The following is a 57,671-nucleotide window of genomic DNA, read 5'->3' as shown; positions in this document are numbered from 1 at the left end:
TGTTCTTTTGCTTTCTTCGCCAATGTCTTAATACCAGTCAGCGCATCCATACGGAAGACGGCAACCTGTGCATGGCGGATCTGAAAGTCTTCGTTCGAAAAAGTGAATTCTATAACCATTGGATGTAAAAGCAGGCAAAAGTAACACAGCGCGGATGCAACTCCCATATTCTAACGCCTTTCGCGTTCATTGAGAACAATCAGATTCGAACTGAGCCGCTGCACAAATTTCAAGCGAGCTAGTTGGTCCTGTTTCTATAGCATTGTAAGTTTCAATAGATTAAAGGATTCCATTCCTTGCACCTCAAGGGAGCGGATCGGGTGGACAAGTCACTGCCTCTGTGGGATCAACATCGGATACAAAGCAAACTCTCAAACCGAATGCCGAAAAGGACAAATAGTCCACGTAGACATACAGGGTTAGCGTCCCAGCCCCACCGCTTTGGCTTGTACTTATATTAATCTCGTTTCGACATATGCCACCTGTGTTGCAAGGTTTATAATGAGCGAGTGACGAGCTAAGGAAGTATTGGCGCTCCAACGACCGAATCGTGATTGCGATCCCGCCCGACTTAGACGACGAAAAGGATCCGCCACACCATAACGAGTGAAAACTGGATAACTGATAATCTCCCACCACGGCCGGTAGCTCTACAAGGGCATCGATGTAACCATAGCTAGAGAGCACGTCGTCATAGTTGCCGTTGGGCCCTGTCAGTGTCGTAGCGACCTCCACAAGATGCTCGTAACCGTGCATCGGAGTGTCATCCGAAACTCCAAGTCCCCAGACAGTCACACTACCATCTCCATTCTGCTCTGCCCACATATCCGAATAGCTCGACCCCGTGGCATAGCCGGAAGTCACAAAAACCAGCAATAGGAGAGTTGCTCCGACCAAAAGGCGAAGCATCGCTCCAAACCTGTTCACCGTATGAGCAACTAGTGTCATCACAATACCTCCTAAAGTTTACTTTTGTCCGGACAGTATCTTGGTGGTGCATACCACTTGGCTTAATGCATAATCGTCATCTTGCGCTTCATTCCCTCAATATGTAATCGCACTTTGGCCGCACTGGCGAAACCAAGCCGATTCGTTAGGGAGGCGATAGCTGCGCCGCAAATCAATTCCTTTTCCCGTCGAATTCGGTCCTGTTCGGTGTCCGGCCCATCGCTTAGCAGTTGCTCGGCTAGTTCCTTAATCCTCACATCCAGCGGCTGCGCACTGGTAGAAAACTCTTCTCCAGCGGCTATTAGGTTGTCGATCTGTTTCTCTACTTCGGTCAAATCTTCGGAGGAGTCTGGGCAAGATCCGTCCCTGAAAATCTGTCGGATGTAAGCCCTAATGGCATTCCGCTCCCGACCCACACGGTTTGAAATGAATCGGAAGAACAACGAGTACGCTCGGTAATCAGAGATCAGCTCCGGATTGACCGCTCCGTCAACAAGAACTTTGGCCGGTGGGGTCTGGCGTGACAAAGCCGGCCTTGCGACCGGAGCCTCGCTTCGAGCCGCAACAATAAACGGCACGGGAAGGAACAAAAGGGAAATTAGTAGAAGTGTTTTCATTGAGCCCTCCTGATGTTTGTGACTTACTTCTTATTCATCAAATTGAAATTGTCGCTAGGCTATCGTACTCAAAACGACAACTAAGTCAAATAAACTATCGCGCGAACCGCGTGCGCGCCTGCCGGGCCAATGTTTTGGCTGACAATACTATTGACGCATCCGTCAAAATGACTTAGATTTGCCGCACTCCTAAAGACCCCGACTTCTGCCCCTCGACCAGTTTCCTCAAAGCCCCAAAATTCATGCAGGCGCTCGTATGTCTAACCCTAGCGGGTTATCCGACAGCATCCTCATACTCGCGGACGAAACGAAGTCAGCGCGAGCTATGCAGCGGTTGCTGGAGGCCTCAGGCTATGATGCAGTATCACTCGCTTCCGCCGAAGCTGCTCGCGACGAGATGCGCGCCCGCGAAGTCTCGCTGATCATCATCGAATCTTCCGCTTCACGCCTCACCGGCTCTTCCTTAGTTCCTTCCAATGACGACTCGGGTGAGAGCCTGCGGCGGCTCCGCTGGGCTCATCACGCATTGACCTTTTGCGAGGATGTTCGCGCTGATACCTCAACGGCCGATGTGCCGATCCTGGTCATCTCCAAGAGCCATCGCCCGCAAGATAAAGTTGCTTGCCTGAACCAGGGCGCGACCGATTACATCATCAGACCTTATCAGAGAGCGGAGCTGCTTTCTCGAGTCAAAGCGCATCTACGCTCCTCGCGCTATGAGCGCGAAAGAGCTGAAAGATTCGAGCAACTGAACGTGCTTCACACGGTCTCCTCGGTGCTGGCCAGCTCGCTGGAGCCCGAGGTGTTGTTGCAAGGCACACTCGCCGCGCTGATCAAGTACGTTCGCGCGAACGCCGGCGTGGTCTTTCTGCGCGAAGCCGATGAGAGGCCGATTGGCATCGCCTCCGTGCAAGGGCTGACGATGGATGAGGGCGCTCAGACGAGCCTGCTCGAGTGGTACTCTCGAATCGTCCCGCTGATAAATGGAAAACCGCTGGTGCTTGTGCCACTGCCCGACTCGGCGCGCAGAGGAGGGGCAAGTGAGATCTTGAAGGATGTACGCGGTTTGGCGTGCGCGCAACTCACGCTGAAGGGGAAAGTATTGGGCGCCGTATGCCTGCTTTCAAACGACGAAACGCCGTTTCCCAGCCATCAGACGGAGCTGCTTTCCACTGTCTGCAATCAACTGACTGTCGCGCTGGAGAACGCGCGGCTCTATTTGGAAACCAAGAAGAGCGCCGCGCAGCTTTCCTTTGTCTACAACCTCGGCCACAACTTGATGACCTCGCTCGAGATGGACGAGCTATTGAGCTATGCCGTGTTCACCGTCGGCAAGAGCCTGGAATGCGACGCGTGCGCCGTTGTGGTTAGAAGCTCAACCGACTCGAACGATCTCGCGTCGGCGATTTGCTCGCGCTCGCACCAGGATCAACCCGCCGGCGATGACTGGTTTAGCAGGGAGCGTGTCGTCAGCTATCTAAGCTCGGCCGACTGGCGCGTGCAGCCGTCCATTCAAATAAGAACCGCCGAACGCTTCCTTCGCGATCCGGGCATACTGCTTGAAACCGTCGTTCCTCTCATGTTCGATGATCGAATGCTGGGAATTCTCATCTGCGGGAGCTACGCGGCGCACCCGATCAGCGCCGACGATCAAAAACTGCTGGGCGCCGTCGCGCAGCAACTGAGCCTGGCTATCAGAAACACGGAACTATACCGGCGGACCAAGGACACCTCGATCAACCTTGCGGTCGAGGTCTCGCAGCGAACGCGCGAGGCGGAAGAACAAAAGCGATTCACTGAAAAGATCATCGATTCCCTTCCTGTCTCGCTCTACGTCGTCGATCGCGATATGCGCATAGTGGCGTGGAACCGCAATCGCGAAGTCGGAGGGCTCGGCATCAATCGCGAACAGGTGCTCGGCCGCAATGTGTTTCAAGTGCTGGTCCGCCAACCGCGCCGCAAGCTCGAAAATGAGTTCGTCGATGTGTTCCGAAGCGGCGAAATGGTTCACATGGAGCAGGAGTCATGGTTCGACGGTCAGAAGAAAACGTGGAAGATCAGCAAGATCCCTATGCGGGTCGATAACGCCGAGGTCACCCACGTCATCACCGTCGGCGAAGACATAACCGAGCAGAAGAAAATGAACGAGGCGGTCATCCACGCTGAGAAACTCGCTTCGATTGGCAGGCTCGCCGCCGGCGTGGTACACGAGATCAACAATCCGCTGGCAACGATCGCAGCTTGCTCGGAGGCGCTGACTGCGCGCGTCGAAGATGTTGAGGATGCCACTCTGCACCTGGACTTCGGCGAGTATCTGCAGATCATTCGCGATGAAGCATTCAGATGCAAGACGATTACCAACAGCCTGCTCGAATTCTCTCACCAGCGTCAGGCAGAAAAGCTTGCGGGCGATATCAATCAAATCATCGAGCAAACGCTTCAGCTCATCAGGCATCACCCCAAGCTTGGGAAGATGCGGATAATCAGGGAGCTCGATAACTCGCTTCCGCCGGTTTACGTGAACGAAGGCCAGATGAAGCAAATCTTAATTGCGCTGATGTCGAATGCGTTTGACGCGCTGGAGGCTGATGGCAGCATGACGATTCGAACGCATTGGAGCGATTCAGAGACAGAACGCCTGATCTGCGTTGAGCTCAGCGACACCGGCTGCGGAATCCCGGCTCAGCATTTGCCGAGAATATTTGACCCTTTCTTTACAACCAAACCGCTGGGCCGGGGGACCGGACTGGGCCTGTCGGTCTGTTACGGGATTGTCTCCGAACACGGCGGAAGAATCGAGGTCGATTCAACTGAAGGCGTGGGAACGACGTTCCGTTTGTTGATGCCACCGCATCATGAAATGAGCGCGCACGCGCGCGAGCAATCATTCGGAGCCATACTTGAAATGGAGGGAGTGCTGTGAGTTCAAACTCAAACATAAGACTGTTGATAGCCGAGGACGAAAAGAATCTCGGTCTGGTTCTTGAAAAAGAGATGTCAAGGCTCGGCCATGAGGTCACACTGGTGCACGATGCGGAGGCTGCGATCAAGGCGTCGCGCGAAGCTGAGTTCGACGTTGCGCTGCTGGACATAATGATGCCGGGACGCAGCGGGCTCGAAGTTCTGCGCGAGCTGCGTCAACAAGAGCAGCCACCCGAGGTGTTAATGATGACCGGGCACGCGACGGTGGAGACGGCGCTCCAGGCAATGAAGCTCGGCGCCTACGACTATCTCACAAAGCCATGCCATATCCGCGAGCTGGAGGCGATAATCAGCAAGGCCTATGAGAAGCGACAGCTCAGGGTTGAAAACATGATTCTGCAGTCGCGGCTCACCTACAAAGAGAAGGCGCCGGACATCGTGGTGCGCAGTCAGAAGATGAACGACGTGATGGCGCTAGTTCGCAAGATCGCGGCTTCGAACGCGACCGTGCTGGTGACCGGTGATTCAGGCACTGGAAAGGAACTGGTTGCCAACACGGTTCACTGCTTCTCGCCAAGGAACGGGGGTCCGTTCATCGACATAAGTTGCGCGGCGATCCAGGAGACGCTGCTTGAATCCGAGCTGTTCGGCTACGAGCCCGGCGCATTCACCGGCGCGCGAAAACGGAAGCTCGGGCTGCTGGAACTCGCTCACGGCGGGACCCTGTTTCTCGATGAGATTGGCGAGATGAGTTTGACGCTTCAGTCAAAGCTGCTCCGCGTGCTCGAGACGCAATCATTTTATCGAGTAGGCGGCACAAAGAAAGTCGAAGTCGATGTGCGATTCATCGCGGCAACCAACCGCGACCTGAATCAAGACGTAGTCGAAGGAAAGTTCAGAAGCGACCTTCTCTTCCGCATAAACAACTTCACCATCAAGCTGCCTGCTCTGCGCGAAAGGCCCGAAGACATTCCGGCGCTTGCCGACCACTTCCTCGGGTTGGTTAGCGGCGGCGACCGCGTGCGCCTGAGCGACGACGCGATGCAAGTGCTGATGAACTACGCATGGCCCGGCAACGTGCGCGAGTTGAGAAACGTGATCGAGCGCGCGGTGATACTCTCAACCGGGGATGAGATCGGAGCCGACGATTTGCCGCTCGAGCTGCGAACGCACCGCATGATGAGCATGGAAGCGGCCGACGGCGACGAGTCCAAGGCCGGCAGCCTCGACGAGCTGCGTCGCAAGCAGATACTTTCGGTGCTCGAACAGACGGGCTGGCATCAGGGCAAAGCATCGGAGATTCTCGGTATCTCGCCGAGCACGCTATACCGGCAGCTCAAGGAGTATGGCCTCACGCGATCGAGGAGGATCCACGAGCAAGCGTTCTGATATCAGTCTCGAACGTTGATCGAGTTGAAGCGGGCGTCCGGTTTGAGCGCTCCGCATAGAGTTAACGACCGGGGGAGATGCTTAACAGCTCATCGATATCCTCAACCTTCCAAGAGAGACTGCTGACCGCTTGAAGTTTCTCTGCGCCCTCTCTGCGTGCTCCGCGACTCTGCGGTGCGTGATTTCGGCGTTCGGTTAACCGCAGAGACGCAGAGGACGCAAAGGTCACGCAGAGACGACATTCGAATCAGGACACTACGCGTTTGACCACTCAGTTGCGCAGATGTACACACCTTAGCTAAGCTTGGCTTGTTAATCTCTCGACCGTGAGGATGAAGATAATGAACGACACTGGCAATGATAGCGGGTCCATCGGGCAACAGAACCCCCAGGATCCACGGAAGCAACGGCGGGGTGCTCGCGGCGCATGGATAGCTATCTCTTTCCTGGTCGCTGCGCTGGTGGTCACCGTAGCCATCATCCAAGGCGCATATCATCGCTCGTCAAAAAACGTGCCCGTGCTGCCTGAGCCACGCGCGGTCGCGTCTACCAGCGCGCCATCGCCCACCGAGCTTTCAAACTCGTTTCGCGAGGTGGCCAAAGCCGTGAAGCCCGCCGTCGTGTATGTCGACGTAGTCGAACGCTCCGAGGCCGATCCGACCCAGACCGATCCGTTTGGGTTCTCAGAGCCCAGGGGACAGCGGCGTGAAGGGGCAGGCTCCGGTTTCATAGTGACCGAGGACGGCTACATTCTCACGAACAATCACGTCGTGGGCAACGCCAGCAAGATCAACGTCACTCTCGCTGATGGTCGCAAGTTCAAGGCGACAGTGATCGGAAAAGATGCGCCCACCGACCTCGCCGTCATCAAGATCGATGCCACGGGTTTGCCGGTCGCAATGCTTGCTCGCGATTCGGACGAGGTCGAGCAAGGCGATTGGGTGCTTGCTCTGGGCAGTCCGTTTGGGCTTCAGCAAACGTTGACCGCCGGCATAGTCAGCGCCACCGGGCGCGAGCTACGCGATGGACGCAACAACCAGATGTTCAGCCGGTTCATTCAGACCGACGCTTCGATCAATCCCGGTAACTCCGGCGGTCCGCTGGTTAATATGAAAGGCGAAGTGATCGGAATCAACACCATGATCCTGACCGGGGGACCCTTCAGTCAGGGCAATATCGGAATTGGATTCGCTATCGCGTCGAACGGCGCGCGAAAAGTTTTTCCCAGTCTGGTGAAGAACGGCAGGGTCAGCCGCGGCTATCTGGGCGTGCTGGTGAGCGACCTTGACCAGGCACATGCGCGCGCCGTTGGCTTGGAACCAAACACCGGTGTTTTCGTCAGTGATGTTCCGGATCCCAACAGCCCGGCCGGCAAAGCGGGACTACAGCCCAAGGACGTGATAACGGCTTTCAACGGCAAGCCGGTGAAGGCCGGGCAAGAGCTGACCGACGCAGTTGCATCTACATCAGTCGGTCAGCAGGCGCGAGTGGACTTCATACGAAAGGGCCAACCCCAGTCAGTCACCGTTGAGCTTGTCGAGCGGCCATCGGACCCGAACGCTCGCGCCATACCAAGAGGCCAGGGAGGAGATGGAGACCCGGACGCAGTTCAGCAAAGCCGCCTCGGCATTCAAGCGCGAACCGTTACGCCGGAGCTTGTCGACCAGATAAAGCCAAAGCTAAAGACGCCGGCCGGCGCGCTGGTTGTCGCGGTTCAGCCTAACAGCCCCGGCGCTGACGCGGGCGTGCAGCACGGCGACGTGATTCACAACTTCGATCAAACCGAGATCAAGACGGTTGAAGATCTGGTGAATGCCGTGCGGTCGATCCCTCCTGGTGAGTACCTCATCGAAGTAGAGCGAAAAGGCCGGACCGCCTTCTTGAAGGTTACGCTGGAGTAGCGCCCGGTCATCGAGCGGGTCAAAGCAGTTGAAGAAGGGTTTGTCACCCGCCTTCATTTTTTCGGGGTCGCATCAATCGCCGACTCTCGCAGTTCACATCGCGAGACCGCCATCGGCCTGGATCACCTGCCCGGTTATGTATCGCGCGTCGTCCGACAGAAGAAAGGCGGCAACTCGGGCGACCTCTTCCACGGTCCCGTAACGTCCCAGCGGAATCTGATCGAGCATCTTTTGCTTGTAGTCTGCGGGTAACGCCGCGCTCATATCAGTTTCGATCAAGCCCAGCGCAAGAGCGTTCACTGTTATGTTACGCCGGCCAACTTCCTTGGCGAGCGCCTTGGTGAAACCGATCAGCCCGGCCTTCGATGCCGAATAGTTAGTCTGTCCCGCCATTCCGACGATCCCGCTGATGGATGCGATATTTAGAATCGAACCGCGTCGCTGGCGGACCATAACCGATACCGCGTGTTTCGTAATGTTGAAAACGCCCTTCAGGTTTGTATCGAGGACCGCGTCCCAGTCTTCTGTCGTCATCATCATTATCAATTTGTCACGAGTGATGCCGGCGTTATTGACGAGATAGTCGACTGATCCGAACTCGCTCTTCACCGCCTTTACCATTCCCTCCGCTGCACCCAGATCGGTTACATCAGCCTGAAACGCCTGCGCCCGGCTCCCGGCGTTCTGAAGCTCGGCGACAAGCTGATCAGCCATCTCGCGATTCCTGGTAAAGCTGAAAGCCACGTTTGCGCCTCGCGAGGCAAGCTCCTTCACTATTGCTCGTCCAATGCCTCGCGACCCGCCGGTCACTATTGCCGCTCTTCCCTCAAATTCTGACATGGGCTTCCCTGAGTATCTCCATCCGCCTGTGATTTACTAAAGACGCACTTGTTCACGCCTTTTACAAAGCGCTTCGACCCGGCTCTCGTTTACCTCGTATCCGATGCCCGGGCCGGCAGGCGCGGCAATCGTGCCTCGGGGGCTCACGGTGACCGGAGGCTCGATAATGTCTTCTTCCCAATAGCGCGCCGATGCCGAAACATCGCCAGGCAAAGTAAAGCCTTCGAGCGTCGACATCGCTATGTTGTGCGCGCGGCCGACGCCTGATTCAAGCATGCCCCCGCACCATACCGGCGTCCCGCGGTCGGAGCAGAACTTCTGAATCGCCCAGGCTTCGGCGTGGCCGCCCACGCGGCCTAGTTTGACGTTTACGATCTTGCACGAGCCGAGCTCATGAGCGTGACGGGCGTCGGCTACCGTGAGGATGGATTCATCCAAACAGATCGGCGTGTTGATCTCGCGCTGCAGCTTGGCATGATCGACCAGATCCCCCGCTGTCAGCGGCTGCTCGATCATAATCAAGTTGAACTCATCCAATCTCTTCATCACCTTGATGTCCGCAAGCGAGTAGGCAGAGTTGGCGTCCACGGAGAGTCTAATGTCAGGGAACTTGGATCGAACGGCTTCCACCAGTGCAACGTCTTGTTGTGGTTTGATCTTGATCTTGATGCGCTGATAACCCGCTTCAACTTCGCGCGCAACTTTTTCGACCAGTGCTTCAATGCTCGCTTGCAAGCCGATCGAAACGCCACAGGCGATCTCTGCGAACGTTCCACCGATGCGCTCCCAGAGTGGCATCGAGCAAAGCCTGGCTTCGAGGTCCCAGACTGCGGCTTCCACTCCACCCTTGGCCATGCGGTTGCCGCGTATTCGCGCCAGCGCGCCGTTTACTTCGTCGGCGCGTTCGATTCGTGCAGCCGCGAGAATCGGGCCAACAAAATCGCGTACGATGGTCCATGCTGTGTCGATAGTCTCGTGGTTATAGAAGGGGTCTTCGGGGGCAGTACACTCGCCGTAACCGTAAGCCCCGGACTTGTCGAAAGCGCGCACGATCATGATCCGTCTGCGCGTCGTGCGTCCGAAGCTGGTTTCGAACGGCGACTTCAAAGGCAATTCGATTTCCCGCAGTTCGATTCGTTCAATTGCTAGTCTCATAATCTGATCATCTCAATGGATTTCGCTGCGCGCTTCGAAACTGAAACTGCGGCTCATCGAGCCCCAGCAGGTACCGGCTGGTACCCCTCTCCCGCTCGAAGCCGCGCACGATAAGACCGCCCGCGAGTTTGCGTTGAAAATCCTCACGAACGCGCAGCCGCCAGTTGAGGTGCTTTTCAACAGACTGGTCGCGCACGTTGTTTATGTTCTCGGGAATTAGAACAGATTCAGGCTCACCTTCAACGGTTGGGCGATTACCCGCAAGCACCGACTCGACGTGAGGCGACGATACCCACCATTCTGCGAATACGCGATCGCTCGGCACTTGTGAATCGAAAACGGTTGATAGCCCTTCACTGTAGTAGTTGACCTCGTAACGGCGAATGATTGCGCCGAGCTTGTTGACGTTCAGGTGCGCGTTGCGTGACTGAAGCGGATCAAAGGTCCAGATTATCAGAGGGACGCCGGCCTTCATCGCGTGCTGACGTTGCGCGAGTTTCATCCTGTAGCCGATGTCCTTGTGCCGCAAGTCTTCCCGAACCGCGGCCAGATGCGAGTGATACACCACATGCTTACCCATCAACGCGATCATCGTATGGACGAAGCCCACCAGCCGGCCTGACGATTCGAACGCGCCGATGGTTGGTGCGTTGCAAGCCCTGGAAATCATGTAAAGCCTGATCGGCATTATCCCGAGGTCGTGATCTTTCCAGACCTCTCGCTCGAGCTCGATGCATTGCTGGAAGTCTTCGATTGAAGAACACTCTCTGATAGCGACCTCGGCCTCAGCCATAGCCGAGCAGTATAGTTAGCGAGCCTAACACATTCAAGCACTGAGCTGGCTGCTCTCGTTTGATCGAGCGTATACTCTTTTGAAGAATGGCAGACGCGAATGACACCGTGCTTGACAAAGCCGAGAACCTCGCTCGACGGGTCCTGGAGCGGCTTGGGTCCAGGGTCGACAGCAAACTCGCCTCAGGAAAAGAGCAGACGCTCAGCCCGCAGGTCATCAGCGATCTCGCCTCACGCATCGAGCACGTCGTCGATTCCGGTCTCAAAGAAGACGAACACGGCGTTCGAAAAGTCGCGCCCAATCGGTTCAAGGTGCTTTTCACCTACGAGGAAACTTCCGCGCTCAGCGAGCAGTATATTGAAGCGGTGGGTAAGGAATTGACGGCCACGGTCTTCGAGTACATCAACAACCGGCGGTACGCCACGCGCGGGCCCGTTGAGGTAAATGCGAGTCGAGACCTGTTCACAAAAACAACGGCGGTGAAAGCGAGTTTCGACGGCGTCAACGATCAGGCAGTTGGTTCGTCGCAAACCAGTCCGGTCCCCCAATCGGAACAATCGAAGCACGTTTGTTTCAACAGCACCAACGGACTGGCTTATCGAGTCGAGTTGAAGCCGGATGGCGCTCAAGCTTATATAGGCCGCGCCGCTGGGAACGCTGTGCGACTGGACGACCCGAGCGTTTCGCGGCTGCACTGTTCGCTAACTCTTAAAAGCAGCGGAGCCGCGCTAATAGCCGATGTGGGCAGTGCCAACGGCACTTATGTGAATGAGCATCTTCTCGGCCGAGACGAGACGCGCCTGCTCCAGGCTGGCGACGTTGTTGGAGTGGGCGACTTCAGGCTAACCGTGTCGGAAATCACTTAAGGGCGAGACACTGGAGCGAGGCCCCAACGCTCGCTGACGTTTCCGGGCTCAACATCCCGGTCGAATATCGATGTCCACGGTGTGAGTATAGGAGCTAGCTCTAATGTGGGCGCCCGTCATCCTCACTTTCATATTTGTACTGCTCGGAATTCTGATAGTGCTCATCCTGGCATGGGCGGCTTGGCGTCATCGAAATCCGCCGGTTCCGATCCGCACCGAATCTCAAATCGAGGCGAAAGACTTTGGGCCGGCTGAAACCAACCGCTGGCTCCGCGGGCTAAGAGTTTCCTTTCTGGTATTGGTTCTCACCGTTCTAGGCTTTCACAGCTACTGGGTGTTCTGGGCCGATTCGAGCAGGGACTCGCATTTCAACAAGGCCAAGCGGTTCGACGCGCGCAACCTCAGATTGGCCGAAAGCGGGTTAAAGGGCTGGGTGCTGGACCGTACCGGCAAGCTTGAGAACGCGCTTATCAGATACAGGGCCGATGCCGGCGTAATCAAGCGGGAATACCCACTGGGCGCCGCAGCCCTTCATATTACCGGTTATTCGGACTTCATCTTCGGCGCGGGAGGCATGGAAGCCGCTTTCCGAGATTGGCTCACCGAACCGATCAGCACGTACAACCAGCTCAAATCGCCCAACCCGGTCGGCAAAGACCTGAAGGTCTCGGTTGACTCGAGGCTTCAACGCGAAGTGTTCAGCCTTCTCCAAGCCAGCGGGAAGCCTGCCGCCGCCGTTGTGCTGCTCTTGGCGAATAACGAGGTGCTGGCGATGGCCTCGACACCCAGTTTCGAACCGTCAACGATTATCGATGAGAGCAGGTGGCGGCTGCTGAGCGAGCAAGCCGAAGACTTCACTACCCAGCCGTTGAGCCCCCTGGTCAATCGCGCGCTGGGCACTCTGGTGACCGGCGGTGCGGCGTTCTACTATCGGCCGGGGTCAACCTTCAAAACTTTCGTCGCGGCCGCGGCAATCGACTTGGGGATTACAGGCGAAAGATTCACGTGTCGCGCCGGCGGCTTCACTCCCGAAGGCTCAAATCGCGCGATCAGGGATTACGGCGGCGAGGTGCACGGCGTGATCGGGATTCACGACGCGTTTCGCGTTTCGTGTAATCAATACTTCGCGCAGTTGGGATTGAAGATCGGCGCAGAGCGATTGGCAAACTACGCGAAGAGGCTGAGGTTTGCTACGTCGCCCGAAGACAAAACGGCGCGCGCGTTCGATCTCTGGCAGGTGACGCACGGCGAGAAAGACCAATTCGATTACGTCTTTGCGCCGCCCACCCCTCGAATGAACCTATCGAGCAAAGTAAGCAGATTCGACGTCGCGCTTCAGAGTTTCGGGCAAGGCTACGACGACTTGACCGTGATGTCGATGGCTTTGATAGCCGCGGCTGCGGCTAGCCCGGATGGTTCATTGGTCGCGCCAACGTTCGAGCTCGGCGCGACGCGAAAAGTGATTGGCCCGTTCATATCCGCTCAGTCTGCGACGCGGCTTCGAGCGATGATGCGCTCGGTAGTTGAAAGCGGAACTGCTGCAGGCGCTTTCGCATCGCTGGCAGGACGAATCGCGGTGGCAGGCAAGACGGGCACCGCAGACCGCGATGTTTACGCCTATGATCGACAGGGTAATCCTATCATCGATCAGGTTGATGAAGAGGGGCGCACACACTACAAAAGAACCGGTTCTACCGACTCGTGGTTTGTCGGGTTCGCGCCCTTCGACGATCCTCGGATCGCATTTGCCGTGCTTGTCGAGGACGGAGGCCAGGGCGCCAAGGCTGCGGCGCCCATAGCGGCGAGGATAGTCGCCAAGGCAGCTTCACTGGACTATCTGAAGTGGGCTGGAGGCGTGAACTCCAGATCAGTTGCTCGCCGCTAACCGACGGGCAACCTGACTTGCGTGATTAGCAGGCGCGACCCGCAGTTTGCGCCACTGATTCAGCGAAGAGTAAGGGACGAATGGCAAGTACTAAGGCACGGACCGCGCGAATGAGGCCCTCACTGCACCTGCTGATGTTTATCGTCATTTTCGGCGTGGCGCTGGTGGGATACGTTGCCGTGATTTGGTCCGCCGAAATTCGCGGCTACGAACCGAGCAAGATCGTAGCGGCGCGCGATCTCGCGTTGTTTATCCCGGTGCTCGCGGTCTTTTTCTGGCTGATGCGCGAGCAGAAGTTCCGCGGCGAGATGATAGTGCTGACCGCAGCCATCTTTCTCTTCGCGGTTGGACAGTTGATGCAATTCCGCCTCTTCTCCGACCCGGAATATGGAGCGCGTGGCGCCGCGCGTGCAAAGGCTCGCGAGGCAAAGGCTCAAACCGTACGCCTTCTCAACGTAGAGACTGGCTACGACGACGAGAAGAAGAACTTCATGTTCGGCTCGCCTGCAGCGGTTCCGAAGATAGCCGGCGGTGAGAGGCTTCCCGTGTATGAGTATTCGCTGAAGGACGTTCTCACTTCGGTCAATACGTACATTCCAATCGCTGCTCTGCTTGCGATGGCGGCGGGCTTTCGGCTTTTTAAGAGCGACAAGTTCTTGCTCTGGTTTCAGCGACACGCCCTGATACTCGGGCTTGCAACCCTCGTCCCGTTTGGGATTGTCGTGCTGATCAGCGAGGATGGAAAGTTTCTCGGGCAGACGACACCCTGGGAGGGTGTGAAGATACTTTTTCTTCTGAGCTTCGCCGGAATGCTCGCAGATACGTATAGGCATCTGAGGCGCACACGCTGGGGTCTGCCACCCGCGCGCTACTTTCTCCCATTCATCGTCATCGCCGCAATGCCCGTGCTTCCCTTCTTCGCCCTGTCTGACTTCGGCCAGATGCTCGTTTTCTTTGGCGTGTACCTGATGCTCTACGTTGTTGCGGTTCGGAGAAAAGCTCAGTTGGTTTATGCCGTAGCACTTGTGGCTGTTCTGTTCGCGATGTTCTTTGGCGCGACGAGAGCCACGACCGGATTCGGCGTTCCCGGCAGGGTCTATTTTCGCTTCTACCAATGGCAGCACACCTGGGAAGCGCCACCGCCTGACACCTGGTGGTGGAAGCCGGACTTCCAGAGATACCTTCAAGCAAAGAAGCTCATGCTTGATGTCAACGATCCACAGGAGACCAGGCAAAGAAACAACGAGGCGTGGGCTGACAAGGTGCTCCAGCAATCGCAGGGACTCTTCGGCATAAACTCAGGAGGCACGCTGGGTCAAGGCTTAGGCCTCGGGTTCCCAGAGACGATTCCAATTTCGGATTCGGATTTCATCTACGCTGCCCTCGCGGAGGAGACTGGGCTGGCCGGCGGGCTGGCTATACTGATCGGACTGAGCGCGTTCGTGTTTGCAGGTGCGGCTATCAGCATAACGGCTTCCGATATGTTCACCAAGTTACTGGCTGCCGGGCTCACAGCGTTTATAGGCTTTCAAGCGATTGTCAACATGGGCGGCGTGCTCCGGCTGCTTCCGATGACCGGCATCACGCTTCCTTTCGTAAGCCACGGTGGTTGGTCTTTGATCACGTCCTTTGCCATGCTCGGCATTCTTCTAGCCTTTTCGCACAGAAACGCAACCGCCCATCCTGTGATCGAGCCGCAGCCTCAGTTCATTGCGGTCAAATGATGGTTATTGCGCCAGCTTTCCACACTACGGAGCATTTGTGTCTCAAGAAGGCTAGGACGTCAATAGGAGTCTCAATAACCCATCCTGCATACTTATAGCAGTGTTTTGAGCACTTAAGTAAAAATCCTGAAGAGCCGTTCATTTTCGGCACACTCATTGCTCAACTCGAAGCCATACTTATGAGCATCACCCACCAACGATGCTCGCAAGATACAACCTGAGGGGCCAAGAGGCACCGGATTTATTCGGTGCCTTTTTCTTTCGGACCCAGAAAAGACCAACGGAACGGCGTACGCTCAACGTACGACAAGGACCTTCAAAGCGGACTAGTAGGGCCTATGGTACCTCGGAGGGTGAGAACCTTTAGTGCGAAGCTCGATGCTCTGGTTATGAGACATCAAGAGTATTCGGCGTAGGTTGAGAGTGTTGATTCCCGATGGCGTGTATACCAGCCTGTACCAGTTCTTTCTCAGATCATCTGAGATGGTCTTTGCGGCCTCGGCGGCTTTCGCAAACGGATAGACAGCGCCGCCTGTGCCGACGGTCAACTGCTCGATCGCAGCCGGCGGCTTTGGCTTGTCGCGAAGAAGCGCGCCTCGTGTGCGGTCGGGAACCTGGATAGTGTAGAGCACGATGTTCCCGTCTTGAAGCACCCGCAACGTGTCATCGAACTTGGTTTTGCTTTCACTATCATAGCCGTCGCTTATCAGTATGATCGCTCGTTTCTCAACGCCGGTGCTGGCCTGACCCGCAAGCGCATCGGCTACGGCGACAAGTGCGTCGAACAGACTGGGAACTCCCTTACGGATGAGTTTCGCCGGCGTGGCTTGCAGCTTGGCTAGCTCGGCGGTCATATCCTCGATGATCTCGGCAGTCTCGCTGTAGCCCACTACCATCATCTGATCGTCCTGATACAGCTCATTGATGATGGCCTCCATCGCTTTCTGCAACGCGGCTGCTTCGGCCTTGAGGTTGGAGCTGCTGTCCACAAGTAATACGAGTCGTGAACCGCTATCCAAGCGGCTGAAGCTTTCGATCTCCTGGGGAGCCCCACCATCATAAAGATCGAAGTCTTCGCGTGTTACCTGCTTGCCGTCCGGCGCGTGGGCAATCACGTTGAGAGTGACGCTACGCCGCCCGGCGGCGGTTCCCTTCCCTGACTGCGCAGAGCCAACCACGACAACGGAGGCCAGTGTCAGAATAACCAGAGAACCTATCAGCGTACCGCGTGATCTTGGCTGCATCGTTGACTGTCGAGCTTTTGAACCAGCTTGGGTAAGTCTTTTTGCCACGATTGAGTTGCACCCGGCGACCATTGTGATTATTCCAGAAGCGCGCGCGGCTCGCAACAAGCGCGACAAAACTTTCGGCGTGACGATGTACCCGGCTAGCTTGTCACCATATCAACGCATTGCTATTCTTCATTCTCGTTAGAACACGTCGTCCTCCTATGGATACTCTGACCACCACGACCAACCGCGAACACTTCGAAAGACTGGTTGGTGAATTGAAGTCGCTCGAAGAACGTCTTCGTCCTGGTGGCGGAGCCGACCGCATAGAACGAGAGCACAGCAGAGGCAAGCTTACCGCCCGCGAGCGCATAAACCTGCTGTTGGATCAGGATTCTCACTTTCAAGAGGTCGGCTTACTGGTAGCTTACGACCTTTACGACGGCCAGGCTCCAGCGGCTGGCGTCGTAACTGGCATAGGCCGCATCGCCGGACGCGAAGCTGTGGTCGTTGCCAACGATGCTACGGTGAAGGCCGGCTCGTGGTGGCCAGAGACCGTGCGCAAGGTTCTTCGCGCACAGGAGATCGCGATGCGCTGCCGGGTGCCGATTGTCTATCTCGTCGACTCGGCCGGGGTAAATCTTCCCTATCAGAGCGGCGTGTTCCCCGGGCAATATGGCGGCGGGAGAATTTTCTTTTACAACTCGGTCATGCGCCGCTATCTAAAGGTGCCTCAACTCGCGGCGGTGATGGGGCAATGCGTGGCGGGAGGAGCTTACCTCCCCGCGCTTTCCGACTTCATCATCATGGTTGAAGGCACCTCTTTCATGGGGCTGGGTGGACCGAACCTTGTCAAAGGCGCAATAGGCCAGATCGTTGACAGCGAGACTCTGGGCGGCGCGCTGACTCACAATGAGATTTCCGGGGTCGCGCACTTCCGAGTGAAGAACGATGACGAATGTATCATGAAACTGCGTGAGCTGGTGACCGAGCTTCCGCCGCCGCTGCCGCTGCGGGTGCAGATCAAGGACGCTTGCGGTCCGCCACGGCCGCTGGCTGACATCTACGACATCATACCTGCCGATCATCGGCTCCCTTACGATATGCGCGACGTGCTGGACTGCTTGCTGGACTCTGGCGAGCTGGATGAGTTTCAGGCGGATTACGCCAGGGAGATGATCACCGGCTACGCGCGCATCGGAGGTATCCCGGTTGGCATAGTAGCCAATCAAAGAGGACTGGTTCGAGGACCCGCGGGAAGACCGCCGAAGTTTGGGGGGATCATCTACACAGACTCGGCAGAGAAGGCCGCCTACTTCATCGAGATGTGCAACCGTCACGAAACTCCGCTTTTGTTCTTGCAGGACGTTTCCGGTTTCATGGTTGGAACGGAAGCCGAACACTCGGGGATTATCCGCGCAGGCGCTCGCTTCGTGGAAGCAATGGCTACCGCGACTGTGCCGAAGCTGGTGTTGACGATCAACCATGCATCGGGCGCAGGTTACTATGCGATGGCGGGTCAGGGGTTCGATCCTGACTTCATATTCACCTGGCCGACCGGCAGGATGGGCGTGATGGAAGGCGAGTCCGCGGTGATGGCGCTGTTCAGCTCGGAGATTGAGAAGCTCGAGCGCAAAGGCCTCGAGCCGGATGAGAAGATGCTCGCCGAGATGGAGCGAGTTCGCGCGAAGTATGAACACGAACTTGAGGCCCGCTTCGCCGCGGCACGAGGCTTCGTTGATGCGATACTCGCTCCTGAAGACACACGCGCGGCGATCGAGCTTGCGCTGCGAACCACGCTCAACAATCCCGGGCCGCATCTTGGCGTCCCGGTTCTACCCTACAGCGCGCCAAGCGAGATCGATCGCTAGTTGCAGTGTTATCTCGAAGCGGCGCTATGTCCGGCAAACTTAAGTTTGCCGCTGACGGCTGAGGGCGGCACTTTACGAATCACGACAAACTGAAGTTTGTCGGACTGCTCAAAGGAGGGTTTCAAATGAAATCAAAAGTTGAATTTAGGAAGACCGTGGCGGCGATAACATTCTTGCTCGCGCTTTCAGCGTTCGCCTGCGAGAAAAAGGAAACATCCGAATTCAAGCCGGAGGTCCTCCCGCTTCCCGCGACGCTTGCCCGTTATGAGGCGATGGAGATTCCGGCAGATAACCCGATGACGCCGGAAAAGGTCGCTCTGGGAAGGCAGTTGTTCTTCGACAAGCGGCTGAGCGGTGATGAGTCACGCTCGTGCTATTCCTGCCACGTCTGTGAGCGCGGGCTCACCGACGGATTGGCGAAAGCGATCGGGGCGTTCAATAAGCCGCTGCCTCGCAGCAGCCCGACACTCTGGAACATCGGCTACCACAAGATGTTCTACTGGGACGGGCGCAGCCCCTCTCTAGAGAAGCAAGCGATGGCTGCTTGGACAGGCGGCAACATGGGCGCCAAGGACCATGAGAACGACATCATTGCAAAGATCAATGGGCTGCAGGGGTACCACTCCCAATTCCAGAAGATCTTCGGCGGGGACGCTACCGCGGAGAACATGATGCAGGCGATTTCTGCCTTCGAACGCACGATCATCAGCGGCGATACCGCCTGGGACCGCTGGCAAGCTGGCGACCAGTCGGCCGTATCCGAAGGAGCGAAGCGCGGGTGGGAGGTCTTCAAGTCGGCGAAGTGCACCAACTGCCACGACGGCGTGCTCATAACCGATCAGCAGTTTCACAACGCCGGGGTAGGGATGGACGCGCCGGAGCCCGACAAGGGGCGATTCAACGCCACAAAGAAAGAGGAAGACACAGGCGCGTTCAAGACGCCCACGCTCAGAGATGTTGCCAAGTCGGCTCCGTATTTTCACGACGGCAGCGCTGCGACGCTGGAGGAAGCTGTGGATTTCATGCTGAACGGGGGCAAGCCCAACCCATACTTGGACAAGAAGAATCTTGAGAAGCGAGTCATGACGCCTGAACAAAGGCGTGACCTGTTGGAATACTTGAGATCGCTGAACGTTGACTGCAGGCTTGTCGAGCCGCCTCTGCCGCAGAAGTAGCAAGAAAAAGGTAGCACAGCCTTTAGTCTGTGTGCGTTCACCTGCGGAAGTGAATTCACAGGCTAAAGTTCTGTGCTACCCCTGCTGAACCGTCTGCGTTTATCGGCGGCTAGTTCAATCGCTTAGCTCAACTGTGCGAACTATCGCCAGAAAAGTCCTTTGATAACTCTGGTACTCGTCCTGCGGCGCGACGGCAAACACGTAGAACAAATTGCCGTTTCGCAACAGCGTGGTGTACACCGTGACAATCTCGGGGCGGCCGGTTACCTCCGAGACGTTGCTTAGTCCAATCGAGAGTCCCTCGCGTCTACCGATGTATTCGCGCTCGTACCCGCTGTATTTGCGCAGGTTCCGATTGCCCTGCCCGAGCCCGTTGATGAACTGATCGGTTGCCGCTCGCAACGATCCAGAAGCTCCACGAGTGGCGCCAACCTGAATTCCATGAGTGAAAACAAACTGCCCCTGACTATTGCCGTACGCACCCTCCGGAGCGAACGTGATGTTGTCTCCCTCAGGCAGCTCGCGCCAGTTGTCGGGCACGCTGACTCGGAAGGCGTTCCCGCTGTAGGTTCGAAACCGCGATGAAGGATGCTCGACCTGTTGGCGGCCGCTCTGCTGCGGATAGCGCTGATCGCCCTGCTGAGGATAACGCTGGTCGCCCTGCTGCGGATAGCGCTGATCGCCCTGCTGAGGATAACGCTGATCGCCCTGCTGAGGATAACGCTGTTGGCTGCGGCCGATTTCCTGCATCGAGCGTGCCCGAGGCATATCACGCAACACAGCTTGAATGTGAACGAAGTCGTTCGTATTGCGGGTGGGATTGGTGACACGCAAAGCGTCAGCTTCGCGATTTATGTATTCAAATCGATTACCCGGGTTCGGGTGATCGCTCATCCATTGCGGACCGCCGCTGCCGCCCTGTCGCTCCAAAGTGCGAAACATATTCGCCAGATCGTGAGGATCGTACCCAGCGCTGGCCATGATTTGCGCGCCGAGTATATCCGCCTGTTTCTCGTACTCGCGGCTGAACTTCAAAAAGTAAGCTCCGATTCCTGCCGCGCCCAACTGCCCGACAGCCGGCCCGCCCAGGATGGCGCCCAATATCCCGACGACCGCGGCTCCGGTTTGATACTTCCGCGCCTTGGCGACTTGAGCTGTCCCGTGACGCAGCGCGACGTGGCTCATTTCGTGCGCCATCACGCCAGCCATCTCACCCTCATTTTTGGCCCCCTCGATCAAGCCACGATTGATGTAGGTGAAACCGCCCGGCAGTGCAAAGGCGTTGAGGTCGCGAGCATCTACTACCTTGAATGAGTAGGTGAATTGCCGGTGCTGAAACTCAACCGGAATCGCCTCAGCAAGCCGGCGGCCGACGCGCTCCACGTAAGACTGCACGTCCCGGTCGTCGAGCAATGGCAGTTGCTGTTCGGCTTGCCGCGCGGCCTGCCTGCCAAGCTCCACGTCCTTTGCTTCATCGTAGGGATTTTTCGGGGCTACAACGCGCGTCTGCGCGAATACCGCGATAGGAGATGCGAACAATAATAGCAACACCAAAACGCTGACGTTCGCTCTTAACTTGCTCACCGTGTTCATGTAACCTCCAGGTTGGTGCTCATACATTAACGCACGATTGGATATTGGGCTAGGGAGTACGCCCGAGATTTAGGATTCTTACGCCACCCAAAACGTTGTAGGGTTCGCCGGAGCCTTTCCGCCTTGCGTTCCAATCCTAGAACATTGGATTGCCATTTCGGTTTCGCGCCTTTTTCTCAACGGGTCTTACGCGAAGCCAGGGATTTGTTCCAGTTCGGTTGTCGGCGCCTGTTTCAGGGTCGCCGACCGGCTCGGTTGCAGGCGGCTGTCTACGGGTCGTCCTGCCGTGCAGCTCGCTGCTGCACATGTCGCGTGGCTCCCTGCTGAGATCAAACGTCCGCTTCTGGGTTCGGGGGCACTCGGGCGAAGCCAGCAAACCGGTGTCGGCGCAGACTTCAAGTTGGATCTTGTCGTAATCACGGAATTCCGCCTCGGTCTCCGATCCCAGGTGGTCGCGCGGTCCTTGCTCGTCCATGGGCTCATCGAGGGTCTCATCGACCGACGCCTCGGCTATCAACTCCTGCGAGCAATTGGAATATGGCTCGGTACCCGCGATGAATACTTCGGGTCTGCGCGAAAGAGAATCAGGGCCTGCGAGACAACCTGTCGCCGGGTCGATCTCCACAGTGACAATTCCGCCAGGTTTGGCAAACGAATCGCCGCCAAGCTCAGGACGAAGATCGAGAGCCTGTTTCATGAAATCAGCCCACATTGGAACCGCCGCTTCTGATGCTTTCAGTCGAAGATCGGTGTTATCGTCGAATCCCAACCACGCAACGCAAACAATCCTGGGTGTGTAGCCGACGAACCAACCATCGCTAGTCGTGCCGGTCTTTCCAGCTATTGCGCCCTTTAGCCCCATTGCGCGGAGCCTCGATGCAGTTCCTTCATCAACGACCGACTGCAATAGGTTGGTCATCAAGTAAGCGACCTGTGGTGAGAAAACGCTCACGCGGTAGGCTTGAAGAAGTTCGGTTGTTCCGACCTTATCACCGCGACTGATGCTCTTGATCGGAATCGGTCTAAGGGCCGTACCTTCGTTCGCAAAGGCCGTATACGCGGCTGCCAACTCGATCGGCGAGACCTCGCTTGTGCCCAACGCCATCGAAGGATATACCCGCGGCCTATCCAGCCCGCTTTTCTCAGCCACATCGGCAACCTGGCTAAGCCCGACGCTCATCGCAAGCGCGACCGCCGGGACGTTAAGCGAACGCCTCAAGGCTTCGCGCAGGGTCACGTTTCGATTCGTAAAGCCGCCATGATAATTGCTCGGCTTATACTCTTTCCTCCCGCCATCGTACGTAAACGTCTGAGGCGTGTCTGAAATCAGACTCGCCGCTGTATATGAACGGGTGCTAAGCGCCGTCGCATAAACAAAAGGCTTGAACGCAGAACCGGGCTGGCGCTTCGCATCGGTCGCGCGATTGAGTTGGCTCTCGTCGTAGCTGCGCCCTCCAACCATCGCGAGCACCTCACCGGTGTGCGCGTCCAGGGCAACGAGCGCTCCTTGTACTTGCTGGGGAACCTGCCCCTTTCGAGCCGTGCGGGAGAAGATCTTATCCAGTTTTTCCGTTTGTCTCGTGACGGCTCCATAAGCCGCACGCTGGAGCCGAGGGTCCAGCGTCGTCGTGAGTCGCTGCTGAGACGACATGCGGTGCGGTCCGAGCCGGTCGTCTGCAAATCTCTGCACATAGTCGATGAAGTAGCTCGTGCCGGAATCATTCTGAATCTCGTGCTTCTTGATCTGAAGCGGCTCGCTCTTCGCTGACGCGGCTACTTCGGGGGTGATCGCGTCCGTATCCACCATCGCGTCGAGAACTATGTTGCGCCTCTCCAATGCGCGCGCTTGATCCCGATGCGCCGAGTATCTATTTGGCCCGCAAATTAAGCCCGCGAGAAACGCTGTCTCTCCAAGCGTCAGATCGCCAAGGTCCTTGTCGAAATAAACCTGTGCGGCCTGGGCGAACCCGTTTATTGCGAAAGTACCGCTCTGTCCGAGGTACACATCATTGCAGTATAGAGTGAATATCTCCTGCTTCGAGAGCCGCGATTCCAGGATGATCGCCATCGCGGCTTCTTTCAGCTTTCGACTCAGGGTCCGGTCGGCAGTCAGGAAATCGTTCTTGATGAGTTGCTGCGTAAGCGTCGAGCCGCCCTGAACAACCCCACCGTTATCCAGGTCGGCCTTCAGCGCCCGAAGGATGCCACGCCAGTCGATACCGTTGTGACTGAAGAATCGGCGGTCTTCCGTCGCAAGGATTGCACTTCGTAGGTTTTCAGGGATATCAGAAAACTGCACGGCTATCTTCTTTCGACGGTCGCCGTCCCGGACCATTGCTAGTAACTCACCCTGGATGCTTGCCGATGTTAGCCGCTCACCCGTCAGCGGACTCGTCAGGGACACAATGCGCCCGTTCTTGTCTTCCTGAATTCGCACAGGATTAAGACCCGGCGAGGCCGCTTCCCCCGGGAATACTAGTATCGCGTTGCCATCGATTTCGAAAGACCCGACGACGTTTTCTTCACCGGCCGACCGCTGCTGATATCCAACCGTGCCGAGGTAGGTGGTCAACTGATCGACGGGCAAGCGGTCTCCGATCGAAAGCTTAAGAGGCGCGGTGAAGATTCCAACCGAATTATCTAGCGAACTGCCCTGAAGCCGGGCATCGATCTCGGTCGCCAGCTTGTTGTAGTAATAGATCGCCCCGACGAGGAGCGCGCCGGCGAGAACGCTTAGGATGATAAGCGTTCGTGGCTTAGCCAGAGGAGTCGCATACGGTCTCACCCTGTCGAGTACGGGATTCAGTATCTCAAAGAGTCTATCCTTAAACGAGCGACGAGCCGGATAAGGGGAGTCACGCAGAACTACGGTCTTAGGTCGTCGCTTTGCGCCCTTCACTGGCTGGACGTCAATTGCTGAGCTCATGTTCTTGCGAAAGGGCAAGGCGAATGCCAGCTATCGTGGATTCGTCACCGCGATACTAAGTGGCGTCAGGAAAAGAGAAAGGGAACACTAAGGACAATTCCTATTTTGTTCGCATGGATGCGAACCATACAGCACCTTCAATAGCTGAACGATCTACACCAACGATTTCAGAGTTCCGGGTTCAGGGTTCCGGGCTCCGGGTTTGAGAGTCCTGTTCACTTAGTCGGGACGTAGAGCGGCTTAAAATTGAAACTACGAACCCCGAACCCGGAACCACGAACCCGGAACTGTGAACGCTAGCGATAGATGTATGAACTGGTTTTCTTTTGGTCCCACTGAACGGAGTCTATGTTATCCGGATCAGATGTGAAGATCTCTTCACTGAGCTTATCGGTGCCGAGGTCCCCGGGGACGTTCACGAAGTAGACGATCTTTCCCATAGGATCGTCGGGATCCTCGCGATCGACCTTCCTTAGTTCGCTGGTCATGTTTCGCTTCTCGAATATCTCCTTAAGCACCTCATCGGTCTCTTCGACCTTACGGGTTGTAACGGTCAGTTCCATCGCGCGAAAGACCTGTTCGGGTTCGTAGTATTCGAGCAGCGACACCACCAGAAGTGAGAACAGCGAGAGAATGATCGCTACCTCGATCTTTCCAACACCGCAGCCCAGTCCTATTGCGAGGCTGATCAGTAAGACGGTGATCTCCTTCGGGTCACGGATGTTCGTTCGAAACCTGACTAGCGAAGCGGCCGCGAAGATTCCGAACGCGCGAGCCGCATTGTCAGAAACTACCATCATCAGCGCCGCGGCAACTATGGCAAGCAGTATCTGGGTTTGGGCGACGTAAGGATTTCGCATGGTAAGGGGCGAGTTTCGCCGCGGCCTGAACGCAAGCAATGCCGCCAGCAGCGATGCGAGCGCGAGCTTCAGCGTGATCCTTGCGGCCGCCGTCAGCCAGGGCTCCTTCTCTTGCTCTGAAGCCGGCGCGCCGAATAGACCCAGTAGCCCTGACTCGGCCCCTTTTTCGGGCGGTTGCGCAATTGGCGCAGGCGCGGCCTGTGATGCAGGAGGTGAGGCGGGCTTCGACGGCTGAGCAGGAGTCGGGCTCGAGCGGCCGAGGACGAGGTATGCTGCGACGGCGGCCACTACCAAGCCGGCGAGAATGATCGCGGCAGACAGACCGCGGTGCATTGCGAATCGCGCTCTCCAACTTGTCGGGCCACGCGAGGGAGCGTGCCGAGCTGTTTGTTGAGCGGTAGGGTGAACTTCGTCCCAGTGATGCTGCTTTTCTTCCTTCGAAGCCAATGGATCTTCTTGCATCTCATCTCGCTCCCGATCACTGTTCATATCGCTCCTCATCACGTCGAACTATTTCTCTGCGCAAGAGGCAAACACCTTGTGTTAGCAAACCGGACTCCGCGAGCGTAGAAGAATTTCACTGCGAATTCGAGATGGGGATCAGAAGGCGTAAACGCTGGAATGGCGGGTATTGTTGGTAAGCTATTCAACGATGATTAGCTGACGCCTTCCATTGTCTCAGCGATCAACTGATCAACCACTGCATTGAAATCGCCCGCTTGATAGAACGTCTTTAGTTGTCGGTCGGCACTGGTGCCGCCTTCTAGAATCGTGTGGATGTACTCAAGCTCCTTGCGGCTTCCCAGTTCATCAACGACGTCATCGACGAAGTCGAGCAACTCAAGAATCAAATCACGCGTTGGAACTTCGATCTGCTTGCCAAAGTCGATCAGCTTGCCATCCAATCCCCATCGCACCGCTCGCCATTTGTTCTCCTGAATAAGCGCGCGGCGATAAAGTCGAAAACCCATGTTCATCCGATAGAGCTTCGACAGCTTCGCGACGATCGCCTGAATCAACGCCGCCAGCGCGATGACTTCGTCGACCCGCGAAGGGATATCGCAAATACGAAACTCCAACGTTGGGAAGGTAGGATGAGGGCGTACGTCCCACCAGATCTTCTTCGGCTTGTCGATGCACCCTGTCTTGAGCAGAAGATTCACGTAGTTATCGAACTCGGAATACGAACCGAAATAATCAGGAATGTCGGTTCGCGGGAACTTCTTGAAGATCTCCGAGCGATAGCTCTTCAGACCTGTCTGGGTTCCCATCCAAAACGGCGAGCTTGTTGAGAGCGCCAACAGGTGCGGCAAGAAATAGCGCGCGGCATTCATCAGGTGTATCTGGGCTTCGCGGTCTGCGATGCCGACGTGCACGTGCATCCCGAAGATCAACAGCGACTCGGCCAGCACTTGCATTTCGCTTATGAGCGCCTCGTAGTGTTCGTGAGGAGTGATCTTCTGGTCCTTCCAGCTCGAAAACGGATGAGTCGAGGCGGCGGCTATGCGAAGCCCTTTGCTCTGGGCAAGCGTGGAGACCGTGCGGCGGAGCTTGATTACATCCGCGCGCGCTTCTTGAACGTTGGCGCATATGCCAGTCCCGACTTCAATCATCGACTGGTGCATTTCGGGCTTCACCTGCTCGCCCAGGAGCATGCGCCCTTCCTCCATCATCTCGGTTATGTGCGAACGCAGCTCGCGGGTCACCGGGTCGATGATCTGAAACTCTTCTTCGATTCCAAGCGTGAAGTCAGGCATCACAACTCCAGGATTTCCGATTGCCGATTAGTGGAGCGCGCGCACTAGCCCGAATCTGCAATCCCCAAAACCGGCACCAGGAAATCGCCAATCGGAAATCTACAATCGGCAATTCACTCGGCGATCATAGTCGGGACCATCCCGGCCCCGGACGTCACGTTCGCAAGCGACGACGATGACAGCCGCGTGAACGCCCCCGAAACCTTCCCAAAAAACAACAGCGGATCGAGATCGAGCAGTTGCTCTATCATATGCACCCCGCTCTCGTCTACAAACGGAAACACCTCGCGTGAGGTAGTCACCCGCTCTTGAGCGAGGTAGTCGCCAGCGAGCGCTTGCTTTATCGCGGCTTCCCAGGCGCTTTCATCCGATTCCCAACCGATGAATATTCCGTGCCCGCCGTAGTCGTCGTTCGGCTTTAACACGAGTATCTCTCGCCTGGTCCGCACGAATTCCAGGAGATCGACTTCCTGGCCGTTGTGAGTTGTCTTGGCCTCTTCGACTCTGCGCGTCCACGGCACGGACTTGCGAATTGCCTCTTGCTCCGCTTCTGAGAAGTAGTGTTGATGGCGTTCATCGGTGAGCACGGCAAAGAGCATTTTCTTGTGAACGTATTTGGTTCGAAACGAATTCACGAACACGGCCGCGCCTGTTTTGTAGGCCTCGATGAATGCCTGGCATTCATTAATCTTTTCAAGCAGCTCGGTCGTGAGGGCGCGCCTGTAGACCAGGTCGATCTTGAAATCGCCGTGGTGCAACTTCCCTTCCCTCAACTCCAGATCGCGCGGGTCGGCAATCGTCGTCGAATAACCGCGACCCTCAAAGAATTCTTTGAATAGCTCGAACTCTCGCTGGGTCGGCAAGCCCTTGTAATCCACGATCGCGATCTGAGGCGTCTCTCCACGACCTCGAACACGCTGGTAAATCGTAAGCAGAGCTTCAAGCATGTTCTGCCGGCAATACATCGGGGTGACTGAATGCTGCCGCGTGAACTCGCGCATCAACGGCAGCTCGCAAAAGATCTCCGCTGCCACGTCTTGATAAGCGATTCCTGCCGGGCACTCGGCATTCAACTCGACAAACTGGTAAGTCTCGCCGGTCAGAAAAGAATCCAGTCGCGAAGTGACCGAAACTTCTTCATAGCCGGGATCAACGGCGACCAGTTCGCGCTCGCCTTCGGTCAGGCCTATCTGCTCGAGCATCAACTTATTCGCCGGTGCGATGCGCCCGACTTTTTCGATTGCGCTCCACACGGTCTCACAGGTTCTTGTGATCTGCTGCCATTCGCTGCGCGTGACGAAGTGCGGCCGCAGATAGGGAGAAAGCATGCGACCACCGAAGACGAATCGCACTTCATTCAATCGCTGCTCAAGGAAAGCGCGCGATTCTTCGAGCAGCGCCGGCTTGCGCTCGATCAGTGAGTTGTAGTCGTGGGCTGCTTGACTGGTCATACCTAGAGTTCAGGGTTCCGGGTTCAGGGTTCCGGGTTCAGGGTTCCGGGTTCAGAGTCCAAGCTTTAGCTTGCCAGCGTTAACTCAGCAACCTGAAGGTTGTACTCTGAACCGCCGCCGTCTTAATCTGCTCCGGCCGCCGGCTTACTTACGCTCAGCCGTTTGATCTCGTGGTTCAGAAGCTCATTCCACCTGTGACTTCTTATCGTCGGCTCTCCGTGCAGCGAGGTTTCAATCGCCAGATCGGCGACCTTCTCAACCATCCATTTAAAGTAGATCGAACCTACCGACCACCAATCCGCATCCGGCGCGGGATTCATATAGTCGATCGCGTAAGGCGTCCCATTCGCGATCGCAAACTCGACGGTGTTGATGTCGTAGCCGAGCGCTTCGTTGATCTGAATCGTCTCGCGACGCACTCGCGCTTCCATTTCGGGATCGAGATAGTTGTCCACGACGAGGTAGCGTTGGAAGATCGGATCGTAAGGCATCGGACACACTTCCTTCTTGCCGATGCAATAAGACCTGACGTAGTGAGTAAACGGAACGTACTTTTGCAACACCATGCAATCGGTCCCGCTGGCGTCGTATTTTTCCATCAGCTCCTCGCGAGTGTTCACGCGAGACACCCCGCGCCAGCCGCCCCCGTCGAATGGCTTGATGAACGCAGGCAAGCCGACATGCTCGATAATGCCATCCCAATCGAGTGGATATTCGAGGTTCCTGAGCGACTCGGTAACAACGCCTTCTTTGTATTCCTTCTGCGGCAGCAGAATCGTCTTTGGCACGGCGATGCCAAGATAAGTCGCGAGCGAGTAGTTGAAAAACTTATCGTCGGCGTTCCACCAGAAAGGATTGTTAATGACCTTGGCGCCTGCGAGCACTGCGCTCTTGAGGTAAGCTCGATAGAACGGCACATCGTGTGAGATTCGATCGATGATCGTGTCGTACGGGCAAGGCTCGGCCATCTTCACACCGCCGAGCTTGAGGTATTCAGCGGTGACGCCGGCGTTGCGTTTGTTGATCTCGCTGATGAGAGCCTGAGGAAAAGTTCCTTCACGGCCCACGAGAATGCCGATTTTCATTGTGCTCCTCCGCAGTGATGACGCGGCGAATTCTATAGTAGGCCTCCGAGCCGTTGCAACCGCCCGCACCAACAGCGCCTTGCTGAATCCCACCCTCTACCGAGACTGTGTGAAGACTCCGAGGATGCCACGGGCTTGTCCCGTTGGAGGTTCACGATGGCCGCTACAACGATCACATGCGACTCGCGAGATGCCACGGGCTTGCCCCGTGGAGATTCACGCTGGCTGCTAGTCTGGCGGAACGGCTATTCGGCGGTTAGCAGCGAGCGTGAACCTCCACGGGGCAAGCCCGTGGCATCCTTGCCCCCACAACCCGGCCTTGTGTAGCAGCCACCGTGACCCTCCAACGGGACAAGCCCGTGGCATCCTCGGAGTTTTCACAGAGTCACTGTCGTTGGGGAGATTTCATAGTCTCTGGCGGCGTATGCGCGAGAGTCTGATGTGTCCTCTGTAAGAAGCTCGATGCGTTGGCGCGTCGTGCGAGATTCGGTCTATGATCACCCGGTGCTATGCGCAACGCAGCAAACAGATCGACACGAAAGGGAGAGATCATGTTTCTACCAAGGACCAATCACCGATTCAACGAGTTTCTATTACCCACACTTCTGTGCTTAGCCGTGTTTGCTGCCGCTTGCAGCAAGTCTGAGCAGCCATCGACTAACTCGACCGCCTCATCTCCTTCGGCTGCCCCCTCTGCGGGTGGGGACTTTGAAGGAACGATCGCCATGAAAGTGGAGACCGAGAATCAAGGCCGGATGGAAATGACCTACTTCCTCAAAGGCCCGCACACTCGCATCGAGACGAAAGTTCCCGACGTTCCTGAGGGAGAGGCAGTTATGCTCTGGGACTTGGAAGGGAGCAAAATAACTACTCTTATGCCGGCGAGAAAAATTTACATGACGATGGACCTGAAGGAAACGGCCGAAGCTATGAAGGCTTCGGCTAAGGAGATGAAGAAGTCTCCTGGCGGCGAAGAAGAGAAGTTTCCCAAGCTCACGCCCACAGGCAAACAAGAAACAATTGCCGGCTACACGTGCGAGCACTGGTTGATGGGTGACAACCAAGAGTTCGACATGTGCGTGGCGAAGGGGCTCGGCTACTTTGGTATGGGCGGTCAGTCGCGAGGCGGGGCTCAATCGTGGAAGAATCTGGCATTTAGTCCGAAACTGCTTGCCGAGGCGGCTAACCATCCAGACTGGGTGAAGCTCCTGGAAGGCGGCGCGTTTCCATTAAAGTTCACCGCGATGCAGGATGGTAAGGTCACCATGAAGCTGGAAGCGACTAAGATCGAACGAAAATCGTTGGACGATTCGCTGTTCGCGGTACCGGCGGATTATGAAGCAATGAATATTCCGACTCAGCCGGGTCTGCCAGCCGGCAAACAGTAGTCGCTTCGTACCGCAGGTCCTAGGATCTCGCCTTCGATTCCAGGTTCCACAAGCTCTTGCTATCCTCGTGGCGATCTTGTCATGCCTGCGCACAAAGCCTCCCAGTCACATCGATTGTTCTCCTGTGCTCTCCCTCAGTGAAAACAGATCGCGGGGATATAAGAAAGGACGGCCTGCGTTGTCTATGATCCGCAGTTGATCGGCTTCGATGCCAATCACGTCATAAAAGCTGGCCGGAGGTTAGGTCTCGATAGCGCGGATTTGGTTCCTTCAGCTTCACGATCATAATCGATTCAGAGGTTCGAGCTACGCCGAAGCAAGCGGGTTGAGAATACGAAGCCCCTCAATCCAGTCGAAGTCATCTACGTTGCGCGTAACCAGAGTCAGATCATTAGCGATGGCCGTCGCCCCAATGAGCGCATCGCCGAGGGACATCTTCCGTTGCTGACGCAGCCTGACCGCTTCGCTGATCACAAGGTCCGATACCGCTAGAATCTTCGACACTCCAAAGAATTCCTCGAAGTGCGTGCGTTCAACCTCCGAGAGGCGATGGTATCCCAGGACCTCGACTACGCTGATCGCGGAAACCGATGGAGACTGCGAGGCAATCAATCGCCGGAGATCTTCGTGATCCGGCTGGGCTGCGTAGATGATGATGTTGCTGTCGAGTAGCACTTATTATGACCGGCCGGGGAGGTCCCGATCCTCGCGGCGTTCACGCTGCCACTGCGAAGGATCTGTGATGGAGCCAACGCCACCATTCGCAGCGAGCCGCTCCAATGCTTCCGCCATGCGCAACCCCCGTGTATCGTCTGGTGCGACGGGCTGATCCGGAATGGTTACGAATACCGTCAGTGCTGTCTGGGTTCGAATCTGTTCGGGAACATCGTCGTCCCATTCGATTCGATCACCTCGAAGAATCGCTTTGTAAATCGACTGCATATGCGTTACCTCACGCACCCATGCTCCCACCAGGCTCAGCGGATGGCAAGACGACCGTTTCTCGAATGTCATCCGGCGGAACTCCTCGGAAGGCGTCTTCTCGGCGGTCCTCAAGGATCAGTTCAATCGCCTTGGCGAGATTCTTCCGGCACTCGTCGATCGTCCGCCCCTGTCCGTTAGCGCCAGGGATCTCCGGACAGTAAGCGATGAACCAGTCTTCGTCTTGCTCTATGATTGCTGTGGACTCATTGTGCATCGGAGTACCTCCGAACTAACCTACATCGTCTGGCAACCAGTATTTCAAAAAGCGAACTTTGAGACTCTTCTGATATAATCTCGCGGCAATAACCGAAGAGAGTACAACATGCCTTTCACAACCGGAACGACTCTCGGACACTATACGATAATCGAGCCGATCGGCGCGGGCGGCATGGGCGAGGTCTACAAGGCCACCGACACCAGCCTCGATCGCGCGGTTGCGTTGAAGATACTACCCGCCGCACTCGTAACCGATTCGGATCGCGTGCGCAGATTCATCGGTGAAGCGAAGGCCGCATCTGCTTTGAATCATCCGCACATCATCACCATCTACGAAATTGGCGAAGCTCTACTCGACGCGGATAACCCGCAAGACGTTGCCCATTACATCGCGATGGAGTACATCAGCGGGGCCACGCTGCACCTCAAAATTCATCGCGAGGATCTCGAGCTGAGAAAGCTCCTCGAGTATTTCGCGCAGACCGCTGACGGGCTGGCCAAGGCTCACGCGGCGGGCATCGTCCACCGCGACCTGAAGCCGGAAAACATAATGGTGACCGAGGACGGCTACGCGAAGATCCTCGATTTCGGTCTCGCCAAGCTGATCGAAGCCGCGGAGCCCGCCGCGTCATCGGCCGAGGACCCGCTCGAAGCGGCAACCGCCGTTATGGACAAAACGCGCCCGGGCATGGTTATGGGCACCATCGGCTACATGTCGCCCGAGCAAGCGCAGGGCAAGCACGTCGATCAGCGCTCGGACATTTTTTCGTTCGGTTGCATCCTCTACGAAGCGGCGACCCGGCATAAGCCTTTTCAGGGCGACTCGCTTATCGACTCGCTGCACAAGATCGTCTACGGGCAAGCGCCGCCGATCGGCAACTCGAATCCTGATGCGCCCGCGGAGCTTCAACGCATCGTTCGCAAGTGCCTCGCTAAGGATCCCGCCGAGCGGTACCAGTCGATCAAGGATATCGCAATCGATCTTCGCGATCTGATCAAGGAGTATGACTCTCAACCGAGAGTTTCGGGGATGTATGCCGCTCAGCCGACTCTAACGCAGAGTTACCCACCGCACACGGGCCAGCACGCGGCTCAGCTTGCGGTGACCGATGCCCAGTCAGTCGTCACCGCTCCAAGCGGAGCGGTCGCCAGCGGACCGGTGTCTGGAATCACGCAAACGTCAATGGGCAAAGGGGGCCACGGACGCCGGATCGCGATAGGCGCAGGGCTGCTCTTGTTAGCAGTCACTGCGGCGATCTCGCTCTACTTTCTGGTTGGTCAGAAGCAGAGCAAGATAACTGGACCTGCCTTTCAGAACACGGCGATCAGCAAGCTCACGAGCACCGGGCGAGCCCTTGGTGCCGTCATCTCACCCGACGGAAAGTACGTCGTTCACGTAGTAAAGGAAGCGGGCACGCAGGGACTTTGGGTGCGCCAGACTGCTACGTCGAGCAACGTTCCAATCGTCCCTCCTGATGAGGGCGAGTACGTCGGCCTGACGTTCTCGCGCGACGGCAACTACATCTATTTCGTCAAAGGAGCAAAAGGCGCGAGCATTCGCAGCCTCTATCAGGTGCCGGTTCTTGGCGGCACGCCCAGGAAGCTAATCGATGACGTTGACAGCCCGATCTCTTTCTCGCGCGACGGAAAGCGTTTCGCATTTGACCGCCACTCGGCCAGCGAGAGCTCGGTGATTATTGCAAACGCGGATGGCAGCGGCGAGCAAACGCTGCTGACTTACAAGTAGCCAGACATTTTCCTTCAAGTTGAGTGGTCACCGGATGACAAAGTGATCGCTGCCGCTACAAGGAAAATCTCCGGCGGCTTTCGAAACGAGCTGGTCGCCGTTCAGGTGTCGGATGGCAGCGAGAAGGTCATCGGATCGCAGAAGTGGCTCGCGCTTGGCGGGTTCGCGTGGCTGGCGGATGGTAGCGGCCTGGTCATCAGTGCGTTGGATCAAACGCCTGGGTCGCGACAGCTTCAGATATGGCAGCTCACCTCACCAAAGCAACTGACGAAGTTCACAGCCGACCAGATTTTCAGCTTTGATTGGTCGCGAGACGGAAAGACGATGGCGTGCTCGCGCGGAGTCGTTACGACCGACGTTGTGTTGATTAAAGACAATGGCCGCGAACCGAAGGAATAGTCCGCCGCAGCATTGGGGGTTTAGGTGGCAATCAGCGGGCAAGCTACCATATTTTCCGTCTAAGGTTAGAGTAGTTTACTGGAGGTAAGAACTATGAAGCCCATTGTGGTGACTATCGCGTTGCTGTCGTTCTTGAGTAGTCTAGATTTTAGAATTGGATCGGCCATCATACCTTCAATGGTTGTTGCGCACGCTAATGATGACTCACTCGAGGCATTTCCTGTCCAAGCCGGCACATCTCCAGTGTCGGAAGACGATAGTAGGGTCAAGGCGCTGATACAAGCCGTACGCGAGAACGCGCTTGATAAGGTGAAGTCACTGTTGGATCAAGGTGTGAACGTTGACGCTCAAGATAACACAAACACGACACCCTTGATGTCTGCGGCGGAGACAAACAACTTGCGTATGCTAAAGGCTCTGATCAAGGCCGGAGCGAACATCAACATGAAGAACAAGCACGGCAATACTCCGCTGATGAGCGCGGCGCTCTACGGTGGATCGGAGGCCGTGACATACTTATTCAAGGAAGGTGCGGAGATCAACGCTCAAACGGAGAAACTACAAACAGCTCTGATGTTCGCAGCAATGCGCGGTGACCAGAAAGTTGCAAAGGTACTTCTTGAGAAGGGCGCGAGCATCAACCAGGAGGATGGCGACCGGTTTACCGCGTTGACTTATGCAATCAGAGCCGGGCACGAGAAAGTCGCTCGATTACTCATAGCGGTTGGCGCGTTTGACCCTCAGCCGAATTTGAAGGATTTGCCCCGTGATTCGTCGTCAAGCGTTGACAGAAAGCCAAAGCTCTTGAACATACCTCGCCCCATATATACCGAAGAGGCGCGTCGCAACCGCATTGAGGGCATGGTGCGCGTGCGCGTGATCGTCGGAGCGGACGGAACTGTTAAGGCCGCGAATGCGTTGACTACCCTTCCGCATGGATTAACAGAAATGGCGATTTCGGCTGCAATGAACCTCAAATTCGAGCCGGCGATGAAAGACGGTAAGCCCGTTGCCTATGCGCTGCCGGTAGAAGTGAACTTCAACCTCAGAAGGTAGCGGGCGCCTGCCGTAACTCATCACCTCTCTTGATCGTCGCTGACAGTGTGAGTCGCACGCGTGTGAATGGACGCACGGAACTCTTCCTGTCTCTCGTGGCCGGCCTAAGTGAATCTTGTGACCGGGTCGAGCTATCTTTGTGTGCTGGATCCGTTTGGGGTTATATTCAGGCGATGGCAAGAGGATGGGAAAGTAAGGCCGTTGAGGACCAGATCGGTGAGGCTGAGGCTAAGAAGGAAACACGGCGCAAACGAAGATTGACCCCTGGTGAGACCGAACAACTCAAGCGGAAGGAAGCGCTGCTGCTGGAACGAGCGCGGATCGTCCGCGAGATGGAGAGAGCTTATATGAGGCGCCACCTTGAGGTGTTGGAACGCGGGCTCGCCCATGTCGACGCGCAATTGGAAAAGCTGGAACAGAGCGACTCTTGATAGGCGGCTCGTGTCAGGCAGTGACCCCAGATCAGAGGCTTTTTAGTCAGCCTGCTGCCGCCGCATCTCGACCTTGCCCGTTTACCGTTGGAACGGATAACATCTGTTCAGCCTGAGCAATTCAGGCAGGCTCGAAGTTCCCAACCGGACGCAAAATCACTAAACAGTTTCACTCCAGAGGGAGGAGAGATGTTGAGAAGAATTCTACCGCTTACCCTGATAGTCTCACTGCTGTTTGTTAACACCGGGGCCTTTGCCCAGGTCGAGTCAACCAAAAAGATATCCGCGGACGATTACCCCTCGGAAGTCGCGTCAGCCTGGTTCGAACTTCTCTATGACGTGGTGAAAGCAGAAAGGACGACGCCACCAGCGGCCTCCCGGGTTTACGGCATCACCGCCGTCGCTCTCTACGAATCGATCGTGACTGGCACTGAAGCAAACCGTTCACTGGTTGGCCAATTGAACAGCCTGATGTTTGTGCCCCAGCCGACGAAAATCAATAAGCACCACTGGCCAACGGTGGCAAACGCGGTTCTCGCCAACACGATCCGGGGTCTGTACTCAACTATTTCTCAAGCGACTTTGGAAGCCATCAACAACCTGGAGCAAAGCTTCGCATCCCGTTATCGGTCCGAGGTTGGGAAGCCTAAGTACAAACGCTCGCTCTCGCACGGCCAGGCTGTGGCCGCCGCAATTCTCCAGTGGGCTGCTACCGACGGGTTCTCTGTTTATAACAACTGCCATTACTCCGCCAGGCCGGTGCCGGGCGCCTGGGAGCCGACGCCGCCGCTGCTAAGCCCGAATCCGCTGCAGCCCTGTTGGGGATTTATCCGGCCGATGGTCTTGACCTCGGGCGCGGAGTGCCCTGCGCATGGCCATCCAGCTTTTTCTACCAATACGGCATCGGAATTCTACGCGGCTGCATTGGAGGTCTATACCGTGGGACTTGGCCTGACGACTGAGCAAAAGACTATTGCCGATTACTGGTCTGATGGCGCCAGCGCCACCGGCACGCCGCCGGGACATTGGATCGCGATCGTCAGTCAGATCGCACGGAACGACGGTCTCTCGCTCGCGAGGGCGGCCGAGGCCTACGCGCATGTAGGAATAGCCGTTCACGATGCCTTCATCGCTTGCTGGAACGAAAAGTACGTTACCAACCTTCAGCGCCCGGTGACCTACATCAATCGCAATTTCGACGGCAACTGGCGGCCGTACATAGTGACGCCGAACTTCCCCACCTACACTTCGGGGCACTCGTCACAATCAGGCGCAGCGGCGAGCGTGCTGACCGATATGTTCGGGGTCAAAGGCTTCAAGGACACGACACATACCGACCACGGCCTCGTTCCGGCCCAGCAGCCTCGCACGTTCAGCTCTTTCGTTCAGGCAGCCGCGGAAGCAGCGATCTCCAGACTCTACGGCGGCATACATTACGCGTTCGACAACGACGACGGACTGACTTGTGGGGAATGCATCGGCAAGGCAATTCACGACCGGGTGAGCTTCAAGAACAATAATTAGTTTCGAACGCCCCAGTTTAAGCTTGTGGCTGCTCTAAAGGCGGATGTTCGCAGTCCGGCCTTCAGGCGGAAGCTAGCAGTCGCTTCGGCCCGAGCCAGGCTCAAAACCTTCCGAAATTCAAGCACTCGATCCCGAGATGCCGGTTGACGTCAACACAATGGACCAGCGGTTGTTCGATTCCCTTGCGCGGCGACGCTTCTCGATGTTGTTGCTGGGCGTCTTTGCTGTTATCGCTTCGATCCTGGCCGCGATCGGTATCTATGGAGTCATGGCGTATTCGGTAAACGAGCGGACTCACGAAATCGGCATTCGTTTGGCGCTCGGTGCGCAGCCAGGTGGCGTCCTGAAACTCGTAATCCGGCAGGCCCTGGTTCTGACGTCGCTCGGCATCGCCATCGGACTGACCGGAGCGGTTTCCATGACACGAATCATGTCGAGCCTGCTCTACGGAGTCGCCGCCACTGACACGCTGACGTTTGTCGCTACACCGTTGCTGCTCGGAAGTATCGCCTTGCTTGCCAGCTACGTGCCGGCTCGACGAGCGGCAAGCGTCGATCCGATGGCCGCATTGAAATGTGAGTAAGCTGCCGGAGACGATCCACTCCGTTGCCGGTCGCTTTTTACCTTGCTTGCTTGGATCCTGCCACTCATAGGTGAGGCCGGGTTTATGGTCACAACGAGGCGTTCGTTTCTAAGTAGCGCTGTGCGTCCAATGGCGATCGCCTTCGCGCTCTCGCTGAACCGTCGAGCCGCCTCCGCTCCGCGACAATTAGCCAAAGATGATTTTGCTCGATTCCGAGATGAGCTACTCAAGCTGGTCAACGCAGAGCGGGGGTTGGCCGGTGCGTCCTCTTTGGCGCTCGACGATTTGGCCTGTCGTGTGGCAGATCAGCACGCGCTCGACATGGCCACGGGGAAGTTTCTTTCGCACTGGGGCAGGGACGGCCGAAAGCCCTATCAACGTTACGCCGACGCCGGAGCGTCTGACGCCACACAAGAAAACGTTTCTGCGGCCGACGAACTCGAAGCGTTAAGCCCCGAATACATCGCCCAGATGCTCGCCCGAATGGATATGAAGATGTACGCGGAAGTTCCGCCCAACGATGGTCATCGGCGAACTATACTTGCACCGCAGCACACCCACGCAGGGTTCGGAATAGCCTTAGCGAACCGCGACCTGCGACTCGTCGAACTCTATGTCGGCAAGCACGTTCGTCTTGATCCGTATCCGACACAGGCGAAACCCAAAGCAACTGTGCAGCTCAGTGGTAAGCTGCTCAACCCTGGTCATCAGGTGAGTTATGCGGAGATATTCTTCGAGCCGCCGCCTTCGCCTCCCGGAATAGATTGGCTACGAGCGCCACGTCCGTACTCGTTGCCGGACGAGTCCAAGGCGATTCGACTGATTGCTCCAATAGGAACGCAGTATGCGGATGGAGTGATAGGGGAAATCGAAGCCTACGAGCAGGGAAGATTTCGAATGCCAGTGAAACTGTTTAAGAGCGAGCCCGGTGTCTACACTGTAGTGATCTATTTGAGTGAGAGAGGCGGCAGGAAGAAATTCGGCGCGACGAATATTTGTATCCACGCAGAGGCCCTACCGCCTCCAAGGATGCGATTGCTGTGATTGCTGTGCTACACTCTCATTCGGTTGGTCCGCTTCAAATCGCGAGTTGGCCTGATCTACCTCAATGGAAGTGCCGGAGGAATTCTGAACTTGTTAACCAAGCCGAGGATGTTAAGCCTAACCAAGAACTTAAGGAATCAGATCCCGAGTCGTGCGGCAATGCTCGTTGCGCTTTCGTTTTCGCTATCTTGCTTGCCGGCTTCCCTTGTCGGTGCGGAACCGCAAAGCGGCGCCCGAAAACCGGCGCCGCAAGTCGTCCCGAGCAAGGATGAAGGCAAGGTCCCGGGGGCAAAGGAACTGGAAAAAGCAAAGAAGCAGGAAGAAGCGAAAGCCCCCCAGGCTAAGCTCACTCAGGTGGAGGGAATAGTAGAGCTTGCGCTGATTGCCTACGGGACACGGAAGCAGCTCGAAACAGCGAGAGCGGCTACTCAAGAAGCAGGCACCATCCGGCTCGCCACCGAACAGGGGGATCTTGCGGGCAACTACCTGCTGCGCTCGATGAGGAAAGAAAAGTCGTCGCAGGATCTGCTCCGCGTTGACCTGGAGTTGTCGGCGCCGGAGAATGCTCAAGGTCAGACGGCCCCTCCGATCAAGTATGTGATTGGCTTCAACGGCGCCAGCGTTTGGTCTGCCCAGAACGGCCAATACGTCAATCCCCGCGCGGGAGCAGACATCGCATTCCGCGCTCAACTTTCACACGAGTATATGGCTCTGCTGCGTTACAAGGAGGACGGCTCGAAAATCGAGTACGTCGGTCCGGAGACCGTTGTGGGCGTCGTCACGAATGTCGTCGATCTGACAAACGCTGATGGCGAGAAAACCCGCTACTGGTTAAGCGCGAAGAGCTATCGCGTGCTTCATTGCGAATATGAGCTGAAGCTCGTTGAAGGACAGCCGCCAACCAAGTATAGGATTGACTACTACTACACCCCGTTCAGCTCAGCGGTTGTTCAAAACACGCTACTGCCGGTACGCCGCGAGATGAAGCAGGACGGCAAGTTCGTTCAAGAGATCAAGCTGACTAACATCATCTACTCTGCAAAGCTGGACCCGGAAATATTCCAACACCTTCAGGAACAGTGAGCCGGGCGCTTCTCGCTCTTCGGGTGCATTTCCATTGGCGCCCACGTATTAGCTCGGCAGGGTGGGAGCGGCCGGCACTCAGTCCGAGGCTAGATACTCACTAACCGTCAATCCAACGCGGGCGTAGAACTGATCGGAGAGAGATGGTATGTCGTCGACTGATTCGTCCAGAACGACACGCTCGACTCGCCACATCGGCAGAAACACGTGAGTGAGCCCCATGTTGCGTTCTCCGCGAACAATCATCTGGACCCAGTCATCGAAGGTGTTCAAGTCTATTCCGCGCACGAAGGCACCGGCCGCACTTAGCTCGCGCAGAACTCCCCAAGTCTTTTCGCGCGGGCTATGCAGGTAAACAATCACCGGTGCTCCCGGCTCGATACCCATACCTGAGTGCTCAATCTCCGCCATCGAACCCCTTACTTTGCGCAATTCTCGGGTTTCATTCTGCGATTTTCATTTTCCATTTTCAATTTGCCATTTGTGATTTGTCATTGCCCTGCAAGTAGTGACAAATCAGAAATGACAAATGGCAAATAATTACCTTTCGACTATCATCGCGATTCCCTGCCCTCCGCCTATGCACAATGCAGCAAGCCCCCGTCTCACATCGCGCCTTCTCATTTCGTAAAGCAGCGTGACCAGGACGCGCGCGCCGCTCGCTCCAATCGGATGCCCTAGCGCGATTGCGCCACCGTTGACGTTGACCCGCGAAGCATCCAGCCCCAGCTTGCTCATCACGGCGACGCTTTGAGCAGCGAAGGCTTCGTTCAGCTCAAACAGGTCGATGTCCTTCAATTCGAGCCCGGCCTTATCAAGCGCCCGTTCGATCGCAGGCACTGGACCCATTCCCATGTAGCGCGGATCAACGCCTGCCGATGCATACGAAACCACCTTGGCCATCGGGGCGAGCTCCATCAAACGGGCTCGTTCCTCACTGACCACCACCACCGCAGCCGCGCCGTCGTTGATCCCCGAAGCGTTGCCTGCTGTCGCAGTACCGTCTTTTTGAAACGCAGGCTTCAAGCGTGAGAGCGTGTCGATGGTTGTTCGGGCGCGCGGGTATTCGTCTACTTTGAACGCCAACGGCTCGCCTTTCTTCTGCGTGATCATCACCGGAACGATCTCTTCATCGAAGCGTCCGGCGGATATCGCGGCTTCGGCGCGGCGCTGGCTTTCGACGGCGAATTCATCCTGCGCCTCTCGCGAGACAGAACCCAGCGCGGCAACGTTCTCGGCCGTGACTCCCATATGGCAACTCGCCATCGCACAGGTGAGTCCTTCGCTCAACATCGAATCAACAATCTCGTCGTTGCCGAGCCGATATCCCCAGCGGGCCTTCTTCAGTAGATACGGCGCTCGGCTCATGGACTCCATTCCGCCCGCTACGATCAAGTCCTCATCGCCTGCGGCGATGGCTTGCGCTGCGAGCGCGACAGCCTTCAAGCCTGATCCACATACTTTGTTTACGGTGAACGAAGGGACGCTGTCAGGAATGCCCGCGGCGATAGCCGACTGACGAGCCGGGTTCATACCGACACCCGCTTGAAGCACGTTGCCCATTATTACTTCTTCGACATCGGAGCGATCGATCCCCGCGCGTTCTATCGCGCTCTCGATCACGATGCGGCCAAGCTCATTCGCGGGAACATCGGCCAACGCGCCGCCGAATGATCCGATCGCGGTTCGGGCTCCGCTCACGATAACTGCTTTTGACATTGAATCCTCTTCTACTGGTGTCCAGCCGCGATCTATCCTGTTGCATCAGCGGGGCCGCGAGCAGCGCCTTAGAAACCATAAGAAACGCTCTTGCGATCTCGGCCAAGGCGTCTTTTCGACCTGCTTTTGCTTGCGAATTCTATCGTTGATTTGCTGTAACATCTTTGAAACCCACATCGTCAATCCATATCGCTCCACGCTCTTGAATGCGAGTCGAGCCGCCGAAAGAAAGTTGCACTCTGTTCGCTCCGGGAAAGTTTTTTCTTATCTGACTCCCGGTGATTACAAATCTGCGGTAGTTCCATTCTGTAGTCGGTTTCATCTGCCAGATACCTGTGCTGCCCAAGGCAAATTGATCTTCTCCCCAAAAGACTGCAAGAAAAGCGACGCTGCTGGTTTGGGTTGTATTTCGATACCAAGCTGATATTTCATAGTCGTGATCAGGCTCGATCTGGATCAATTGTCGCGCAGTCCACCGTAGATTCGAGCCGGCTCCAGGATTTCGAATGGACAATGAGTGATTTCCAGCATGTCCTTGCGCGGCCTTCCATCTGATCGTGCCCTCGCCTCGACCTTCTATTTCCCAACCAATCGGATAGTCTTCTCCGTCCTCAAAAGATGGATTTGGCGCCAGGTTCATCCCAGAGTTTGGGCCTCGTGAATCGTGTTCCGTCTGAAGAGTTGCTTCTGCTAACAAAGGACAAGCAACCAAAGCCATAAGTATCATCGCTGCCAAGACAGACATAAAGGTCATAGTAGAGCGATTCAATTCTTCGTCCTTTCCGAGCGGAGGCCTGACGTGTAATGCTCGGCTACGCTCGCCATTAGGTACCACATCTGAATAGAATGAAGGCTGACCACATGCTATTCCTTCACAACCCTCACATCATCGAACGCCTGGCCCTTTTGCGCGTAGCAGAATAGACCGATCTTACCGTGCCTGTAAGAACCATCTTTCACCTCTAACAACGGCCTTCCATCCACCGAAGCCTTGATCACATCTCCCTCGACGCTCACGTCGATCAGCGTTTCGATACCTGGCCGATAGCCTTTCGCAGTGGACCAAAGCTCAGTGTAATCCGCGCCTTCCCGCCTGTCCAACCTGGTGATCGGACCGCCGCTCAAGCCGTCTTGCAAGAACAGCAGGCGATAGAAATGCTCTGCATCCTGATATCGAAAGACCACTCCGAAGCCGTCGTCATCCTCCGGTTTTGCCTTCACAGACAATTTGTAGTCTTTCCAGCCAGCCCCGCCGGCGATGAGATAAGTGCCATACCAGCACCCGATGAAATCGCCGCGGCGACCCCAGACGTTACCGTGCTGATGCACTCGTCCATCTTCCTGGACGCGCCAATCCGACGGCCCTTCGATGGTGTCGGGATCGTCAACAACCGTCCATTCGATCAGACGCGTATCGTGAAAGCGCTCGTCGAGCAACACGCTGTTACCGCAGCCGCAATGCACGATCGCAGCCACGGCGGCGAAACAGTGCAGACACCTGCGAATGAGGAAGGTAAGAAGCGCACGCCGATTCGAAACCGATCTGATCATCAGCGCGTCACGGTGCGATCCGAGCAAAGGGGCTCGATGGCTTGCGGTGCCTCAGTCTCTCGACCTGAGTGGTGCCGGAAGGATAAGACTGGTAGAGAGTGAAGGTCTCGACTTGAATGCACGAAAGCGGGCTTCCATCTTCTCCGCTCGTATCAATTCCTACGCAACCGTTGTGAATATAGATGCCCCAGCGCCTGCTGCGCCCCTCGCGCGGGAGAAAGGCCGTAGGCGTGTGGCCGAAGAAACACAGCTTGCCGTCGTAGCCTTTAAAAAAGTCGAGGTCGCGCGTCCACACAAGCACGTCGCAATCCGTCTCCGACGGATGTTCTCCGGGAACCAGTCCTGCATGAACGTAGATCGCTTGCTCGTCCTCGTGGAAGTACGGCAAGCTCCTGAAAAATTCGACGTGCTCGGCCGGAATCTTTATGTCGGACACGTCCTTCAACTGATCAAGCTCAAAACCGTAAGCCGACAAAGTCGCCAGGCCTCCGTTCTCCGGAATCAGCCACTGCAGATCGCCGTGGTCGAGGCAATCGAGCAGCATCTGTTCGTGGTTGCCGCGCAGAACGACGATGTTTGGATTTTCCTTCACAAGCTCAATCACTCGATTGACGACGCCCGGCGCATCCTTGCCTCGATCTATCAAGTCACCCAGAAAGATGATTTTGTCTTGAGCGACATCCCAGGGCACATTTTGTATGAGCTGATCGAGCAGCCTCGATCGGCCGTGTATGTCGCCTATGACGTAAGTCGGCATCTATCACTTACCTTCCAGCCGTCCAGATGAATCGGCATTGTGTTTCCTCTGATCGTGAAAACGGCGCATCAACGTCCCGGCCGCGTCGAACATTTCGCTAAGGGCCGCGAAGTCGCCGCTGAAGATCGCGGCCCGGACGGCTTCGATCTCCGCAATCGCTTCATCAAGCGCGGAGGAAACTTCATCGGCGTTCGTGCGGCAGATATCTTCCCATACCGACCACCGGCTCTCGGCAAGCCGGGTCATTTCCATGAAGCCGCTTCCCGCCAGCGCAAGCGTTTCAGCTTCGCCCGTTCGCGCGACCGCCAGCGCAAGCGCTATCGACAGCATCTCAGGCGTATGACTGATCCGTGCGGCGATTCGATCGTGCCGCTCAGCAGTCATCGCGATCGGATTTGCTCCGATGCTGCTCACAACTTGAGTGACCGCGCGCATAGCATCTGAGTCCGGGCCCCCGTCTGCAACCAGGGCGTAGGCAGCCCCACTGAAGAGATCCGCGTCTGCGAATTCAATGCCCGTTCGTTCGCTTCCGGCCATCGGGTGCCCGCCTACAAAAGCGACTTCATGCGGAAGCGCCTCACGCGCCGCGCGGCAGATCTCGCGCTTGGTGCTGCCGGCGTCGGTTACAATCGCGCCAGGCTTTAACGAGTTCGCGCGCGTGCGCAGAAAATTCAAAATCGCTCCCACCGGCGCAGCGAGGTAGATGAGATCAGCCTCGCTGACCCGATCCGAATCGAACGTGCTTTCGATGCCATCAATCACGCCGCGCGCGCGAGCTTCATCAAGCGCATCTTTACGGTCCCAGCCGGTTATGCGCTCGGCGAGACCCGCCCGCCGTGCAGCAAGCGCAAACGACCCGCCTATCAGACCGACTCCCACAATTGCGACATGTTTGAATCGCATAACCAAAACTGCTGACCGATGACGGGCGACCGGTGACCAAACTGCTGACCTATGACGGCCGACCGGGGACCGATGCCGGCCGACCGGCGATCGTCCTCGGTCCTCCGTCCTCGGTCGTTCGTCCTCTCAGTCCTTCACCGCTGCTTCCTCCACACCCGGAGCAACTTCCCGGTCGACCGCCTGAGCGATCAATCGAAGCCGGTGCATCAACTGCTCAAACTGGTCCGGCAACAACGACTGCGCGCCATCGCACAATGCGTTCTCAGGATCGTTGTGAACCTCGATCAACAAGGCATCCGCTCCCGCGGCTACCGCCGCCTGCGCAACAGGAGGCACCTTATCGCGGCGGCCGGTTGCATGGCTCGGATCGGCAACGACCGGAAGATGAGACAGCTTCTTGAACACCGGAATCGCGGCGATATCAAACGTGTTTCTGAGATAAGGCTCGAAGGTGCGGATGCCTCGCTCGCAGAGCATGACCTCGTGATTGCCGCCCGCCATTATGTACTCGGCCGCGAGCAGCGTTTCTTCGATGGTCGCCGACGGCCCGCGCTTTAAGAGCACCGGTTTGTTGATTCGGCCAACCTCACGAAGCAGATTGAAATTCTGCATATTGCGCGCGCCGATCTGAAGTATATCGACGTATCGAATGAACAAAGGTATCTGCGAAGGTTCCATCACCTCGGACACCACGAGCAAGTCGTGACGGTCGGCGGCTTGCCTCATATACTTCAGCCCTTCTTCACCGAGTCCCTGAAACGAATAAGGCGACGTGCGCGGTTTGAAGGCTCCGCCGCGCAGCACCTTGGCTCCATGGCGCGACACGATCTCGGCAATGTCCATGACCTGATCGCGGCTTTCGACAGTGCAAGGCCCGGCCATCATCACGACTTCGCGCCCGCCTATAGTCACGTCCTTGATAGTGATCTGCGTGCCTTCGGGTTTAAAGCCGCGGCTGGCGAGCTTATAGGGCGCGGTTATTCGCAGCACCTCCTTGACGCCATCGAGCAACTCAATGTCTCGCCAATCGATGTCGCGTTCACCAACAGCCCCGAGCACAGTGTGCCGAACCCCCGTCGATCGGTGTATGTCAAAACCTAACCGTACCAGCTTATCTATTACGCCGGAGATCTGCTCCTCGGTAGCAGTCTCCTCCATTACGATGACCATGCGTGACCTCTTTTCTTAGCGAGCTTTGCGTATCTTAGCGTTCTTTGCGCGAAACAAAACGTCACTCAGACGCCAAGCCGCAAAGTATCAACCCTTCTCCCGTTTCTTCCGCTTCCCCGAGTTCCCGCCCTTCGTTTCCTTCTCAACCGTGACCCGTTCGATGCTCCGAGATTCATCGATGATTCTCTCGAACAGGCGGCGAACCGCGTCCCGATCCAACGGCCCCGGGTTGATCCCCGTCACGTGAGCGATGACTTCCCTTTCACGATCCGGCGAGTAGATCGCCAGCCCAAGCTCGCGTTTGATTCGTCCAAGCTCGATAGCGCACTGCGAGCGAGCATTGAGCAGCTTCACCAGCTGCTCATCCAACCGATCGATTTCGTCTCGCCAGTCTTCTATGGTCAAGTCAGTCACCGCCCGCTCGGACTGTCTAGTTTAGTCGCGCGAAGCAAAAGCAGCAATGATAACCCAGGATTTGAAGAGCGCAATGTGAGGATGGTCAACACTCGGATCGACTTGAAATCAGCCACCGAGCGAGCCTACCGACCTTCTCTACCAAAGCCGAATCGCCTGCGTTGCTTTCTATCTCGGCGACAATGCGGCTACCCACGACCGCGGCGTCTGCGTGCTGCCAGACTTCAGCAACGTGCTCGGGAGTCGAGACGCCGAACCCGACGGCGACTGGCAGATCAGTGAATCGCCTGACGCGCTCAACGAGATGCGCAGCGGCTTCAGACAAGCTCTGCTGAACTCCGGTCACTCCGGTTCGAGAGACCGCATACACGAACCCGCTGCTGGCTTCGGTCACGCGCTTGATGCGTTCATCGGTGCTCGTGGGCGCAACAAGAAAGATCAAGTCGATCTCTGCAGCTTGCATCGCGGCTCGAAACTCATCGGCTTCTTCCGGCACGAGGTCAGTGGCCAACACACCATCAACGCCCGCGCCTCGAAGCTCGTCGCTGAGCCGCTCAACCCCGAGTGACAGAAGCGGATTCAGATAGCTGAATAAGACTATCGGGACTTCGCTCTGCTTTCGGACTCGACGCACAAGTTCAAGACAGCCACGGACACTCACGTGATTGGCGAGCGCTCGCGCTGAAGCTCTTTGAATCACCGGCCCGTCGGCCATCGGATCCGAGAACGGCACACCGAGCTCGATTATGTCAGCCCCGCCGCGTTCGAGCTCGAGTATGATTTGTTCCGTCGCCTCGAGAGAAGGATCTCCGGCGGTGATGTACGGGACAAAACCCTTGCGCCCTTTGCGCTTGAGGTCATCGAACTTTGTTTCGATTCGGCTCATACTCTTTGCTTCGATTGTTCTCCCAACGCCGGCTTGCCGGGCGAACCGAACGCTGAACGACTTTCGATCGATCAGTATTTCCGTTTTCACTATACCTCAGGTTTGAGCAGAACGTCCGCTTGTTCTTGAGCCGCCTAGACTTGATAATTATATACGTCAGGCGGTTTTGTCAGTCACAGCATCAGTCACTCTGAGTGGCAGATGCACTTGGCTGGCTCACTATCTATGAAGAAGATACCAGTTGTAATGTGCATTGATGTCGAGCCGGACGAGCGTCTGATTGATCCGAGTGTTCAAAAGGACTGGAGCGGTTTTGAAGCCACCTATGAACTCTTCAGCAAGCTTAGACCTCGTCTCGAGGCTGCAACGGGATCACCCGTACATTTCTCATGGTTCTTTCGGATCGACCCTCAGATAGCAAGCACCTACGGATCAGCCTCGTGGGCCGTGACGCGCTACCACTCGTTGATAAAAGAAATCAAACGGGCTGGTGATGCGATTGGATTGCACGCGCATCCCTGGCGGTGGAATGAGAGCTTAGATAAATGGATTGTAGACCTCGCAAGTCAGGACTGGATTAACTCCTGCTTACGAATGGGCTTTGAGTCCTTTCGCGAATCGCTTAATGAACGTTGCTCATACTTCCGCTTCGGCGATCACTGGATGAACAATGCGACCCTAAAACTGATAGAAAAGCTTGGAGCGCGCTTTGACCTGACCTTGGAGCCGGGGCAGAAAGGAGGGCACATTGAGGAACCTTTCACCGGCAACTTTCTCGATTATTCACAGATCCCGCAACGTCCGTATCGCCCCTCCAGAACCGATTTTAGAAAACCTGGCTCGTACCTGAGACGAAGACTATGGATTATCCCGTTGAGCGCCGGTCGCCCTGATTGGCCCGCCATATCGTCCAGCCAGGTTGAGCTGAAAGCGTGCTCAGAGAATATCAACCCTCAAGTAGGATCGGCGCTTCCGCGAGGTTCTGGTTCTAAGCCGCATCCTTCAAATGGAATGTATGAAGGATATCTGGATCGAGCTGATTGCGAGTTCATTTCAGGTTGGGCATATGATAAGAACCGATCCGGGATACCCATCGAGGTGGAAATATATGAAGGTGACCATCCACTGACTACAGCCATCGCCGCTACCTTTAGGCAGGATCTGCTAGCCGCCGGCAAGGGTGACGGTAAGCATTCTTTTAACGTCCCCGTCCCAACCTGGTTGAAGGACGGAAAGCCACATTCGATCCAGGTGAAGGTAGCAGGCGCCAATTTCTATCTGAATAGCTCTCCAAAGGAGCTCACTTGTTACGAGGCGAATGATGAGGATTATCTGACGTTGAACTTAGCGTTCAACCCATGGAGTTTGTGTAGAATCGTAAACACTGTGCTGACCAGTTCCGACAGTCCGTATTTAGCCCTCGTTGTGAGGAGTGATGTATCAATCCACCCCGATCAACATTCTCACCTGGACCAAACCGTCAACTATCTTCTAACTCATCCATTGATCGGACAATTAGCCTTTGAGACTCCCGCTGAGATGATCAGGCGAATACGCTGATCTCAGTTCCGATGATAGAGATCAACCAAAGAGGTGAACAGACCATGTGGACTTCGTTCTTCGGACTCGCCGCACGAGTTCGAGACAGTCGCGAACACTAATGTGATCGGTGAGGGCTCTGCCCGAAGCTCTTTGAATCACCGGACCGTCGGCCATCGGATCAGAGAACGGCACGCCGAGTTCGATGATGTCAGCCCCGCTGCTTTCGAGTTCGAGAATGATTTGCTCTGTTGATTCGAGAGAAGGATCGCCTGCGGTCATGTATGGGATGAACCCCTGACGCCCTTCGCGCCTCGGGCCGTTGAACTCATTTCGATTCTTCTCATTCGGTTTGCTAGCTTGATCAGATTGCACACCGCCGCGCGCAAGCACGAGAGATTAATTCGCGATTTGCTCGGCTTTTCTAGGCGATGGCTTTCAGACCCGCCCACCGCACATCGCTCGGCACTAAGGTCAAAGAAAGACGCCTCACTATCTTCCCTACCGTCACGAGATTGTCTTGACTTAAATCTGCGTGTGCAACCCAAAGTCGCAGCGGCAGCCGTAAGCGAGTCGCTAGTACTCCTAACATTCGCGTAAGTATGTTCCCATTATTCGTCCCCCTGAAGGCGGGTCGCACGAACAACTCTTCAATATCCAAGAAGCCATCACGACAAACAGTGAATGCCCAGCCGATACACTCGTCCTGCGCTGAGTCATAAAGCTCAACACCGTGTAGTACGCCGCCAAGGAAATCTTGCGCGCCCCATTCAATCTCCATGACCATTGGTTCATCTAAGGACCATCTTGGCCGCTCGTATGGAGTGCTTAGTACCCAAGCTTCTGTCAAGTATCTATCAAAGTAAGTGTGCGGGAGGTATCCAAAGCCTCGATCGCCCCATTCAGCGCCCCACCAGGTTTCGAAGGTAAATAACCCTGAGTTATCGTCATAGTGTGTCATCATAACAGAGTGCCCTCCTACGATTGTTGCATTCGCGGATGGCACCCCTATCATCCCGTTGATTGCTGAAAACCACTGATCTGTAATATCAAAGGCTGCAGACACAGGAACACCAGATGCCAGTGCCGCTTTGCATTCGATAGAACTTCTAACGCGTTGATAGGCAAGTAATCTTGATTCTTTGGCTAAAGCATCCATGTGTGGAGGTTCTTGGGGAGGCCATTGCTCGGGAGAGTAAGGCCACGAGGATTCTGGCGGCTTGCCCCACCCTCGCATAATCCGCATAGAAGTAACAATCGATGCCCCCACTTCGCGGCCTTGAGCGTAGGTTCCTTCGAGTTGTCGACTTCTCACAAAGTTATATTGTACGCTCGTTCGACTCATAACTAAGGTCGGGCTATCAATCAATAGACTCGCGGTAGAGAGTCTATCGACGTCTAGGCGATGGCTCTTAGACCTGCCCATTGAACGTCGCTTGGCCCCAACTTCAAGGATAGGCACTCAGCCATCTTCTCTAAAATTGCGAGATTTGCTTGATCTGAATCTGCATGCGCAACCCAGAGCCGAAGCGGCAGCTCCAAACTATCCGCTAATTCCCTCAACATTCCAGCAAGTCTATTACCGTTGTTGTTGCCCCTGAAAGCAGGTCGCACAAACAGCTCTTCAATATCTAAGAAGACGTCGCGACAAACTGCGAATGCCCATCCGATACACTCATCCTCTGTCGAGTCACAAAGCTCGACTGCGTGCAACGACCCTCCCAAGATGTCTTCGGTACTCGATCGCATCTCCACAAGTCCATTCTGATCCGACGCTCCGCCCTTCCTGTACAGACCACTAGTTGCCCAAGATTCCAAGAAGTACCTTTCAAAGAAATCGTAGGATAGATATCCAAGGCTTCGATCTCCCAGATCAGCAGCCCAGCAGTTCTGGACGGTAAACATTCCTGTGTGGTCGTTATAGCCCATCATCATCAGACTGACTCTTGCTGGTGCTGATTCCGGCACTTCCCTGACGCCCTCCATTTCCCAATACCATTCATCCTTACAATCGAACTCGGCGGAGACTAGATGCCCTGAAGCAATTGCCAGCTTGCATTCAAGCGTATTCCTCACCCGTTGATATCCCAGTATCCTGGACTGCTTAGCCAAGGCGTCCATGCCCGGAGGTTCTAGTGGAGGCCAATGCTCGACAGAGTAGGGCTTGGCAGATTCTGGAGGACTGCCCCATCCTCGTAGGATGCGCATCGAAGTGACTATCCATGCTCCTACATCGGGACCTTGAGAATTGGTTCCTTCGAGCTGACGGCTCCGAAGCAAGTTATACATTCGGCTCGGATCTAGATGTTTCAAAGTTAACCCCTTTTCAGCTCCTCGACACACTCATCTCAAGACCCAGTTCGGCCTGCGCCTTCAGTCGACGCTCGATCCACAGGCCAGGACTCAGCGACGGTATTTACATCCTTGTCTCCTCGACCAGAGAGATTCACCACGATCACCTGCTCGCTCGTCATCGAAGGCGCCACCTTCATCACTTCAGCTATCGCGTGAGCGCTTTCAAGCGCCGGGATGATTCCTTCAAGCCGCGCCAAGAGATGAAATGCTTCAAGCGCTTCCGTGTCGCTCGCCTTCGAATAACTGATTCGTCCGATGTCGTGAAGGTAAGCATGCTCGGGGCCGATCGCCGAATAATCCAAACCCGCCGATACCGAATGCGTTGTCGAGATTTGCCCGTGCTCATCTTGAAGCACGTAGCTCCGAGTTCCCTGCAGCACGCCCGGGCTCCCGCCCGAAAAGCGCGCCGCGTGCTCGCCCAGCGCCTCGCCTCGTCCACCCGCTTCGACGCCGGTCATTCGCACGCTCTCGTCGGCGATGAACTCGTGGAACAAGCCTATCGAATTGCTGCCGCCGCCGACGCATGCGATCAGCAGATCGGGCAAGCGGCCCTCGGCCTCGAGAATCTGCTTGCGGGCTTCGCGGCCTATCACCGATTGAAAGTCGCGGACCATCATCGGGTAAGGATGCGGCCCCATCACCGAGCCTAACAAGTAATAAGTGTCTGCGACGTTTGTGACCCAATCGCGTAGCGCTTCGTTGATCGCGTCCTTGAGCGTGCGGGCTCCCGACTCGACCCCGACCACTTCCGCGCCGAGCAGCCGCATACGAAAGACGTTCAATTCCTGCCGTCGCATGTCCTCCGTGCCCATGTAGACGACACACTTCAAGTTCATCAGTGCGCACACGGTTGCTGTGGCGACGCCGTGCTGGCCTGCGCCGGTCTCGGCGATGATTCGAGACTTGCCCATTCGCCGCGCCAGCAAGGCTTGCCCGACGGCGTTGTTGATCTTGTGCGCGCCGGTGTGACAGAGGTCTTCGCGCTTGAGGTAGATTCGCGCGCCGCCGAGATGATCGCTCAGGCGTTGAGCTAGCATCAGCGGTGTGGGCCGCCCGACGTAGTTCGCCAGCAGGTATTCAAGCTCGCGATGAAACGCGGGATCGCGCTTCGCAGCTTCATAGGCAGCGATCAGCTCCTCGATCGGATGCATCAGTGTCTCAGGAACGAACCGGCCGCCATAAGGCCCGAAGTGCCCCGCCGCGTCAGGTTGTTGATATGACTTCTCGCCTTCGCCTTTGCTCATTGAGAGAATCCCGTTCGAACCCCGCCTTCTTCTTCGCCGACTATCAACGCGTTCGCATGCGCGACCACCGCCATGAATCGTCGCAGCTTATCCAGGTCTTTGCGGCCGGGCTCGGCTTCGACACCGCTGCACACATCAATCGCCGCTGGTCTCACGTAAGTGATCGCGTCCCAAACATTCTCGGTCGTGAGCCCGCCTGCAAGAATGATCGGCGCCAGGCGTTTCGCTTCGATCGCTACTCGCCAGTCAAACCTCCGGCCTGTACCGCCGTGGCTGCCTTCGATGCTCGAATCCAACAAAACCATGCTCACTCGATAATTCTCGATCAAGCTCAAATCGAAATCTTGCCCGACGCGAATGGCCTTGATCGTCTCGATCGAGCCGAGGCTGTCACAGAATTCTGGCGACTCGTCGCCGTGCAACTGGACCGCGCTCAGACCAAGCTCCGAAGCGATGTCCACTATGCGATTGGCTTCTTCGTCAACGAACACGCCCACTGTGCACACGATCGGCGAGAGCCCGGTGATCACTTCGCGTGCAGCGTGAGGTTCGATATAGCGGGCACTCTGCCGCCAGAAGTTGAACCCCAGCGCATCGGCTCCAGCGTCCACCGCTGCCTGTGCTTCTTCCAGGGTTCGGACGCCGCAGATTTTTGTTTTGACTCGACTCATACTCTTTTGGTTTCTTCGATCAAACGCCTGAGCGCCTCTCCAGGATGTTGGGCGCGCATCAGGTGTTCTCCGACCAGAAACGCGCTGAACCCCGCGGACCTCAGCCGGCGAATATCGGACCCCGTGTTGATGCCACTCTCGCTGACTAGAATCGCGCCTTCCGGGGCAAGAGGCGCCAGTTGAATCGATGTATCGAGATCAACCTTGAACGTCGTGAGGTCCCGGTTATTGACCCCAATCATCGACGCGCCCGCTCGAGCCGCGCGCTCCATTTCATCCATCGAATGAACCTCGACCAGAGCATCGAGTCCAAGGTCGTTTGCCAATCCAATCAATTTCGCAAGCAGCTCGTCTTCAAGTATGGCGACGATCAACAGCACCGCATCTGCGCCTGCCAAAGCCGATTCGTAGAGCTGATACTCATCGAATATGAAATCCTTCCTGAGCAGCGGCAGTTCGACGCGGTTTCGAATCGCTTCAAGATGTTCGAGCGAGCCACCAAAGAAATCTTCTTCGCATAGCACGGAGATCGCCGCCGCGCCGGCGCTCGCGTAGCTCGCTGCTATCTGCACCGGGTCGAAGTCTTCGCGGATGATTCCCTTCGAAGGTGAACGATGCTTGATCTCCGCGATGATGTTGGTGCTGTCGCCGCGGTTCAATGCTGCCGCCAGCGAGTTTGTGTTTCGAGCTTTCAACCCCGCGAGGCGATTTAGCGGCACGCGCCGCTTGGTCGCTTCCAGTCGCTTTGCTCTCGCTTCGACGATGCGATCCAACACGCCCCCTGGAGCGAGCACGCCGAAAGGTTTGGTTGTGCTTGCCGTAGTCACAGTTTGAAGTCTCGCTTGCAGAGTCTCGCTCACCTGCTACGCTTTGCCGGAGGGCTGAGCACCTCCGCGTTTTATCCTACAACTCTGGATTGTCCTTCCCGTATAACGTATCGGTCAGTTGAGGCAGTTCCGATTCTTTCCTCGCTGCAAACTCTCTGCGTGATTTGAACTCCTTGTACTCACGATACAGAAATCCCCCGGATTTAGAGGTCACATAACAAAGCGCGAAGAGCAGGACGTAGCTGACCTGCGTATAGACCTTATCAAGACTCTTCGTCCACGTATCGTGCTGCTCCCTGATAGCGGCCTCACTACCGGATATTGGGAACAGACTTATTTCGCGCTCCACGTAAAAGGAGGCATTGGAAAAATAGCCTTTCTTCGACGCCGATACCGGATAGGAGACTCCCATATTAATAGTCAACTTCAGCGGCTTGTGAATCAGTTGTTCGTCGATTCGCAAAGTCGCGTTCACCGTCGGAGTAAAACTCCGAGCAAACCCTGAGATGTACTGATCCCAGTCGTCGCGACTAGTTGGTTCCATAGAAACGATGATATCCACCGGCGGATCGAGTCTCACTTCCGGCGCCTGCCCAAACCAGAACCCTCGGATGGATTCGCGCTCCTCAAACTCGATAGCCACCTGCAGCTTCTCGGTGGAAGCGACGAGCACCTCATTGAGCTCCGCCGGGATCTTGTCCTTGTTGGCCACGAGCTTCTTGTTCTTATCCAGAATCTCTGGCAAGAACTCCTGCGGTATCGCGGGCTCTTTGGCCGTGCTCAGTTTGTAGACTTCATAAACCGATACTGGCAGGAAGATTATTCCGCCAACGAAGCCAACTACGGCAATGAGCATCAGACAGCCGCGCTTATCCGCCTGCGTGATTGTAATGTTAGAACTCATCGGGCAACGTGTTTGAGTCTCTGCGGGCTTGAGATTCAAAGATTCAAGAAATTCTGTAGCAGCTTCTTGCCGTACTCAGTCATCACCGACTCAGGGTGAAACTGAACCCCTTCCACCTGGAACTCGCGATGCCTCAATCCCATGATCAATCCATCGGGTGTTGTGGCTGAGACTTCGAGCGAATCGGGAAGGCTTTCTTTCTCGACTATCAATGAGTGATACCTGGTCGCTCTAAATCTATAGGGCAGCCCGCGAAAAATCGTGGCTGAGTCGTGGCAGATCTCAGACGTCTTGCCGTGCATCAAAGTCGCCGCGCGAACGACCTTGCCTCCAAACGCTTCGCCGATCGCTTGATGTCCGAGACATACGCCCAGTATCGGAATCTTTCCCGCAAAATCGCGGATTGCCGCGATCGTGAGGCCCGCGTCTCTCGGCACGCCCGGCCCAGGTGAGATGAGCAGCCGCTCAGGCCGAAGCTCGCGCAGCCGCTCAATCGTAACCGCGTCGTTGCGATAGACTTCAAGGTCAGCGCCCAACTCGCCGAGATACTGCACGAGGTTATAGGTGAACGAGTCGTAGTTATCGATAACCAGAATCATGCGAGTGAATTCTACCAAGAAAGAGTTCGTAGTACGGCCTTCAGCGGATGTTTGTAACGTCGGTGCCTTTGCCCAATAGAGTACAAACTTCCGCCTGAAGGCCGAACTACGAACTCTCCTCTACTGCAGCGTGATCTTCTTAATTTCGATTCGCTGCTTAGGCTTGTCGCCGTCGACTTCGGTCTCGGCTAACTTATCGACTATGTCCAGACCCTCGATGACCTTTGCGAAGGGCACGTGTTTGCCATCGAGCGCCGGGTTGTCTCTCGAGAGGATGAAGAAATACCAGCTCGTCGTGCCGTCCTGTGACTGACGCATCGACACCACTCCGCGCTCCTGTTTCACATCGCTTTTCTCTGCCGGGACCGGCCAAAGGCTGAACTGACGCTTTCGGTTCGGACTGTCCTGCGGCCAATCTCCGAGATAGCCCACTTCCATGAAGTACTTTTGTGACACGCGAAAGAACGTTGCGCCGTCATACAAACCCGCGCGCGCGAAGCGCACGAAAGATCGGGCGGTGTTGGGCGCGGACTCGGCCAGCAGTTGAAGCTTTACGGCGCCCAGCGATGTTTCAATAGTCGCGCGCATCGCCTTCATCTGATCGAGAGTCGGCGTCTTCTCGCGAATGGTCACCTTTTTGATCTCGATTCGCTCGGCGGCTACCCCGGCCGCGCTAGCCGGTGACAATGAAATGTTCGAGGCGACATCCATACCTTCGACCACTCGCCCAAACACCGTGAATGTTGAATCGAGATTCGCCTGCGCAGGGCCCGCATTGAGCACGATAAAGAACTGCGCTCCCGACGTCCCCGGTTTGACGTCTGTCGCGCCCGGGCGCACGGCTGCCAGTACCGAAGACACGGCGCCGGAGATGTGTTTGTTCTTGTTCACTTCATCCGGAAGGCCGAAGTTAAGACCGCCCGTTCCGTATCGCGCGCGGTCCTTCGGGTTTTTGGATAGCGGGTCACCGCCCTGAATCAAGCCGTACTTCACCAGCCGGTGAAAAGTAGTGCCGTCGTAAGCTCCCGCGCGTGCGTTCTTCACAAAGTCTTGGACGTGTCGCGGCGCATCTTTTGGAAAGAACTCGATCACGATCTGTCCGTTCGAAGTGTCCAGCACGGCCTCGATGCCGTCGTACTCGCCGGCGCCCGCAGTCTGTTGAGTCGACTCGCCCGCGACAGTACCATTCCCCGAATCGGCGGAAACCGGCGGCTGTTCGAAGCGCCACGCACCGAGCGCAAAACAGGCAAGCATCACATAGCAGATTCCCACCATTCGCATCGCAGGCTCTCCTTTGAATTGTTCGACAAACCTCAATTGGCCTGGTACTAGACCGTCTTTTGCCTTGACCGTTGATTGTCGCGCAATTCTCTATCGGGCACAACTGGCGGTTCGAGCGGGAATCCAAAAGAAAAAAGCCCGCCGGGGCGGCGGGCCGAAGTAAAGGGTTGCCATGATGCCAGTGATCTTAGGGGCCGTCCAGATAGTGAGCTCGCGTATCGACTCTCAAATCCGTGCGCGCTCAATCGCGTCGCAATATCGAATTGCAAGCTGGGTGCCACCAGCCGCCTCACGTTGCCGACGTCCGTTCTAACGCTTCGGCCTGCAATCACATGTGAGGTTCTGATAGATTCGAGACGCCGGAACGCGCTAGTCAACGTTCGGTCACATTGGTTGAAGGCATTCACCGCACGCGGTCAATAGCGAAAAAGCTGCTTGCTTTTCAACCGAGGATTCTATGAAATGACCGGGCGTGTGCCGTCGCGTTACTCGGAGCGAGCCTCTCGCGTGTGTGAGATTCAATGGCCAAGCCGAAATGGAACAGTAAGACCTGGGTAAGCCTGATGCCTAACGGGATCGGTCAGGTAAAGCCCAATCACTACGCCGAGATTCTGAAAACGGTCTGGCGCAATCGTGATGAGCTGCCGTTTGCGCTGCGCATTCTGACTAAGGGTGTGTGTGACGGGTGTGCGCTTGGAACAACCGGGATACACGACTTCACGATGGACGGCGTTCATCTGTGCATGATCAGGCTCGATCTAATGCGGCTCAACACGATGCCCGCGCTCGACGTGAGGAGCTTCGAAGATGCAGGAAAGCTTGCTCGAATGTCCGGCGCGGAGCTGCGCGAGCTTGGCCGTTTGCCTTATCCCATGATTCGACGGCGCGGCGAGCCGAGCTTTACGCGGGTGACCTGGGACGAAGCCATCAGCGTTATTGCGGCGCGTATCGACCGCACCGAACCGGATCGGCTGGCTTTCTATCTCACTTCGCGCGGGCTTACCAACGAAGCCTACTACGTCGCGCAAAAAGCGGCGCGCTTTTTAGGCACGAACAACGTCGATAACTCGTCGCGAATCTGCCACGCGCCTTCAACAGTAGCGCTGAAACAAGCGCTTGGCGTTTCGGCTTCAACCTGTTCGTATAAGGACTGGATCGGCACCGACCTGCTGGTGCTCTTTGGCAGCAACACGCCTAACAATCAACCGGTCACAACCAAGTACATCTATCACGCCAAGAAGCTGGGAACCCGCGTAGCTGTCATCAACCCCTATCGCGAGCCGGGGCTCGAGCGATATTGGATCCCATCCGTTGTCGAGAGCGCGCTTTTCGGGACTCGAATCGCCGACGCGTTCTTTCAGGTACACACCGGCGGCGACAAAGCGTTCATGGCGGGAGTCATCAAGCAC

52 protein-coding genes (2 of these 52 only partly in view) are annotated in these 57,671 nt (G+C 56.3%); 19 read left to right on the top strand and 33 right to left on the bottom strand.

Annotated features, from left to right (window positions below):
• Positions 1 to 167, bottom strand: partial view of a hypothetical protein gene (locus AABO57_00875; protein MEK6284275.1) — the beginning only. The gene continues 460 nt to the left of window position 1, outside the view; 167 of the gene's 627 nt are visible here — the first part of the coding sequence; it begins with the start codon at positions 165 to 167; its stop codon lies off the left edge, out of view.
• Between the two features lie 843 nt (positions 168 to 1,010).
• Positions 1,011 to 1,565 (bottom strand): hypothetical protein, encoded by a 555-nt coding sequence (locus AABO57_00870; GenBank protein ID MEK6284274.1) that lies wholly within the window; start codon positions 1,563 to 1,565, stop codon positions 1,011 to 1,013.
• 256 nt (positions 1,566 to 1,821) lie between these two features.
• On the opposite strand from AABO57_00870, the gene AABO57_00865 reads away from it, so the two are divergent.
• From AABO57_00865 to AABO57_00855, 3 genes are all read left to right on the top strand, one after another.
• Positions 1,822 to 4,488 carry an ATP-binding protein gene (locus tag AABO57_00865; GenBank protein ID MEK6284273.1) on the top strand — a complete coding sequence of 889 codons (2,667 nt, stop codon included), beginning with the start codon at positions 1,822 to 1,824 and terminating at the stop codon, positions 4,486 to 4,488.
• Complete coding sequence (locus tag AABO57_00860; GenBank protein MEK6284272.1) at positions 4,485 to 5,876, top strand: sigma-54 dependent transcriptional regulator; 1,392 nt, start codon at positions 4,485 to 4,487, stop codon at positions 5,874 to 5,876. The genes AABO57_00865 and AABO57_00860 overlap by 4 nt, the downstream gene beginning before the upstream one ends.
• 341 nt (positions 5,877 to 6,217) lie before the next feature.
• On the top strand, positions 6,218 to 7,777 hold the full coding sequence (locus AABO57_00855; protein MEK6284271.1) for a trypsin-like peptidase domain-containing protein: 1,560 nt from the start codon (positions 6,218 to 6,220) through the stop codon (positions 7,775 to 7,777).
• A gap of 93 nt (positions 7,778 to 7,870) precedes the next feature.
• On the opposite strand, the gene fabG is transcribed toward AABO57_00855, so the two are convergent.
• Genes fabG through AABO57_00840 form a run of 3 tightly spaced genes read right to left on the bottom strand, consistent with a single transcriptional unit; the run spans position 7,871 to position 10,565 of the window.
• Positions 7,871 to 8,617, bottom strand: coding sequence for a 3-oxoacyl-[acyl-carrier-protein] reductase (fabG, locus tag AABO57_00850; protein ID MEK6284270.1), 747 nt, complete (start codon positions 8,615 to 8,617; stop codon positions 7,871 to 7,873).
• Positions 8,618 to 8,653: 36 nt separating this feature from the next.
• Positions 8,654 to 9,772: an o-succinylbenzoate synthase gene (menC, locus tag AABO57_00845; GenBank protein ID MEK6284269.1), complete on the bottom strand. Its 1,119-nt coding sequence runs from the start codon at positions 9,770 to 9,772 to the stop codon at positions 8,654 to 8,656.
• A gap of 7 nt (positions 9,773 to 9,779) precedes the next feature.
• A complete protein-coding gene (locus tag AABO57_00840; protein MEK6284268.1) occupies positions 9,780 to 10,565 on the bottom strand; it encodes a hypothetical protein in 786 nt (261 codons plus the stop codon).
• An 86-nt stretch (positions 10,566 to 10,651) separates the two neighbouring features.
• On the opposite strand from AABO57_00840, the gene AABO57_00835 reads away from it, so the two are divergent.
• The 3 genes from AABO57_00835 to AABO57_00825 all read left to right on the top strand — a co-directional run bounded on the left by AABO57_00835 (position 10,652) and on the right by AABO57_00825 (position 15,040).
• Positions 10,652 to 11,431, top strand: a complete 780-nt coding sequence (locus tag AABO57_00835; GenBank protein MEK6284267.1) for an FhaA domain-containing protein — start codon at positions 10,652 to 10,654, stop codon at positions 11,429 to 11,431.
• A 103-nt stretch (positions 11,432 to 11,534) separates the two neighbouring features.
• A complete protein-coding gene (locus tag AABO57_00830) occupies positions 11,535 to 13,316 on the top strand; it encodes a penicillin-binding transpeptidase domain-containing protein (GenBank protein ID MEK6284266.1) in 1,782 nt (593 codons plus the stop codon).
• An 80-nt stretch (positions 13,317 to 13,396) separates the two neighbouring features.
• The gene (locus AABO57_00825) at positions 13,397 to 15,040 is read left to right on the top strand and encodes an FtsW/RodA/SpoVE family cell cycle protein (GenBank protein ID MEK6284265.1); all 1,644 of its coding nucleotides are present in this window, start codon (positions 13,397 to 13,399) and stop codon (positions 15,038 to 15,040) included.
• Positions 15,041 to 15,366: 326 nt separating this feature from the next.
• Here the strand turns inward: AABO57_00825 and AABO57_00820 are convergent, their stop codons facing one another.
• The gene (locus tag AABO57_00820; protein ID MEK6284264.1) at positions 15,367 to 16,284 is read right to left on the bottom strand and encodes a VWA domain-containing protein; all 918 of its coding nucleotides are present in this window, start codon (positions 16,282 to 16,284) and stop codon (positions 15,367 to 15,369) included.
• Between the two features lie 206 nt (positions 16,285 to 16,490).
• Here AABO57_00820 and AABO57_00815 point away from each other — a divergent pair, with 206 nt between their 5' ends.
• Entirely contained in the window at positions 16,491 to 18,140 is a 1,650-nt protein-coding gene (locus AABO57_00815) for an acyl-CoA carboxylase subunit beta (GenBank protein ID MEK6284263.1), read from the top strand.
• A 125-nt stretch (positions 18,141 to 18,265) separates the two neighbouring features.
• Positions 18,266 to 19,315 carry a cytochrome c peroxidase gene (locus tag AABO57_00810; protein ID MEK6284262.1) on the top strand — a complete coding sequence of 350 codons (1,050 nt, stop codon included), beginning with the start codon at positions 18,266 to 18,268 and terminating at the stop codon, positions 19,313 to 19,315.
• Between the two features lie 114 nt (positions 19,316 to 19,429).
• Here AABO57_00810 and AABO57_00805 read toward each other — a convergent pair whose 3' ends face one another.
• The 6 genes from AABO57_00805 to AABO57_00780 all read right to left on the bottom strand — a co-directional run bounded on the left by AABO57_00805 (position 19,430) and on the right by AABO57_00780 (position 28,987).
• A complete protein-coding gene (locus AABO57_00805; protein MEK6284261.1) occupies positions 19,430 to 20,899 on the bottom strand; it encodes a M48 family metalloprotease in 1,470 nt (489 codons plus the stop codon).
• A 145-nt stretch (positions 20,900 to 21,044) separates the two neighbouring features.
• Positions 21,045 to 23,834, bottom strand: a complete 2,790-nt coding sequence (locus AABO57_00800; protein MEK6284260.1) for a PBP1A family penicillin-binding protein — start codon at positions 23,832 to 23,834, stop codon at positions 21,045 to 21,047.
• A gap of 296 nt (positions 23,835 to 24,130) precedes the next feature.
• Positions 24,131 to 25,183 (bottom strand): DUF4956 domain-containing protein, encoded by a 1,053-nt coding sequence (locus tag AABO57_00795; protein MEK6284259.1) that lies wholly within the window; start codon positions 25,181 to 25,183, stop codon positions 24,131 to 24,133.
• 167 nt (positions 25,184 to 25,350) lie between these two features.
• On the bottom strand, positions 25,351 to 26,451 hold the full coding sequence (locus AABO57_00790) for a carboxylate-amine ligase (protein ID MEK6284258.1): 1,101 nt from the start codon (positions 26,449 to 26,451) through the stop codon (positions 25,351 to 25,353).
• 113 nt (positions 26,452 to 26,564) lie between these two features.
• Positions 26,565 to 27,902, bottom strand: coding sequence for a hypothetical protein (locus tag AABO57_00785; protein MEK6284257.1), 1,338 nt, complete (start codon positions 27,900 to 27,902; stop codon positions 26,565 to 26,567).
• Positions 27,903 to 28,024: 122 nt separating this feature from the next.
• Entirely contained in the window at positions 28,025 to 28,987 is a 963-nt protein-coding gene (locus AABO57_00780) for a hypothetical protein (protein MEK6284256.1), read from the bottom strand.
• Between the two features lie 509 nt (positions 28,988 to 29,496).
• Here AABO57_00780 and AABO57_00775 point away from each other — a divergent pair.
• Positions 29,497 to 30,375: a DUF4412 domain-containing protein gene (locus tag AABO57_00775; GenBank protein MEK6284255.1), complete on the top strand. Its 879-nt coding sequence runs from the start codon at positions 29,497 to 29,499 to the stop codon at positions 30,373 to 30,375.
• Between the two features lie 306 nt (positions 30,376 to 30,681).
• On the opposite strand, the gene AABO57_00770 is transcribed toward AABO57_00775, so the two are convergent.
• From AABO57_00770 to AABO57_00760, 3 genes are read right to left on the bottom strand one after another with little or no spacing between them, the layout of a single operon-like run.
• Positions 30,682 to 31,050, bottom strand: a complete 369-nt coding sequence (locus AABO57_00770) for a type II toxin-antitoxin system VapC family toxin (protein MEK6284254.1) — start codon at positions 31,048 to 31,050, stop codon at positions 30,682 to 30,684.
• A 3-nt stretch (positions 31,051 to 31,053) separates the two neighbouring features.
• Positions 31,054 to 31,389 carry a hypothetical protein gene (locus AABO57_00765; protein MEK6284253.1) on the bottom strand — a complete coding sequence of 112 codons (336 nt, stop codon included), beginning with the start codon at positions 31,387 to 31,389 and terminating at the stop codon, positions 31,054 to 31,056.
• On the bottom strand, positions 31,328 to 31,573 hold the full coding sequence (locus AABO57_00760) for a type II toxin-antitoxin system HicB family antitoxin (protein MEK6284252.1): 246 nt from the start codon (positions 31,571 to 31,573) through the stop codon (positions 31,328 to 31,330). Before AABO57_00760 ends, AABO57_00765 begins: the two co-directional genes overlap by 62 nt.
• A 108-nt stretch (positions 31,574 to 31,681) precedes the next feature.
• On the opposite strand from AABO57_00760, the gene AABO57_00755 reads away from it, so the two are divergent.
• From AABO57_00755 to AABO57_00720, 8 genes are all read left to right on the top strand, one after another.
• The gene (locus AABO57_00755) at positions 31,682 to 33,322 is read left to right on the top strand and encodes a protein kinase (protein ID MEK6284251.1); all 1,641 of its coding nucleotides are present in this window, start codon (positions 31,682 to 31,684) and stop codon (positions 33,320 to 33,322) included.
• A gap of 42 nt (positions 33,323 to 33,364) precedes the next feature.
• The gene (locus tag AABO57_00750; GenBank protein MEK6284250.1) at positions 33,365 to 33,721 is read left to right on the top strand and encodes a hypothetical protein; all 357 of its coding nucleotides are present in this window, start codon (positions 33,365 to 33,367) and stop codon (positions 33,719 to 33,721) included.
• Between the two features lie 93 nt (positions 33,722 to 33,814).
• A complete protein-coding gene (locus tag AABO57_00745; protein ID MEK6284249.1) occupies positions 33,815 to 34,777 on the top strand; it encodes a TonB family protein in 963 nt (320 codons plus the stop codon).
• A gap of 173 nt (positions 34,778 to 34,950) precedes the next feature.
• A complete protein-coding gene (locus AABO57_00740) occupies positions 34,951 to 35,208 on the top strand; it encodes a hypothetical protein (GenBank protein MEK6284248.1) in 258 nt (85 codons plus the stop codon).
• A gap of 189 nt (positions 35,209 to 35,397) precedes the next feature.
• Entirely contained in the window at positions 35,398 to 36,732 is a 1,335-nt protein-coding gene (locus AABO57_00735; GenBank protein MEK6284247.1) for a vanadium-dependent haloperoxidase, read from the top strand.
• A gap of 136 nt (positions 36,733 to 36,868) precedes the next feature.
• Positions 36,869 to 37,315, top strand: a complete 447-nt coding sequence (locus AABO57_00730) for an FtsX-like permease family protein (protein ID MEK6284246.1) — start codon at positions 36,869 to 36,871, stop codon at positions 37,313 to 37,315.
• 129 nt (positions 37,316 to 37,444) lie between these two features.
• Positions 37,445 to 38,359: a CAP domain-containing protein gene (locus AABO57_00725; GenBank protein MEK6284245.1), complete on the top strand. Its 915-nt coding sequence runs from the start codon at positions 37,445 to 37,447 to the stop codon at positions 38,357 to 38,359.
• A 108-nt stretch (positions 38,360 to 38,467) separates the two neighbouring features.
• Positions 38,468 to 39,442, top strand: a complete 975-nt coding sequence (locus tag AABO57_00720) for a hypothetical protein (protein ID MEK6284244.1) — start codon at positions 38,468 to 38,470, stop codon at positions 39,440 to 39,442.
• A 78-nt stretch (positions 39,443 to 39,520) separates the two neighbouring features.
• Here AABO57_00720 and AABO57_00715 read toward each other — a convergent pair whose 3' ends face one another.
• From AABO57_00715 to trpA, 9 genes are all read right to left on the bottom strand, one after another.
• Entirely contained in the window at positions 39,521 to 39,853 is a 333-nt protein-coding gene (locus AABO57_00715; protein ID MEK6284243.1) for a hypothetical protein, read from the bottom strand.
• Positions 39,854 to 39,982: 129 nt separating this feature from the next.
• A complete protein-coding gene (locus AABO57_00710) occupies positions 39,983 to 41,161 on the bottom strand; it encodes an acetyl-CoA C-acetyltransferase (GenBank protein ID MEK6284242.1) in 1,179 nt (392 codons plus the stop codon).
• 139 nt (positions 41,162 to 41,300) lie between these two features.
• Positions 41,301 to 41,930 carry a hypothetical protein gene (locus tag AABO57_00705; protein MEK6284241.1) on the bottom strand — a complete coding sequence of 210 codons (630 nt, stop codon included), beginning with the start codon at positions 41,928 to 41,930 and terminating at the stop codon, positions 41,301 to 41,303.
• A 95-nt stretch (positions 41,931 to 42,025) separates the two neighbouring features.
• Positions 42,026 to 42,712: a hypothetical protein gene (locus AABO57_00700; GenBank protein MEK6284240.1), complete on the bottom strand. Its 687-nt coding sequence runs from the start codon at positions 42,710 to 42,712 to the stop codon at positions 42,026 to 42,028.
• Between the two features lie 7 nt (positions 42,713 to 42,719).
• Complete coding sequence (locus AABO57_00695) at positions 42,720 to 43,469, bottom strand: metallophosphoesterase family protein (GenBank protein ID MEK6284239.1); 750 nt, start codon at positions 43,467 to 43,469, stop codon at positions 42,720 to 42,722.
• 3 nt (positions 43,470 to 43,472) lie between these two features.
• Complete coding sequence (locus tag AABO57_00690; GenBank protein ID MEK6284238.1) at positions 43,473 to 44,372, bottom strand: prephenate dehydrogenase/arogenate dehydrogenase family protein; 900 nt, start codon at positions 44,370 to 44,372, stop codon at positions 43,473 to 43,475.
• Between the two features lie 126 nt (positions 44,373 to 44,498).
• A complete protein-coding gene (gene aroF / locus AABO57_00685; protein ID MEK6284237.1) occupies positions 44,499 to 45,542 on the bottom strand; it encodes a 3-deoxy-7-phosphoheptulonate synthase in 1,044 nt (347 codons plus the stop codon).
• A gap of 87 nt (positions 45,543 to 45,629) precedes the next feature.
• On the bottom strand, positions 45,630 to 45,956 hold the full coding sequence (locus AABO57_00680) for a chorismate mutase (GenBank protein MEK6284236.1): 327 nt from the start codon (positions 45,954 to 45,956) through the stop codon (positions 45,630 to 45,632).
• Positions 45,957 to 46,041: 85 nt separating this feature from the next.
• On the bottom strand, positions 46,042 to 46,932 hold the full coding sequence (gene trpA / locus AABO57_00675; GenBank protein MEK6284235.1) for a tryptophan synthase subunit alpha: 891 nt from the start codon (positions 46,930 to 46,932) through the stop codon (positions 46,042 to 46,044).
• Positions 46,933 to 47,067: 135 nt separating this feature from the next.
• On the opposite strand from trpA, the gene AABO57_00670 reads away from it, so the two are divergent.
• The gene (locus AABO57_00670) at positions 47,068 to 48,402 is read left to right on the top strand and encodes a hypothetical protein (GenBank protein ID MEK6284234.1); all 1,335 of its coding nucleotides are present in this window, start codon (positions 47,068 to 47,070) and stop codon (positions 48,400 to 48,402) included.
• Between the two features lie 21 nt (positions 48,403 to 48,423).
• Here the strand turns inward: AABO57_00670 and AABO57_00665 are convergent, their stop codons facing one another.
• The 9 genes from AABO57_00665 to AABO57_00625 form a co-directional block, all read right to left on the bottom strand.
• Positions 48,424 to 48,756 carry a tryptophan synthase subunit alpha gene (locus tag AABO57_00665; protein ID MEK6284233.1) on the bottom strand — a complete coding sequence of 111 codons (333 nt, stop codon included), beginning with the start codon at positions 48,754 to 48,756 and terminating at the stop codon, positions 48,424 to 48,426.
• 49 nt (positions 48,757 to 48,805) lie between these two features.
• Positions 48,806 to 49,540, bottom strand: a complete 735-nt coding sequence (locus tag AABO57_00660; protein ID MEK6284232.1) for a hypothetical protein — start codon at positions 49,538 to 49,540, stop codon at positions 48,806 to 48,808.
• Positions 49,541 to 49,779: 239 nt separating this feature from the next.
• Entirely contained in the window at positions 49,780 to 50,502 is a 723-nt protein-coding gene (locus AABO57_00655; protein ID MEK6284231.1) for a hypothetical protein, read from the bottom strand.
• Between the two features lie 227 nt (positions 50,503 to 50,729).
• Positions 50,730 to 51,980 carry a tryptophan synthase subunit beta gene (gene trpB, locus AABO57_00650; protein ID MEK6284230.1) on the bottom strand — a complete coding sequence of 417 codons (1,251 nt, stop codon included), beginning with the start codon at positions 51,978 to 51,980 and terminating at the stop codon, positions 50,730 to 50,732.
• Positions 51,977 to 52,651 (bottom strand): phosphoribosylanthranilate isomerase, encoded by a 675-nt coding sequence (locus AABO57_00645; GenBank protein MEK6284229.1) that lies wholly within the window; start codon positions 52,649 to 52,651, stop codon positions 51,977 to 51,979. The genes trpB and AABO57_00645 overlap by 4 nt, the downstream gene beginning before the upstream one ends.
• Positions 52,648 to 53,478, bottom strand: a complete 831-nt coding sequence (gene trpC / locus AABO57_00640; GenBank protein ID MEK6284228.1) for an indole-3-glycerol phosphate synthase TrpC — start codon at positions 53,476 to 53,478, stop codon at positions 52,648 to 52,650. Before trpC ends, AABO57_00645 begins: the two co-directional genes overlap by 4 nt.
• 76 nt (positions 53,479 to 53,554) lie before the next feature.
• Positions 53,555 to 54,382 carry a hypothetical protein gene (locus tag AABO57_00635; GenBank protein ID MEK6284227.1) on the bottom strand — a complete coding sequence of 276 codons (828 nt, stop codon included), beginning with the start codon at positions 54,380 to 54,382 and terminating at the stop codon, positions 53,555 to 53,557.
• A gap of 35 nt (positions 54,383 to 54,417) precedes the next feature.
• Positions 54,418 to 54,981, bottom strand: a complete 564-nt coding sequence (locus tag AABO57_00630; GenBank protein ID MEK6284226.1) for an aminodeoxychorismate/anthranilate synthase component II — start codon at positions 54,979 to 54,981, stop codon at positions 54,418 to 54,420.
• A 120-nt stretch (positions 54,982 to 55,101) separates the two neighbouring features.
• Complete coding sequence (locus AABO57_00625; GenBank protein ID MEK6284225.1) at positions 55,102 to 56,262, bottom strand: peptidylprolyl isomerase; 1,161 nt, start codon at positions 56,260 to 56,262, stop codon at positions 55,102 to 55,104.
• A gap of 521 nt (positions 56,263 to 56,783) precedes the next feature.
• On the opposite strand from AABO57_00625, the gene AABO57_00620 reads away from it, so the two are divergent.
• Positions 56,784 to 57,671, top strand: partial view of an FdhF/YdeP family oxidoreductase gene (locus AABO57_00620; protein MEK6284224.1) — the start only. The gene runs 1,353 nt beyond the window's last position; only the first 888 of its 2,241 coding nucleotides appear in the window; it begins with the start codon at positions 56,784 to 56,786; its stop codon lies beyond the right edge, outside the window.

The sequence above is a fragment of the Acidobacteriota bacterium genome (assembly GCA_038040445.1).
Taxonomy (GTDB): Bacteria; Acidobacteriota; Blastocatellia; order UBA7656; family UBA7656; genus Onstottus_A; species Onstottus_A frigus.
The sequence above is the reverse complement of the archived record's forward strand: the minus strand, read 5'-3'. Positions and strand labels throughout refer to the sequence as shown.

What these genes read in the sequence shown, in the direction of transcription:
- AABO57_00870 (MEK6284274.1), bottom strand. Translation starts at nt 1,565, where the DNA reads ATGAAAACACTTCTACTAATTTCCCTTTTGTTCCTTCCCGTGCCGTTT.
- AABO57_00865 (MEK6284273.1), top strand. Translation starts at nt 1,822, where the DNA reads ATGTCTAACCCTAGCGGGTTATCCGACAGCATCCTCATACTCGCGGAC.
- AABO57_00855 (MEK6284271.1), top strand. Translation starts at nt 6,218, where the DNA reads ATGAACGACACTGGCAATGATAGCGGGTCCATCGGGCAACAGAACCCC.
- fabG (MEK6284270.1), bottom strand. Translation starts at nt 8,617, where the DNA reads ATGTCAGAATTTGAGGGAAGAGCGGCAATAGTGACCGGCGGGTCGCGA.
- menC (MEK6284269.1), bottom strand. Translation starts at nt 9,772, where the DNA reads ATGAGACTAGCAATTGAACGAATCGAACTGCGGGAAATCGAATTGCCT.
- AABO57_00840 (MEK6284268.1), bottom strand. Translation starts at nt 10,565, where the DNA reads ATGGCTGAGGCCGAGGTCGCTATCAGAGAGTGTTCTTCAATCGAAGAC.
- AABO57_00835 (MEK6284267.1), top strand. Translation starts at nt 10,652, where the DNA reads ATGGCAGACGCGAATGACACCGTGCTTGACAAAGCCGAGAACCTCGCT.
- AABO57_00830 (MEK6284266.1), top strand. Translation starts at nt 11,535, where the DNA reads ATGTGGGCGCCCGTCATCCTCACTTTCATATTTGTACTGCTCGGAATT.
- AABO57_00825 (MEK6284265.1), top strand. Translation starts at nt 13,397, where the DNA reads ATGGCAAGTACTAAGGCACGGACCGCGCGAATGAGGCCCTCACTGCAC.
- AABO57_00820 (MEK6284264.1), bottom strand. Translation starts at nt 16,284, where the DNA reads ATGCAGCCAAGATCACGCGGTACGCTGATAGGTTCTCTGGTTATTCTG.
- AABO57_00815 (MEK6284263.1), top strand. Translation starts at nt 16,491, where the DNA reads ATGGATACTCTGACCACCACGACCAACCGCGAACACTTCGAAAGACTG.
- AABO57_00810 (MEK6284262.1), top strand. Translation starts at nt 18,266, where the DNA reads ATGAAATCAAAAGTTGAATTTAGGAAGACCGTGGCGGCGATAACATTC.
- AABO57_00800 (MEK6284260.1), bottom strand. Translation starts at nt 23,834, where the DNA reads ATGAGCTCAGCAATTGACGTCCAGCCAGTGAAGGGCGCAAAGCGACGA.
- AABO57_00795 (MEK6284259.1), bottom strand. Translation starts at nt 25,183, where the DNA reads ATGAACAGTGATCGGGAGCGAGATGAGATGCAAGAAGATCCATTGGCT.
- AABO57_00790 (MEK6284258.1), bottom strand. Translation starts at nt 26,451, where the DNA reads ATGCCTGACTTCACGCTTGGAATCGAAGAAGAGTTTCAGATCATCGAC.
- AABO57_00785 (MEK6284257.1), bottom strand. Translation starts at nt 27,902, where the DNA reads ATGACCAGTCAAGCAGCCCACGACTACAACTCACTGATCGAGCGCAAG.
- AABO57_00780 (MEK6284256.1), bottom strand. Translation starts at nt 28,987, where the DNA reads ATGAAAATCGGCATTCTCGTGGGCCGTGAAGGAACTTTTCCTCAGGCT.
- AABO57_00775 (MEK6284255.1), top strand. Translation starts at nt 29,497, where the DNA reads ATGCGCAACGCAGCAAACAGATCGACACGAAAGGGAGAGATCATGTTT.
- AABO57_00765 (MEK6284253.1), bottom strand. Translation starts at nt 31,389, where the DNA reads ATGACATTCGAGAAACGGTCGTCTTGCCATCCGCTGAGCCTGGTGGGA.
- AABO57_00760 (MEK6284252.1), bottom strand. Translation starts at nt 31,573, where the DNA reads ATGCACAATGAGTCCACAGCAATCATAGAGCAAGACGAAGACTGGTTC.
- AABO57_00755 (MEK6284251.1), top strand. Translation starts at nt 31,682, where the DNA reads ATGCCTTTCACAACCGGAACGACTCTCGGACACTATACGATAATCGAG.
- AABO57_00745 (MEK6284249.1), top strand. Translation starts at nt 33,815, where the DNA reads ATGAAGCCCATTGTGGTGACTATCGCGTTGCTGTCGTTCTTGAGTAGT.
- AABO57_00740 (MEK6284248.1), top strand. Translation starts at nt 34,951, where the DNA reads ATGGCAAGAGGATGGGAAAGTAAGGCCGTTGAGGACCAGATCGGTGAG.
- AABO57_00735 (MEK6284247.1), top strand. Translation starts at nt 35,398, where the DNA reads ATGTTGAGAAGAATTCTACCGCTTACCCTGATAGTCTCACTGCTGTTT.
- AABO57_00730 (MEK6284246.1), top strand. Translation starts at nt 36,869, where the DNA reads ATGCCGGTTGACGTCAACACAATGGACCAGCGGTTGTTCGATTCCCTT.
- AABO57_00725 (MEK6284245.1), top strand. Translation starts at nt 37,445, where the DNA reads ATGGCGATCGCCTTCGCGCTCTCGCTGAACCGTCGAGCCGCCTCCGCT.
- AABO57_00720 (MEK6284244.1), top strand. Translation starts at nt 38,468, where the DNA reads ATGTTAAGCCTAACCAAGAACTTAAGGAATCAGATCCCGAGTCGTGCG.
- AABO57_00715 (MEK6284243.1), bottom strand. Translation starts at nt 39,853, where the DNA reads ATGGCGGAGATTGAGCACTCAGGTATGGGTATCGAGCCGGGAGCACCG.
- AABO57_00710 (MEK6284242.1), bottom strand. Translation starts at nt 41,161, where the DNA reads ATGTCAAAAGCAGTTATCGTGAGCGGAGCCCGAACCGCGATCGGATCA.
- AABO57_00700 (MEK6284240.1), bottom strand. Translation starts at nt 42,712, where the DNA reads ATGATCAGATCGGTTTCGAATCGGCGTGCGCTTCTTACCTTCCTCATT.
- AABO57_00695 (MEK6284239.1), bottom strand. Translation starts at nt 43,469, where the DNA reads ATGCCGACTTACGTCATAGGCGACATACACGGCCGATCGAGGCTGCTC.
- AABO57_00690 (MEK6284238.1), bottom strand. Translation starts at nt 44,372, where the DNA reads ATGCGATTCAAACATGTCGCAATTGTGGGAGTCGGTCTGATAGGCGGG.
- aroF (MEK6284237.1), bottom strand. Translation starts at nt 45,542, where the DNA reads ATGGTCATCGTAATGGAGGAGACTGCTACCGAGGAGCAGATCTCCGGC.
- AABO57_00670 (MEK6284234.1), top strand. Translation starts at nt 47,068, where the DNA reads ATGAAGAAGATACCAGTTGTAATGTGCATTGATGTCGAGCCGGACGAG.
- AABO57_00660 (MEK6284232.1), bottom strand. Translation starts at nt 49,540, where the DNA reads ATGGATGCTTTAGCCAAAGAATCAAGATTACTTGCCTATCAACGCGTT.
- AABO57_00655 (MEK6284231.1), bottom strand. Translation starts at nt 50,502, where the DNA reads ATGGACGCCTTGGCTAAGCAGTCCAGGATACTGGGATATCAACGGGTG.
- trpB (MEK6284230.1), bottom strand. Translation starts at nt 51,980, where the DNA reads ATGAGCAAAGGCGAAGGCGAGAAGTCATATCAACAACCTGACGCGGCG.
- AABO57_00645 (MEK6284229.1), bottom strand. Translation starts at nt 52,651, where the DNA reads ATGAGTCGAGTCAAAACAAAAATCTGCGGCGTCCGAACCCTGGAAGAA.
- AABO57_00635 (MEK6284227.1), bottom strand. Translation starts at nt 54,382, where the DNA reads ATGAGTTCTAACATTACAATCACGCAGGCGGATAAGCGCGGCTGTCTG.
- AABO57_00630 (MEK6284226.1), bottom strand. Translation starts at nt 54,981, where the DNA reads ATGATTCTGGTTATCGATAACTACGACTCGTTCACCTATAACCTCGTG.
- AABO57_00625 (MEK6284225.1), bottom strand. Translation starts at nt 56,262, where the DNA reads ATGCGAATGGTGGGAATCTGCTATGTGATGCTTGCCTGTTTTGCGCTC.